Source organism: Bradyrhizobium sp. JR4.1, from assembly GCF_040548605.1.
Lineage (GTDB): Bacteria > Pseudomonadota > Alphaproteobacteria > Rhizobiales > Xanthobacteraceae > Bradyrhizobium > Bradyrhizobium canariense.
This window is the reverse complement of record NZ_JBEPRY010000031.1, coordinates 1-57,671: the sequence shown is the minus strand read 5'-3', so window position 1 is coordinate 57,671 and position 57,671 is coordinate 1. Positions and strand designations below refer to the sequence as shown.

Here is a 57,671-nt window from a genome sequence, read left to right as displayed (position 1 = left end):
GCACCGCGATGATGAAAACGTCGGCCGGCTGCGGCGTTTTGGACGTGGTGAGCGTGCCACTCGACACGACCTTCGAGACGAGACCGTCCAGATCGGGCTCGGCGATATGAATTTTGCCAGACGCAACGGTGTCGACGATGCGCTCATTGGTATCGATGCCAACCACCTGCAGACCTCGACTCGCGATGAGCGCTGCGGTCGGCAGGCCGATATAGCCAAGTCCCAGGACATTGATTTTTTGGAATTCATGCATCGAGAAGGACCTTCACGATCCGCTCGCTCGCGTGCCCGTCACCAAACGGATTGTGCGAACGCGACATGGCAGCATAGGTCTCGTCATCGTCGAGCAGGCGAAATGTCTCCGCAACGATCCGCTCGTAGTTCGTACCGACCAGGCGTGCCGTTCCCGCTTCCACCCCCTCAGGACGCTCGGTTGTCTCGCGCATCACCAGGACCGGCTTTCCAAAAGTCGGTGCCTCCTCCTGTACGCCGCCTGAGTCTGTCAGGACCAGATAAGATAGCGAGAGCAAGCTTACGAAATCAGTGTATTCCTGAGGAGAAGTAAGTACGACCCGCGGGTGGTCCGAAAACCGAGACGCAAACAGGTCACGGACATTCGGATTCGGATGCACGGGGAGCACGACGGCAACGTCCTCCCTGCGCAGGATAGTCTCCAACGCGTTAGCGATGTTGAGGACGCCTCCGCCGAAATTTTCCCTGCGATGGCAGGTCACCAGGATGATGCGCCGATTGCCGTGACGCTTCTTGATGCCATCCCAGCGGCACGACAGTCCCGGATCGGAGTCGACCATGGCTTTCGCGAGGATGAGAGCATCTACCACCGTGTTTCCGGTAACGTGAATGCGGTTATCCGCGACGTTTTCAGAACGCAACGCGCATGCTGCGCGCTCTGTTGGAGCAAAATGTTGATCGGCGATCGAGCCGACGATCTTGCGGTTCACCTCCTCCGGCCACGGAGCGAAGATATCACCGCTGCGCAGTCCGGCCTCGATGTGGGAGAGCGGTATGCGGTGATAATAGGATGCCAGTGCGCCCGTCATTGCCGTCGCCGTGTCGCCTTGGACAATGACCCTGGTGGGCTTCAACTTTTCCAGGAGTTCACCAATTTGTCCGAGCAGCCGCGCGGTCAGATGATCCAGCGTCTGATTGGTCGTCATGACGTTTAGATCAAAATCCGGGACCACTTTTGCCAGCTTGAGGACCTGATCAAGCAGTTGCCGGTGCTGTGCGGTCGCACAGATCGTCACGGAAATGTCCTTGCTCCTCTCGGCCTTGAGCAGATTGATGACTGGAAAAAGCTTGATTGCTTCCGGCCGGGTTCCCAGAAGGATGAAAAAATGCTTGCGCACGCCTTACCCTCCGATCCGGCTGGGACCCGGCGGAACGACGCCGGGCGCACCAAGCCGGTACCGAAGGGCCTGCTTGATGAGGGCCTGCGCCAAGACGCCCGCAAACAGCGTGTTCGTCGTGGCGTATCGCCACCACATCCGTCCAGGCTCCTGATAGATGCGGTACAGCCATTCGAGCCCGAGCCGCTGCATCTGTACCGGCGCGCGCCGAACAATGCCTGCTAGAACATCGAGCGCGCCACCCACGCCCATAATGAAGGGTACGCCGAGATCATCGCGATGGGCGGCGAGAAAGCGCTCTTTCCGGGGTGTCGGCATGCCGATGAAAAGACAATCAGCCGCGCTGGATTGGATGTCCCGGACGACGTCATTCTCTTGCTCGGGTTTGAAGTAGCCGTCGTGCCAGCCCGCAAAGGCAAGTGAAGGATACCTCCCGCGCGCCACTTGCACAGCTTGTTGTAGTACGACGGGAGTGGCTCCCAGGAAATAAGGCTTGAAGCCCTCGTGCGCACATACCGCGAGCAACTCGGCAAGGAGATCCACGCCCGCGACCCGCGACGTCGCCGGAAGCCCGAGCGCTCGGGCGCCCCAGAGAATTCCCATGCCGTCGATGCCAACGACATCGCTGTTGGCGACATCGGCCGCAAGCACGGGATCGGATCGCATATTGACGAATTTGGCGACGTTCAGCGCCACATGTTGCAACCGCTGACGGCTGCGCATGGCCCCGCGCGCCAATTCGACGGTTTCAGCCATTGTCAGGAAGTCGACGGGGCATCCCAGAAATGATGCGCGCATTGGAACCTACTCCCAGAAAATCAGCCATTTAAGTTTGCATTTAAGATTATTATAGAGATAATACGCAGCGGATATTTAATTGCAAGGTTTAAATGACTGAACTTGGCCACACGCTGCGGAGAATGAAAGCTGCCGGGCAGATGAGGCAGGCGGCGGACGGAACAGAAATTAAATAGGGAATTAACAGATGATTTCGGTCATTATTCCCCCACCTCAACCAGCCTGATGCGCTGAAAGCATGTTTGCGTAGCCTTGACGCACAGACCCTGAGTCGGCATTCGTTCGAGGTCATCGTGGTAGACAACGGCTCGGCAACGCCCCCGATGGAAGTCGTTGCTGGACATCCAGGTGTACGGCTGCAGCACGAATCGCATCCAGGTCCTGGCCCCGCGCGAAACACGGGCGCCGCCAGCGCGAAAGGCGATATTCTCGCCTTTATGGATGCCGACTGCCGGGCTCATCCGGACTGGCTAGCCGCAATCCAGAGGTCGTTCCAGCAGGTGAAGCCGACGACAATCCTTGGCGGAGAGGTTCGGATCCAGCCGGTTGTCGAAGGACGTTGCACCGCGATCGAAGCCTACGAAAGTGTTTTTGGCTTCCGTAATCGCTTGTACGTCACCAAGCACGGCTACTCCGTCACGGCTAATCTCGCGGTCCGCCGCACTGATTTTGCGGCCATCGGCCCGTTTCCAGGCATCGAGTTCGCGGAAGATATGCAATGGGGACAAATGGCAATCAGGGCCGGCCGCGAATTCCGCTACGTTCCTGAGATGGTCGTGTTTCACCCTGCCCGCCGCTCTCTTCGAGAGCTCTATGCAAAGTGGGACCGGCAAATCGCGCACTACCGCAACTTGGCGCAAGACGCGCGGGGCTGGCAGCTGCGCTGGCTCGCGCTCTCCTTGCTAATTCTCGCATCGCCAGCAGTTGGCGCGATTACCGTTCTGACCACCACCCGTCGCCTGCATGGCATAAGCGCTCGTCTCAAAGCGATCGTCGTTCTTTGCGCAGTTCGAGCCCATCGGACAGCCAAGATGCTGGCGCTGCTCCGCGGAGACGGCGCCGTCATCTGGAATCGCTAGCTCATCGTGCTGTCAGCCCGGTGCGTTTCGCCGCCGGACAATCGCGCCGACTCTTCGAAAGCGGCATTGTGGCTGAGTTCCCGCAAGCCGCCACGCCGACCGAATGACCACAGGATCCAACCGAGTTCGTAGCTGCGGCACTCAAGTCGAACACCCACGTCAGCGCTATCGATCAGCGTCCCCCCCCCGTGATCGAGCCAGACGTTCTTGACAGCGCGCAACACCCGCGGCGCCTTAGTCTTCAATTCATGCTTGCGAACCTGCGAGCGGATGGTCAGGCCCAGTTCGGGCATGAGCATGGTCCGGCCCAGCTGGTTGTGACCAAGTATCCAGTTGAAGCCCTTGATCAGGGCCTCCTGCGCTCCTCGCCGCCCAAAGCGCTCGGCCCATTCCAGCAGCGCCGGGGCCATTCCATACTGATGGACTGAATAGACTTCGTAGAAATCAAGGATGCGGCCGGTTAGCGCGTCGAAAAACCAGGGCCATTCGCCTTGTGGCCCTTGAAGCGCTATCAGATCGCGTACACACGTATCGGCCATGACAAGTGCGGACGCATCGCCAAAGAATTCGCCATACTGGTAGCAGGCGATGGAGAGATAGGTCTGGGTCGCAAATGACGCGAAACGGCGTCGAAAACCACACGGCGCATCGAAGAACAGTCCTGACTCGCTATGGAAACGCTCCTTCAGGAAGCGAAAGAGCGGGGCGGCGAAGCACGTCCACTCCCTGTTACCTGCCCTTGCCTGAGCGACGACTCCCGTCAGCAGCATGCCCAGATCCTGCGCCCGAAACGTACTCCACCGTGACTCATCCGACAGAGTCCGCTTCAGCTCGCGCGTCACCTGCTCCGGAATCGGAAGGTCGAGCTCGGCGGCGGCCCACAAGGCCATGCCAAAGGCATATTTGCGCACTGGAAGTGCGGTGAGCTGCATGACATTTCGATGGAATATCTCTGGGATATCGATACCGATCGGACGTTCCACGACCCGCGACATCCCAAGCAGGACATTGAGGGTATAAAACACGTCACTATGCGGTATCGACTCGTTTGGGGAAGCACGTCCGTCGAGGTGATAAATGTGCGACCAACGGCGCTCCCCGGGCAACCAGCAGCGTTCTAGGCCCTTGAGCGCATAGTTTATCAGCGGTGAGTTGAGGGACGGCCTGTTCGCCGCGGCCGGCACTGCCAGCTTCACACCAAAATTGGGACCGATCATCATCGCACTACACCATAGTCAATCAGGTCAGTATTCCCGGATGCTTTCATCCAATCCGCGAAGCAAGGGATAGAGGAAATAGGAAATCACCGTCCGCTTTCCGAGCTTTATTTCGGCGGTGAGCGCCATACCTGGCATGAACTGAACGCGTTCCGGCGGCAGCCGAAGATGCATGTCGCGCAAATCGATCAGTACGCGATAAAAGGGAGCTGACGGGCGGCGCGCACCTTCGGCCTTCGCGTCTGGCGAGAATGAGTCCTGGCTGATGACCCCAATCTCACCAGTTGCCGTGCCGTACTTCTGGAACGGAAATGCTTCAAACTTGATTCGTACGGCCTGCCCGACCGTCAGCTGTCCGATATCCCTGCCTTCGACGTTGACCTCCGCCCGGAGCGTCTCGTCGCGAGGGACCAATACAAAAAATGTCTCGGCCTCGCGAATTACCGAACCCACCGTCCGATTGGCAATTTCAAGTACCACCGCATCAGCCGGTGCGTGCAGCACGATCAATTGCCGGCGAAGCTCCGTCTTCTTGAGCTCCTCCGCGGCGCCGTTACGCTTGGGCAACGTCTCCACGAGCTCCTGATAGGCAGTACGGCGAAACTCTGCAGCGAAGACCTTTTGGTCTGCACGGGCCTTGTCCAAACGATGCATGTTGTCGACAATGGCGCCACGAACACGCGCCAGATTGCTTTCAACCTCCAGCCGCGCGTCCCGGGACAGCAGGAAGTTCAGCCTTGAACCGACCTCCTTCGCCATCAACACATTTCGCATGGCCTCAATGGACTGCATGGTCTCCAGCCGCTGGGTCAGAACGAATTCCTCATCCTGGGCCGTCTTCAGATTGGCCTGAGCGGACGCAATCTGCGCGTCGTAGTTCTGGATCTGAAGATCGTAAGCCGTCCTTCTCTGGAGAAATACCTTTCGTTGCAGCGCCTGATCGGCATTCGCGGACTCCTCGAGGACGTACTCAACGCCGTCCAATTCCGCCCGGACCCGGTCGATGGAGGCGTCGAAACCCGCCAGGCGGCTGCGCAGTTGATCAAGGTCGGCCTGAGAAAATGTGGGATCGAGGATCGCAAGGACATCGCCGCGATTAACCGGATCGCCGGCCTTAACGCGAATGTCCCGAATGACCGATGTTTCCAGCGGCTGGACGACCAGGTTGGGACGTGTGGTGATCAGTTTGCCCTGTGCCGTCACAATCATGTCGACACGCGACACGCACGCGAACGCGATCGCGGTCGCGATCAAGGCGACGACACAATAGAGCGTGATCCGTCCTCCGCGCGGTGGCGTTCCCTGCTCGATCTCGGCGGCGTCGGACTGAAATTCCGCAACTACGCGAGACGCCGTCGACGCGGGCCTCGACAGCCCTCGCCGCTTCCGCGAAACGGTCGAAGGCCCCGATCTGCCGGAGCTCCCCTCCGCCCTGCTTTTCTCGGCACCGGTCATGCGACCTGCCTCGTCTGCTGATTCCAGAGATGCCTGTAGATGGTACACTTCGACAGCAGCCCGTCGTGACGATCCACATCGACGATTCGTCCACGGTCGATGACCAGAATCTGGCTCGCATCCGACAGCATCGAAAGCCGATGCGATACAATGATGACGGTCCGTCCTTCGGCGATACGCCGCAGATTGCGCCGGATGATCGCTTCGCTCTCGGAGTCCAGCGCGCTGGTCGCTTCATCGAGGATCAGAATGCGCGGGTTGACGATCAATGCGCGGGCGATCGCAAGCCGCTGCTTTTGCCCGCCCGACAGGTTCGATGCCTGCTCCTCGAGCATGGTATCGAATCCCCTCGGCAGCCGCTCTATGAACTCGTCGGCGCCGGCGAGCTGGGCCGCCCTGACAACTTCGTCGAACGTCGCGTCACGCTTCACGCAAGCGATGTTTTCGCGCACGGTGCCCCGGAACAGGAAATTGTCCTGGAGCACGACCCCGAGATTCTGCCGCAGGTGGGTAAGATCAATCTCGCGCGAATCATGGCCGTCGATCCGTAGTAATCCCTGCTGCACCGGATACATTCCCGCGATCAGTCGCGTCAGCGTCGTCTTGCCTGAGCCGCTCCGACCGACAATCCCAAAGACCGAACCGGGAGCGATTGTAAACGAGACGTCGTCCAGCGCCGGCGCTCCCTCGCCATAGCGGAAGGTCACGTTTTCAAACTCGATCTGGCCGACCAAATCGGGACGCAGCCCGTCGCGATGACCGTCCCGTTCCGGCTGCTTATTCATGACCTCGCCCAGCATCTTAACCGCCAGCGCGACCTCCTGATACTCGTGAACCATGGTCACCATCTGAACCAGCGGCCCCGAGACGCGTCCCGCCAGCATGTTGAAGGCGACCAGTGCGCCGATCGTCATCTCGCCACCGAAGACGTCCAGCGCGCCCAGGGCCACGATACCGAGCGTCATCATCTTCTCGAGAAAACCGGTCAGTGCCTGGGCGCCCGCCGAGATCTTTTCAACCCCGAAACGCATCGATACCGATTGCGCGCAGCGATCGTCCCATGCCCTGTTCTGGTTGGGCTCCATGGCCAAAGACTTCACCGTGCGCATTCCGTGCACCGTCTCGACCAGAAGAGCCTGGCGGCCGGCTTCGGCTTGGTAGAGCTGGTAGAGCCGTCGTCGGAACGGTCCCATCAAAATCACAATCACGCTGCCGCTGATGGCGGTAAAGGCCAGGACGACGCATGTCAGCTTAACGCTGTAGAGCGCGAGGACAGGCAGGAAGACGAACAGCGAAAGCGCGTCCAAGGCGGTCAGGAACAGCCGACCGGTCAGAAACTCGCGAATCCGCCCGGCCTGCTGCATGTGCTTCACCAGCACACCGGCCGAGATATGCTCGAAAAAGGTTACGGGAAGCCCTAAAAGATGCCGGAACGTTTTGGTCGCAACCCGGATGTCGATCTTGTTCGTGGCATAAAGCAGCAGGTAACGACGCAAGAAGCTGAATATGGCATCGAATGAGAGCGCGATAATCGCGCCAGCCGAGAGTACGTAGAGCGTCGTGAGACTCTCGTGCACAAGAACCTTGTCGATCACGAGTTGAAAGAAGATTGGAAGCGCGAGGCCGAGCGCATACAGGAAGACGGCGGCGATCGCGACGTCAGAGAACAAGCGCCATTCCCGGAGCATTTCGGGTACGAACCAGCGCAGTCCAAAGGCCCTCTGGCCCTGTGTTGAACGACTCTCGCGCTTGAACAGGACAACCTTTCCGAGCCAGCGGGCACAAAACCGTTCAGCATCGACAAGCAGCGGCTCGTCCCTCCGCTCAGCCAAGGGATCAAAGATGGTTACGGCATCGCGCTCCGGCTCGGCGCCGACCACAAGCACCCAGTTCTGGTTCGAGAGCTGAACAAGAGCCGGATAGGCTTCGCCGAGCCGACATAGCGCCTTCCAATCGAGCTGCGTCGCCCGGGCTCGAAGGCCGGCCTCATGCGCCATGCGTAACAAGAGATCGGTCGAGATACCGGCATCGTCGACGGCATAGGCATGACGCAAACGGTCCGACGGCAGATCGATACCGTGATGGGCCGCGACCCTTGAAAGGCATTCGAGCGCGGTCCGAGTAGCCCAACGCGACTCGTCCTCAGACAGTGGCGGTGCCGGTTCACACCTCGCGATTTCAACGGAAGTTGGTTGAGACATTTGGAGATCTGGAGCTGTCCGAAGCCGATGACGAAGATTCAAGTGGTGCGGTTGCCTGTGGCGGTGTAGTCGGCGGCCTTGGCCGATTGCGCTGGACGACGCCGGCGTCCACCAGACCCTGAAGTGCGTTTTGCATCACCTCGACAGAGTTCGCGAAGGATTCCGCCGAAAAGATTAATCTCTGGCGAAACACCTTCTTTGGCGCATTGTTGGCGTCACGTTCCGTGGGCGAGAGACTGACCAAGTCCACCCGCACGATCGCCCCGCCAATTGTGACCTCGTCAATCCCGTCGGTATAGAGCTCCGCATACATTCCGATTCTCCCTATGCTGCGAGCTGCGGCCTGAAGAGGACGTCAACCGCGTAGCTGGTCGCGTTGAAGGTGTTGGTCGGGAAGAGGCTTCCGGATCCGTACGCATAGACGCCGTTCCCCCCGCTGGACGCGGATGACGGGGCGGTTAAGGGTCCGTTGGTTACCGAACTGGCAAACAGGTTTGGATCGTCCGAGTAGTTGCCGGCAGTGTGGTAGGAGGCGATATAGGTCGTTCCCGCCGTGATAGTGACGGGCGTCGCGAAGTTGACCTGCTGCCAGCCGCTCGCCGTCTCGTTGGAAAAGGTCGCGGTGGCTAACAAGCTGCCTGTGCTGCTCCAGAGATCGGCGACGTGCGTCCCCGTGTTGGATAGTCCCTTGTAGAAGCGTAGACCGACGATGTCGCCCGAGGTGGACGCCTGAAACTTCATGCCCAGTTCGACAGAATTTGGATCATTCACTGTAACCACGCTTGGCGTTGGATTCGCGCTGAACAGACTCACAGTGCTCGCGGACGGCGCATGGACGGTGACATCCGCCCTCGCGCTTGCCGTGCCGCCCCGGCCATCCGCGATGACGTAGTTGAACGAAGCCGGTCCGGTGTATCCGTTGACTGGCGTGAACGTCACCGTGTTGTTTTGAGAACTGAAACCGACTGTACCGTTGACGGCCCCACTGACACCCGTGATCGTTAGAGCATCCCCATTCGGATCGGTATCGTTTGCTAGAAGCGTCGAACCGGAGATACTGAGAGGTACGTTTTCGGTCGCATTGAAACCACTGTCGTTATTGGCGATCGGGGGCTGGTTCGTGCCGCCGGTGGAATTGTTGAACACGACGTCGACCCAGTAATTGGTGGCACTGAATGTGCTAGTCGGAAACAGATTTCCTGTTCCATAGCTGTAGACACCATTGTTGCTTGCGGCAGCCGTGAGCGGGCCGTTCGCGTGGGCAGTGGCGAAGTAGTTAGGCGTATCGGCATAATGGCCGTTGCTGTGGAAGCTCGCGACATAGGTGGTGCCGGCCGCGATCGATACTGGGCTGCTGAACGTCACGGTTTGCCAACCGCTGCTGGTCTCGTTGGAGAAGGTTGCGGTCGCCAGGAGCGTGCCTGTGCTACTCCACAGCGAGCCGGCGTGAGTACCGGTGTCATTCGCACTCTTGTAGTACTTGATTGCGGAGATGGTTCCGGCCGCCGAGGACGTAAACCGTACGCCAAGATTGACTTGCGATGTGTCGGACGTTGATAGCACTGATGGCGTGTCGGAACTCGAGAACAAGCTGACCGTCGAGGGCGCGGTGCTCACCGCAACATTGAACGTTTCGCTGGCGGCGAGACTGCCGAGATCGGTTGCGGTTGCCTTTACGCTGACCGTGCCGACATCGCCAGACGCCGGTGTACCGCTGAAGGTCCGGGTGGTGGCGTTGAAACTCAGCCAGCCAGGCAGTGGCGAGCCATCGGCGGCGGTTGCCGTGTAGGCGAGCGAATCGCCGGAATCAACGTCAGTGAAGGTGCCGGCGGGCAGCGTCAGCGAGAAGGCCGAACCAACCGTTGCCGTCTGGTTGCCGGTCTGGGCCGCCAGCACCGGCGCGTCGTTGGCGCCGTGAACGGTGATCGTGAGTGTCGTGGACGAGGTCGCGCCGGCGGCGTCGCGCATCGTGTAATTGAAGGCATCAGTCAGCGTGTTGGTCGCAAGCCGCAGGGCCTGCACGGCGGAATCGGTTTCGTTGACGGTATAAGTGAAGGCTCCCGTGGCATTGAGCACGAGGCTGCCATGCGCTCCATTCAGAGCTGAGCCCAACGTGCCGAAGGTCGAGCCGAAGCTGACCGCAGTCACCGTCTTGGTGTCACCGGAATCTGGGTCAGTGTCATTGGTCAGTACGTTTCCCGTAGCGGGCGAGCCGCCGGTGCCGTTGGCGAGGCCGCCTTTCTCCGTCGCGTCGCCAGTATCGGCGACCGCTGTCGGCGGCGCGTTCGGCGTCGTCGTCACGGCTATATTGAACGTCTCGCTGGCGGCGAGGCTGCCGAGATCGGTTGCGGTTGCCTTGACGCTGAGCGTGCCGACATCGCCAGACGCCGGCGTGCCGCTGAAGGTCCGGTTCGTTGCGTTGAAACTCAGCCAGCCAGGCAGTGGCGAGCCGTCGGCGGCGGTCGCCGTGTAGGCGAGCGAATCGCTGGAATCGACGTCAGTGAAGGTGCCAGCAGGCAGCGTCAGCGAGAAGGCCGAACCAACTGTTGCCGTCTGGTTGCCGGTCTGGACCGCCAGCACCGGCGCGTCATTGGCGCCGTGAACGGTGATCGTGAGGGTCGTGGACGAGGTCGCGCCGGCGGCGTCGCGCATCGTGTAATTGAAGGCATCAGTCAGCGTGTTGGTCGCAAGCCGCAAGGCCTGTACAGCCGGATCTGTTTCAGTGACCGTGTAAGTGAAGGCGCCTGAGGCGTTGAGCAGAAGGCTGCCGTGCGCGCCGGATAGCGTTGAACCAACGGTCCCCGACGTCGAACCGAAGCTGACTGCGGTGACGGTCTTGGTATCGCCGGCATCGGGATCGGTGTCATTGGTCAGCACGTTGCCAGTGGCAGGCGCCCCCCCTGTGCTGTTGCCGGCGCCGCCCTTCTCGGTGGCATTGGCCGCGTCAGCGACAGCTGTCGGCGGCGTGTTGTTGCTATTGCTGGCAACAAACACCACGTCGGCCCAGTAGTTTGAGGAAGCGAATGAGCTGGCCGGAAAGATCCCTGCGGTGCTGGTGCCACCATAGGAATAGACTCCGTTGCCGCCGGAAGAGGTGGACGAAGGTGCTGTCAACGTACCGCTCGGGAAAGCGTTGGCGAAGAAATTGTTCGTGGCGACGTAAGCACCATTGGTGTGATACGAGGCGATATAGGTGGTATTGGCGCTGATCGTGACGGGCGTGGCCAGACTGACTGTCTGCCAGCCGCTTGCCGTGGTATTGGTGAACGTCGCACTGGCGAGCTTGGTACCGGTCGAGGTCCAGAGGTCGAGGACGTCGGAGCCGGTGTCGCCCGGACTGCGATAGAATTTCAGAGCGGTGATTTGACCCGCCGCAGAGGAGGTAAACTTCACACCCACCTCAAGCGCCTTGCCATCATTCAAATTGGTTTGGGCGGGTACGTTGGAGGTAGTGAAGAAGCTTCCGCCGCCACTCCCGCCTCCTGTAACGTTGATGCTGACTGTGGTGGGGCTCGTCTGCAGATTGGCGCTATCATCGGTCGCGCGCGCCTCGATGAGATGCGTACCGGTGCCTGAAGCGGTCCATGTGTAGCTCCAGCTCGTCGTTCCGCTCGCAGGGTGCCACGTCGTGCCGCCATCGGTTGAGACTTCGATGCCCGCGACGCGTCCACCAGCGTCCGAAGCGGTGCCAGTAATTGTGACAGTCTGGGCCAGGCTGACGTTTGTCCCAGCAGTAGGCGAGGTGATGGCGGAGGTTGGCGCGGTGTGGTCGGCGGAGGCCTGGGCGAGCACCAGGCTCGCCTGCAGCGTCTGCGGCGTTACGCCCATGTCGGCGAACAGGTTGACCATTGATTGCTGCACGGCGGTGCTGACTGGTGCAGTGATGCCATGGAATGGAACATACTGGTTGTCTAATCCCCACGACCACATGACAGTGCCGGCGCCGAAAACCAAGGCGCCACTGGTCGGATCACGGTAGAGGGTGAGGCTGTGCGTCGCCGTCCCGGGACCGGTTGTCAACCCGTTGTCCAGCAGCAGCGTGTTGACATTCATCGTCGTCGAGGACATGTCGATCAACCCGCCCGGCCGGAAGCCGTTATCGAGGTCGCTGTCCCATTCGTAGCCAAGCAGGTTGGTCAGCGTTCCTCCGTTACCGCTGGCAATGCTGGTATTTCTCCAGAAGCGCAGCTGCGACATGCTGGCGGGAATGGTGATATTGCTGAGCGTACCACTGTCGTCGACCGTGAAGATCGAGCCGGATAGCGAATTCTCCGGAGTTCCGGGTCCGTAAACGGGATCGCGAAACAGACCAGCTCCACCGTTCGCGGTGCCATTCGGATCAAGTTGGGTGCCGCTCCAGATGTCCTTGTATTCGATGATGTTCCGGTTAGCCGTATGGCTGGCGTCGAAACTCGGTGCAAGCTCGGTATCCCAATAGATTTGATTGCCACTCAGGAAAGCGAGATTGACACCCGCATCGGCCGCCGCCTTGACGTTGGCGACTTGCGATTGTGACCAGTATTCATCGTGGCCAACATCGATGTAGGCCTTCGTGTTCAGCAGCAGTCCAGCATTGGTCGAAGCGTCGATACCGGAGATGTAGTTGAGATTGTACCCGTTCTGCTCCAACCAATAGATCGCTGCGTATTCCTCGCCAAATAGGAAGTCCGTGGGCTGAGCCTCGTTGGAATTGACGTTCATGGCGATCGGACGGTTGTAGCTCACTTCATAGGCGCGATCGCTGGTCGTACCGCTAGGGCCCTGATACAGGTTGTATCCGCCCCAGGGGTTATACGCCTCCCAAGTCGTATCGCTGGTCTGGAACAGAATGTCCGAAGTCGTGCTGTCGTTCCGAACGATGAACGGAATCATGTTCTGGAAGTTCCCGGTATCTGACGTCAGCTTCGCGAAGTAGACGCCCGACACGGCTGTGCTCGGGATCGTCCATGAATCTGTCACGGACCAGTTGCCGGCATCTACAGTATTGGTCGCAGAATTGAAGATCGGGTTTGGCTGATTGTCCGTTCCTGTGTGATGCATACTGCTGATCAGTCGCGCGCCGTTGCCACCATAGTAGCCAAGCCGGTAGATATCGAGCGTGTAGCCCGTCACCGACGAGACGGTGTCAATCTTGAACGACACTGTCTGTCCAGCATTGGTGCTGATCTGGGTCGCGAAGCCTTCAATCTGCGAGTCGCCCGCGTTCGCGATCGAGCCGTGGATCGCCCATGTGCTCTTCGGCGTACCCGGCAGTTGATTCTCAGTGACAATTTTGTTGCCCGCGTCGCTGAAGGTCGCTGTCCCCGTTTGGGCGCCGGAGGTCGCGGTGAGTTGCAATGTAGCTCCGGTCGCTCGACCATCAGCGGGCACCTGCCATTGCGCGACGACTGTCCCATTGGCCAGCCCATCCATGTCGCCGATGCCGCCGTCTTTGATCGTGAAGGGCATATAGACATCGGCAATGCCGTTAGCGCCGGGCGCGCTCAATAGGTCGGCAATATTGAAGGTGACTGACGCCCCCGACCCGATGCCGGCTGCGCTAAACGTTGCCGTACCGCCTGGCGCGTAGTCCGCGCTATCCGTCGTTAGGGACAGCGAACCTGTCGACAGGGAATTGACGGCAGATCCGCCATGTACGCCGAACGGTAGTGCAGCCTCGAGGAACGAGACCTGCCTATTTAACCCCGTCGACGTGGACAACAGATCCACCAATGTCGAGTCAGAGCCCGGCCAGCCTGCCATTCCCGCAGCCGCATTGGGCAGGTGCTCTGACCCGATGACTGGCTCCGCGTGCAGCGGGGTCCAAGGCCCCTCTAACGCGGGTCGACCGTAGCCGCCGCTCGAATTGATCCAATGAGTGGTACCGGCGCTCGATATCGATGATGCCTGCGCCAGCTCACGGTCAGGCAGCATGGGTGAGAACGCCGGCCCCCCTGCGTTGGGGCGAGCCAACAGGCTTGCTGAACTCGAGAGCAGAGCGGCCAACCTCGACTGGAATGGCGGGATACCACGGCCCAGCGTCCTGCCGAAGCCGCCACGCGACAGCAATGCAGTTGCCTGAGCGGCGTCAATACCCGCAATCGCCCTGGACGGGAGATTCGGCCCGCCGGCCGGCTGGTCCGCATTCGGCGAGATCCCAAACTGATTCAATACTGGCGGTGCCCAGGCGCCGGCCGTTGGCCACAACCATGCGCCTCGCGCGATGACATCTGACCAGCCGGAATCGGCTTCTTCCGGCAAGAGGGGCTCGGTTCCTCGATCAAGGGCGCTCGCCTTTTGGTTCAGCATGGCCAGCCTCGAAATCAGCATAACAGAATGCGATTCTATTAATAATTAAATAAACCGCAATTTCAATCCATTTGTTTCAACATTTAATTTAACGGCGAAACTAAAAGACTTCCTTGAGATACCTGCCATACCCGCTCTTCTGCAGCGACTCGGCCAGCGCGAGAAGTTGATCACGATTGATGAAGCCGAGTCTGAAGGCGACCTCCTCAAGACAGGCGATCTTCATTCCCTGCCGCTTTTCCAGGGTCTGCACGAACGTCCCGGCATCGATGAGAGATTCGACCGTGCCCGTATCCAGCCAGGCAAACCCCCGCCCCATGCGTTCGACATGGAGCGTGCCGGCCGAAAGGTAGCGCATCTGAAGGTCGGTGATCTCAAGCTCGCCGCGCGGCGACGGTTCAACGCGACGGGCGTAGCGGACAACGCGATTGTCGAAAAAATACAGTCCCGTAATTGCCCAGTTCGACGCTGGCTTGCTCGGCTTCTCCTCGATCCGTATCGGACGATCCGCCTCGTCAAACGCGACGACGCCATATCGTTCCGGATCGCGCACATGATACGCGAAGACCGTGGCGCCTTCCTCACGTCCTGCCGCCCTGGCAAGCAGTTCGCTCAGGCCATCGCCGAAGAAGATATTGTCTCCAAGCACCATCGCCACACGATCGCTGTCGATGAAATCGGCACCAACAATGAAGGCGTCCGCGAGACCGGCGGGGCGGGTCTGTTCCGCGTAGCTGAGCCGAATGCCCCACTGGCTCCCATCCCCCAGCAACCGCTCGAACTGACACCGGTCTGACGGCGTGGTAATAATCAGAATTTCGCGGATCCCTGCCAACATCAGCGTGGACAAGGGATAATAGATCATCGGCTTGTCATAAATCGGGAGCAACTGCTTGCTGACCACGCGCGTGATCGGATAGAGGCGCGTTCCGCTGCCGCCAGCCAGCACGATTCCCTTCAGCATCGGCTTCTCCTTCTCCGACCAGCTGGTCAAGACAGGCTTCAAGTGAATGGCGCCAGGACGCCAGTCGAATTCCGAACACGCGTTCGGCTTTGGATGAATCCAGGCGCGAGTTTCGAGGTCGACGCGCAGCGGTCGGAAACTCTTCAGTCGTGATCGCCTCGAGCGGCGGAATCCGCGCTCCACGACGGGAAAGCTCATCGAAGATTGCCTGCGCAAAGTCGTGCCAGCTCGTTTCGCCTTGACCGGCGAGATGAAAGATGCCGGCCGCGGCCCTTCGATCGACCGTTACTGACCGTTCTGCGATCTGAAGGACAGCCTCCGCGAGGTCGTATGCGTAGGTCGGATTTCCGTGTTGGTCCCGGACAACCCTTACGATGGGCTGCGTTTCGCATAACCGCAACATCGTTCGAACGAAGTTGCTGCCATAGGGACTGTAAAGCCACGAGCATCTGATCACGGTCGCGAGCGGATGCGCGGCCAATACAGCAGCTTCGCCGGCAAGCTTCGACGCGCCGTAAACATTTAACGGCGCGGGAATGTCGCTTTCGTCGTACGCATCCGGTTTTGCGCCGTCGAACACATAGTCGGTCGAGAGATGGATGAACGGAATATTCATCTGCCAAGCGACATTTGCCAGCGTTGCCGCACCATCGCGGTTGATGCTGAACACTTTCGCCGCTTCAGATTCGGCCCGATCGACCGCCGTATATGCGGCCGTATTGATGATTGCAGACGGCGCGATCGACGCGATGAGCTTGTCGATCCCTTCGCGGTTCTCCAGATCGAGTTCTCGGTGCCCGAGAGCCACCGCAGGCAGACCGCGCATTGCAGCGAGATCACGAAGACACTTTGCCATCTGACCGTTCCGCCCGGCAATGAGGATGGGTCGATCTGTCATCTTCACCTCAATGTTGAGCAGCGAGCAAACCCAGACGCGAGCCGTCATAGACACCGCAGCGAGCACGCTGCCACCATGCACGATTGTTGAGATACCATCCGACGGTTTCGGCCAAGCCCTGTTCGAACGTTCTCGTCGGTTCCCAGCCAAGTTCGCGATGCGCCTTCGACGCGTCGATTGCATAGCGCGCATCATGTCCCGGACGATCCGGCACGAACGTAATGAGAGATCGCCTCGCTCCCGCGCCCGGGGATAACCGATCCACCATGTCACAGATCCGGGTGACCACCTCCAGGTTGGATCGCTGGCCATCTCCGCCGAAATTGTACTTCTCGCCCGGTCTTCCTTCGTACAGAAGTCTTATCAAGCCAGCGGCGTGATCATCGACATGAAGCCAGTCGCGAATATTTCTGCCGTCGCCGTAGACCGGTAGCGGCTTCCGGTCGAGCGCATTGAGGATCGTCAGCGGGATGAGCTTTTCCGGGAACTGGTACGGCCCGTAATTGTTCGAACAATTCGATACGATGACCGGCAGACCGTAGGTTCGAAACCACGCGAGTGCGAGGTGGTCGGAGGCCGCCTTGCTCGCCGAATACGGCGAACTCGGCCTGTAGGGCGTGTCCTCGCGAAACAAGTCTTCCGGCCCCAATGACCCGTAGACTTCGTCTGTCGATACGTGGATGAAGCGGAACTGCTTCCGCCGCGGAAGCGGCAGACGTTCGTAGTAGGTCCTGGCCGCCTCCAACAGCGTGTAGGTACCAACTATATTGGTGCTGACGAAGGCCTCGGGTCCGGTGATCGAACGGTCGACGTGGCTTTCGGCGGCCAGGTGTATCATCGCATCCGGCTCGTAGTCGGCGAACGCGAGATCCATAGCCTCTCGATCGCAGATGTCGGACTGCAGGAATGCATAAGACCCCAGCCCCTCGATGCTCGCCAGCGAGGTCAAGTCGGCTGCGTATGTCAACTTGTCGATGTTGACCACCGCGGCACTGGTCTGCAGCACCAAACCGCGACACACAGCAGAACCGATAAAGCCCGCTCCGCCGGTCACCAGGATACGCATTCCACTCATCTCCACTATTCGAAAACGCAAGCAAGCTGGTTGAGAGCAGGAAGGGTCTGGTCCTTTGGCGATATCTGAGCCTCTGACGGTGTGACGGGCCACTTGATCGCTAATGCGGGATCAGCCCAATAGACGCCGCCGTCATGGCTCGGGGCGTAGACTTGGTCGACCTTGTACAAGACGACGGTCTTGGGCTGCAGGGTGCAGAACCCATGCGCGAATCCCTTCGGAATGAACAGCTGCTCGCTGCTTTCGCTATCCAACTGGATGGCGATGTGCCTGCCGAAGCTGGGCGATAACCGCCGGAGATCAACGGCAATATCGAGAATGGCCCCGTTCAACACCCGTATGAGCTTGGCCTGGGCGTAAGGCGGCCGCTGGAAATGCAAGCCGCGCACCGTGCCGATCCGATCTGAGCTAGATTGATTATCCTGAACGAAGTCATGGAGGATTCCCTTTTCAGCAAAAGCCGATCGCTGAAAGGTCTCACAGAAGTAGCCGCGGGCATCGCAAAACCGATCTGTTCGAATTACTTTGACATCGGGGATCGCCAAGGATCGCAGTTCCAGCATTGGGCACCTCCTGCCGGCCCGCAATTTCCCCATCGGGGTTAGTTGCGACGGACCATAAATATCCGACGGAATTTAATTATCCGCCCGCCGACCCGTCTCGAAACGCTCGCATTATTCTCGATGCAAATACTGGCCAGACCGTAACTGCTAGAATATCCTCTATTTTCCTAACGCCGGTCCGAAAATGGCAGATCCGCCGTCATCTTCAATTTCACCTGCATTAATATATGATTTATTTAATTTGGCAAGCAGATCTTTATATGCATATAATCCCCCACCGCCTGCGCGCCCCTTGGTCTGCGGGCGAGCGGCTCCAACGTGACCCACCGTCGGACAGGTACGTGATGCTCCAGAACAGTCTTCGACACACGGATAGCGTACGGCTGCCTGTGACCGGGCTGGCCCAACCCGTTCAAACGGACAGCGGAGGAATCAGCGACGTCATCAATTTCGTCATCGGGCTTCTACGACGCCAATATCTCATGATCCTTGTCACTGCCGGGCTCGTAACTGCAGCCAGCCTGCTCTATCTCCGGTTGGCGTCTCCAACCTATACGGCGCAGGTTCAGATCCTGTTGGCTACTCCAAAGCCCCAATTTGTCCAGCAGCAATCGCTCCTCACCGAGCCGGCCTTCGATCTCAGTCAAATCGAAACCCAGCTTCAACTCCTGAGATCAAAGGCCACTGCGGTTGCTGTCATCGACCAGTTAAATCTGGCGGACGATCCGGACTTCAATGGGTCAGGGGTGTCTCTACAGTCGCTCTGGCAGCGAATTCGGTCATGGGCCTCGACTGGATCAAAGAAAGATGCGCCATCCGATACACATGGCGAACCATTAGACACTATCGTAGACGCATTTCTCAATCGGCTTTCGGCAGGGCGTGTCGGGTACAGCAACGTCATCGAGATCAGCTTTAAGTCGAGCACCGCACCCCGGGCCGCGGAGATCGTCAACGCCGTAGCCAACACCTATGTTGCGGACCAGCTCAATGGGAAATTCGATGCCAATCGCAGGGCAACAAGCTGGCTGCAGGAGAGGCTGCGTGATCTCGGCGACCAAGCCCTCGCTGCACAACGTGCCGTCGACGTCTACAAGGCCCAGAACAATATCGTTTCTTTGGACGGAAAGCCCATCGACGAACAGCAGATCACAGAAATCAACAATCGATTGGCTGTCGCGCGCGCCCAGACCTCTGAGGCCACGGCCAGGTTGGCTCGCTATGAAGCTCTCCTTGCCTCCGATCCGACAAAGCCGTCCTCGATGAACAATCTGGATGCTATCGGAGCCGATTCGACAAACAGTCAGATCATCAACGGGCTGCGTCAGCAGTATCTAGAGCTCATGAGACGTGAGGCCGAGTTGACGGCCAGGGTTGGTCGCGACCACTTGGCAGTCGTCAATATCCGGAACCGCGTGCGGGAATTTCGCGTCTCCATTTTCGACGAAGTCAAAAGACTTGCCGAAGTCAGCCGAAGCGAATTCGAATTCGCCAAACAGCGGCAGCAAGAAATCGAAAAGCAACTGTCCAAGGCCGTTTCGCAGTCCCGTTCAGTCAATTCAGCCGAGCTGACCATCAGGGAGTTGGAAAGCCGGGCAAAGGGCTTGCGTAGCTTATACGAGACCTTCCTGCAGCGTTACATGGGCTCCGCGCAGCAGGAGACATTTCCCGTCTCGGAAACGCGGGTACTTTTCCCCGCATCGCCGCCGCCGAGCAAGAGCAAGCCAAAGACAACGTTGGTGCTGGCGCTCGGCATTCTCGGCGGTCTCGCGCTGGGCATCGGCTTGGCGCTCCTCAGAGACCTGATGGACCGCGTCTTTCGTACCTCTTCACAAGTGGAAACTGTGCTGGAATTGCCTTGCTTATCCTTGGTCCCCTTGTTGCCGGCCCGCAAATCCGCGAAGCTACCAGTTCGCTCCCAGCCAACCGATGATGACGTTCAACAACGGATAGTTCCGTCTCCAACGGCAATTCATCGGACCGTGGTCGGAATGCCGCTATCTCGATATACCGAGGCCATTCGTTCCATCAAGCTAGCCATCGACCACAATCCGACCAAAATCTCCTCTCAAGTCATCGGCATTACCTCGGCCCTGCCGAATGAGGGGAAGACTACGATTGCAGCCTCTCTCGCGCAATTGATCGGGCACACCGGCAAGAAAGCTATCATCGTCGATTGCGACCTCAGGAATCCCTCACTTTCTGCTATCTTTGCGCCCAAGGCTGTCAACGGAATCATCGAAGTTGCAAACGGCAGCCGCTCCCTCGAGGAGACTATTTGGCGGGATCCTACGACCAATCTTGCATTTCTACCCGCCGTGCGGCGGGGATCTCTGCTTCACACCAGCGAGATTCTGTGCGCCGACGCAATAAGCAAGCTGTTCGACCGCCTGCGAGCTGACTATGACTACGTCATCGTCGACCTTCCTCCCCTGACCCCGTTAGTTGATGTCCGAGTCACTTCATCTCTAATAGACGGCTATATTCTAATCGTTGAGTGGGGCCGCACCAAAATAGATGTCGTGCAGCACGCACTGCACACGGCACCCAACATTCATGAATCGCTGATTGGGGCAGTTCTCAGCAAGACGGATACCAAGGCAATGGCTCGATATGACGGCCATCGGAGCTATTACTATCATGACAGCCACTATATCCGTTATGGCCTTTCCGGCTCTTGAGGCTGTCTCGTACCGGCCTGCACGTTCTCTCCGGCCACCGGAGTGGCCGCACCACACCATGGTGTTTACATGATTATCCGGCTTGCCCTGTTAGCCGAGTTTGTGGCGATCACCGCGGCGCTCGCAATGCCGGAAAGCCTGCAAAGCTTGGGATTGGCATCATTCATACTAGCAACAGCCGCGCTGGTTGTAGCGATCTTTCCATCGCCCGCCTCCCTCGGGCTCACCAAGCTGCTCCGGCCTAGTCCCGTAGTTGTGCTCGCGGCTCCGGCCCTCTGGATGGCGTTACAGGTGGTGCCGATGCCTATGGACACGCTCGGCAATCCTATCTGGGCAACCGCTTCGGCGGCCTTAAGCGAGCCCCTCGCCGAAATAATCACAGTCGATATGGGGGCGACTATGCTCTCGCTCGCGCAGTATTGCGCTGTGCTCGCCGCGGCCCTCGTCACTGCGGTCATCACGCTTGACCGATATCGCGCAGCGCACGTCCTGCATATTCTACTGTCGATAGCCACGATTGCCACGGCCATGTGGTTCGGCAAGGAAACTGCCGGTGTCGCCGGGCCCGATGGCTCAACCATCGCAGTGCTCGGCGTCTTGCTCTCCTGTGCGACGGCAATACGCGCGGCCGATCAAATAGCGCGGCACAGTCGGCCCGGAACAGTTGCGCCAGTTCCGCTCCTTGCTCTGTCCGCCGCGACCATCGCAATGATTGTCTGCTTGGCCGCGCTGCTCATTTGGACCAACTCCACCGCCGTCGTCGCCGCCCTCCTCGGATCAGCAATCTTGCTCTCGGTGTTCGTTATTCGCAGGTGGTTCTTTGGCTTGTGGGGTACCGCTGGCGTTTTCGCAACCGCCGCAATATTCTTTATTGCCAGCGTAACGATTATTCCGTTTAGGACGAACACCGATGTGACGATCGCCTTATCAACGAGCAGTCAGATCGCGACAGAACGGATGCTACAGGACGTCAGGCCGGCGGGATCCGGTGCCGGCGCTTCGACGGTCCTTTTGCCCCTTTATCGGGACATTGGAATCGGCGCCCCGCGAGAAAGGCCAACGGCTGCCGCCGCAATGGTAATAGACATGGGCTGGGCGTTCCTTTGCGGCTTTGTAGTTCTAGCGATGCTCGGCGCTTGTATTCTGATCAGGCGTTCTCTGTCACGAGCTTACGACTACGTGTACCCTGCCTTGGGCGCCGGTGCTTCGATTGCACTGATGATACTGACCTTTGCCGACCATGGAATTCTGGGTTTGGGCGCATCGCTTTTGGTCGCTGCGCTTTTTGGGCTGGCGTTCGGTCAAAGCGTCTCCGGTGCGGGCCGTGAGGCCATATCCTTGGAATCGAAAGAGGCTTCGGACTGGATGGCCGGTCCAGCTCCGGCGTCTCGTCCAAGGGTCGCGCCAGCGTTTGTCACCCTATGGCCGCGCGCTGCTCTGGCGGTGCTTGGAATAGCGCTGATCATACAGACGATATGGATGGTCCTCCCTGGGTGGTATCTCGGAGGTCAGTCTTCTTTGTCGGCAGCTGTTTCGGCCGCAGCAGCATGGCCAAACGGGATCTCGAAACCAGTTTCGGCTGCGGCAGCGCATGAAGACCTTTGGATCCGAGGGGAATCACGATCCCGTGGAGATCCGGCTCTCGCCGCGGACGAGCAAAAAACGGAACTTCCGGCAGCGTCGAATGCGTTTGCCCGCGCGCTGCGCTCGTCGCCGCTCCGCGGCGACATTTGGCTCATGCTCGCGGCGGCGCCGAAACAGAATTCGATCCAGACGGCCGCCATGCTCAAGATGTCGTACTATACTGCGCTGAACGATCTGGATCTGCTTCCATTAAGGCTATCCGTCGCGCTCGCCACAGATGCTGTGGTACGCGAGCTTGAATTTCGGGACTTGATCAAGCGGGACGTCAGCCTCGTCCTTACGCGTCGACCTGCTATCAGACCAGCGCTTGGGGCCGCGTACCGGTCAGCCTCGGCCGAGGGGAAGATTTATCTCGAGAACCTAATTTCGGAGCTCGATCCGACCCACCTCGACAACATGCGCGCGCGGAATTCCCGACAGGGATCTCGATAGATCTTCTGAGCAGCGCCAATATTTTAATGGCTTAAACGGGCTTTTTCTCTTGATAAATTAGATTAATTAATAATATATTAAATATTAACTAGCGGGTGTCCCGGCAATGAATTTCGTGAACCGACATTTCCCCGATCGGGAGGTTACGGATCGTGTCAGTCCCCGGCCGATAGTATCCGGCCAGCACAAATGGCCTCTCCGCTACGACTCGATCGAATACGTGGCGCTCTGTGCGGATATTGCGACCATTCTTTTTGCGAGCGTCGTTTCGATGTGGCTGAGCCAAGCTCAGAGTGGATGGGCTGCAGGCGACTTAAGCAACGCACTTGGCCTGGCGCTAGTCAGCGCAACATGTCTCGTTTGCCTCTTGAAGACGCACGGCCTTTATCGGCCAGCCGAGCTCCTCGTCCTGCGAAGTCAGATGCGCGCCGTCTGGATTGCATGGGCGTCATTGTTGTTCTTGATATGGGCCGGGTACGGTTTTGCGATTGGTTCGGGCTCTTCTCACCAAGCGGGCACACTTTTCGCTGTCCTGGGCCTGGGCTTGCTTATGGCCGAGCGGTGGGGAGTGAGAGCGCTTCTCGGGAAGGGCCTGAGCGGCAGAAAATTCGCCAGCACAAACATTGTTCTGGTCAGCGACCAGCCGCCATCGAAAAACGCCGGACTGCCTGAAACGCTGGCGATGCATGGTTATTGTGTCCGAGGCCGGTTCAGCTTGCCCCCAATCGCCTTCGGTCCTGCCTGTCGAAGGCGGCTCACGGCTCGCGTGATTGACTACATTCGCAGCTCCGAGCTCGACCAGGTGGTTGTGGAAGCGAACCCGGAACGATGGCCCGAACTCCGGGCCTTCGTTGCCGATTTGCGGGTCTTGCCGCTACCGGTTGTGTTCGTGCCGGTCGGTACGACATCCGAATTGCTTCGACACCCCACGCGAAGCCTTGGAAGTGCGGTTTGTGTTGAACTCCAGCGTGGGCCGCTTACGCAGCTGGACTGTGCGACCAAACGAATCATTGATCTTTTCGGCGCCGCGCTCGCCTTGACGATACTTGCCCCGCTGCTTGTGCTGGCCGCACTTGCAATCAAGCTGGACTCGCCCGGCCCCATATTCTTTCGACAACAACGCTGTGGCTTTAACGGCCGGATCTTCCTGATCCGCAAATTCCGGACGATGCATGTGCTCGAGGACGGGCCGGCGATCCTTCAGGCCCATCGCCTCGACCGACGGGTGACGCGCGTCGGCAAATGGCTGCGACGGACAAGCTTCGATGAACTGCCACAGCTGTTAAATGTTCTCGACGGCAGCATGTCGCTGGTCGGTCCGCGTCCTCATGCCTTGGCTCATGACGGAGAATTTGACAAGCTCGTGCGGAACTACGCCCTACGCCGCAGGGTCAGGCCAGGACTGACCGGATGGGCCCAAGTCCATGGCTGCCGCGGTCCAACCCCCACAGCCATCACGGTCGAAACACGCGTACAATACGATCTCTGGTACATCGACAACTGGAGCCTTCGGCTTGATCTCGTAATCTTGCTGCGAACTCCCCTCGAAGTGCTGCGGGGACGCAACGCCTATTAGGCCCACAGGATCACGGGCACTGCGGCAGCCATTTAACCCAACCACCCCGTCGAACAGTGCAGATCAGGTTACGCGCGCTGACGAAGCTTCGGACTTCCATCCCCTATGCGAAAGTCCTCAATCCTCCGGCCAGACTTCACGGCAGCAACCAACCACCGCGGCCGCTTGCCACGCCCCGACCAGGTCTCTGAGGTCTGGGGGTTCCGGTATTTCGGCAGCACCCGCGGATATTTGCGTCTCGCTTTGGCGGTTGGAGACACGCCCGACGGGCTTGAGTCCGCCAAAACAGCCATCCCGCCCCCGAGAACCGCCAGGCGCTTCTCCAGTTCGTGCTTTTCTGCCTTAATCCGGTCCGATAAGATCCCGCTAATTTCCTCATGAAGCGACCAGAGATCGTCAAGGGACATTGATTCTAACTCGAGTTTCTTAGCTGGCATGCTCGCACCCTGTAGTTGCGCCAAACTTAATATGCCCCGGATCGACATTAATCAAGATGGTGAACTCGATTTACCCAAGAAAATACATGGAACCGAACTGAAATCCGCATTCCAGATAACTGCGTCGCAACAATCAATCAAGCCGAAACAATGGGCTATCCGCATAATCTAATTGCGGAGCGGGTAAATTTTACACGTCCAGCGGGCGGCCGTGGGACCATTCACGCGAACCGATGTGACCGGATCACATCGAGCGCCGGCACCAGTCATCTGCACCACAATATTCTCGATGAATATGGTTGGCGCGTAGGCTGCCCCTCGTTTTGGGCAATTTCGTTATTGCACGCCTTCGGATATGCGCAAGCGGGCGCCAACCAACTCAATGTCCGTCAGCCCAAACCGCCCGTGCTCGATTTGAGCTCCAGGTCCCGAACGTCCGAGGGTAGAGCCGGGGGAAGCCGCTCCGACTGTGCTGCCAAGAGGAACTCGATCGAGATCTTCCCGTTTCTTGCTCTGCAGCAAGTCATTGATCTGCCTATCCCCATTAATAAAATAATCCTCGCAATAATTAATTAAATAATATATTGTTTATTCATTGTCGCGTCGATTTGAAACACTGACTTTGGTCCATCGTTGATTCGGGTGCTGGGGCAATAATTGCTCGAAAGCTGAGGACGACAGATGGATCAGGAGTCAGTCGAACGGTGACGAGAATGCTATGCGTCGGCAAGATCTCGAAGCCATGGACTTTGAGGAACTTTGGCTCCTTCACGAAGAGCTAACAAAGATACTTGCCGAAAAGATCACAGTCGAGAAGCGAGAGCTCGAAAAGCGTCTTGCGCAACTCAACCAGCCGGATCAATTCGGTGAAGCTGAACGCCGGGCCGCCAACGCCGGAACGAGCGAGCCGCCGCGCCGCAAATACCCGAAAGTCGTGCCAAAATACTTCAATCCACTCCGCCCGACGGAGACTTGGTCGGGGCGTGGTAAACAGCCTCGCTGGCTAGTTGCCGCGCTCCAATCGGGGCACACGCTCGAAGAGTTCAGGATTCGCGAGAACGACGAGTCGTCGGATCGGAATGCCGGTGGACAAGGGCATTAACTCCGCGCAATTGCAGACATGCGTTTGCTAAAACTGTTTGGCCTTGAAGGCGTGCGAGCGTTGCTGGCTTACACCTTTCCGACACGAACGGCGGTGGCGGCCCTCAACAGGAACTGTAAGGTGTCCGTTCTTGGCACGGACCACAATCCAGGCCGGCGCATGCCGGTTTGCGTGCAACCAGATGTCGCCTCCCTCCGGTAATTTCTGAGGTCCAGCACCGTCATTGCGAGGAATGGCACACGTGTGGCCGGAAAGCGCGCTTGCATCAATTGTCGCATGAACTGCAGACGGGGAATGAGTCGGGAGCGCATTGAGCGCGGGATCTCGACCCCAAGCAGCGCAGCGAGAGCGAGCAGCTGGGTTTCGACCGCGTTTTTCATCAGTTCGCCCGAGACATGAGAGGCAAGTTCTTGCCAGTCCAGCCCTTCGGAATCATTCAAGTCGCGCAACTCAACCAGATGCCGCAGATCGAGTTCGCCAAGCCAGTAGCCGTAGTCTTGAAACTGATCATGGATGATCAACATCAGCGCTCGATAAGTTGGCGTGGGGACGTACGCGCTGGCCCGCCCAAGCAGCGCGGGGACGCAGTAGTTCAGAGCACATCCGGGGCCAGCATAGAGGTACGCGGGGCCGAGAGCGCTCCGCTGTAGATCGATCGTTCCGGCGTCCCGCGATCGATTCAGCTCCATGTACCATCTTCGGCTTCCGGCAGGAGTTTGGTGATGAATTTCATAGCCAATTGCGCTCAGAGCGGCGACCGCCCTTTCAGCTTCGTCCGGCATGACCATGATGTCCAGATCGCACATCAGCCGAACTCCTCGCCGCTCGACAGGTGCTGTGGCCAGCGTTGCCGCACCCTTGAGCAACACCGGCGTAACCCCCTGGCCGTTCATCGCAATGACAGCCTCTTCCAATTGACCGGCCAACCGGTCGTTGCGCAGCACGTTTCGGCGATGGATCTGGCGGATATAGGTGCACACGTCCTCCGGCAACACCGATGCAAATTGATCGACGAAGTCAATGAGCGCAGGCGTCGTCAACGTCTGGTTTGCGAGCCCGATGACGGAGGTCCACTCCACTTCGGCGGGCGGCAAGCCTCGCAAGCAGTTGCAAAGGCTTGTCAGTGCCGCACTATGCCTTGTCATTGCACAACTCCATCAGCAGCTCCCGAGCCTGGGCCGATTCCGAATAGGTAAGTTGGAACGATCGCGCGCCCGCAACAATCCGCTTCAAAGCGAAAAAGCCGGACTGCGACAGCTTCCCGTCTGCGGCAAAAGCGCCCTCAATGAGCCGCTTGATCGAATCAAGCTGATCCAGGGGGGTCAGCTCGACGGGGCCGCTTGCAACCCGGTTCAGAAAGATGATCCACTTGGCAGAGAGGCTCCCATTGTGCGCATCCGGAATCGGCAAATACCGCACTTCGGCGCCATCGGACCGGCGGTGCGTCACGTCGTTCCAATCGCCATACAGTCGGGATAGCAACCGCCACGATCCCTGCTTGAGGGTGAGGGCAAATGGGATGCCGCAGATCGTTCCGTCAGCCCCAATCAGCGCAACGTCATCGCCGGCATACTGAAATCCAGCGTCTACCAGTTCTAGTGCAAGAGTCGACTTGCCGGCTCCCGGTTGGCCGCACAGCAGTAAGCCCATGCCGCACTTTGCAAGAGAAGCGGCGTGGAGCGCGAAAGCCCACTGATTGCTTCGGATAACTCGCTCGGTGATGTGAGCTTTGATTGTAGGGGCCAGAGCTGCGGCTTCACATCTATGGATGCTCCCGTCATTCCCGCGGAAGAATACTCGATCGCCGAGCATCATTGTCTCGATCGCAATATCCTCCTCCTCGCCGCTGTCGTCCGTAACACAAAATAGCGAAATCAACTGTTGCGAGAGCTCCCGATTTGCAGCCCGGACGCTGATCCTGCGCTGACCAAGAACCGTTGAGAAGGCACAATCGGCCGACATTCGCCAGTCGAGATCGAGCACCCCTCGATCGATCCAGACGTTCATCGCCTGCCACGTGAACTCGCGCGCTGCGCGCTCGCCAATGCCTAGCTGCCCGAGCTCCTGATGGACGTCTTCCAAAGAAGCGCCTTCTGCCAACTTGCACCAAATGAATGCCCCTAGCTGGTCCAACTCATAGAGCTTCTGCCTTGTCTCGCTGAAAAGCACTGATCGACCGTCCACCAGCGCGAAGACTGCACCCGCGGCGGGTCTCAACACCATCTCTGCCGATGTTTTTTCCAGCATGGCTATTCCCGATAGCAACGATATCTGTCTCGCCGCCGTGTCGACGCGGTGGCGACAACATCCTGCAATGTACTGTCCGCGGCGCGTTCCAACGAGCTGCAGTTGCCGAGGAAATTCGGCTTGATTGCCGTGCTGCAGCGGTGCAAATCCACGTTCAGTGCGGATGCACATCGCCTGACTGAGATTCGTTTCGAATGACCATACGGCCCCGGGTCACCCCGCCAGCTGACCACCCTCGTTCACCCCAGATGGAGAAATATTCAACACTTGTCCTCCGAGAAAGGTCGCCGGCGCGGTCAACCGGTGAGAGTCCAGCAGATAGCGGTAAACTTCGCGAGCAGCACTCCGCTCTCGTAGAACGCGCTCCCTCTCGCTGATGCTCGCTAGTTTCTCGCGCATTTGAGCCAACTGCTTCGCAGCCGAGGTGGAGTTGCGCTTCTTCTGGACTGATTCCCGCATCGTCTCCTCCGACCAAAAAAATTGACGAAAACAGCTTACGTCATTGACAACAATTAACAACGAGATTTATATGATCTCAATATAATCAATATTTATTTCATGTTTGAACCGGATGCAACCATTCAAATACCAAGAAGCGGGCCTGCGTCGAAATAACAGCCGACCGAGAACACCGTCGCAGAAATCGCCGCGATGATCTTGGCCTCCTGCCTGCAGGACAGCAAAAAATAAAACTTGACGAGAGTCGCAAACCAGACCGACAGCGCAAGGCTTAATTTGCAGGATTAAATTCTAACGAAGAATATTTTGCTGACGAGAGTGGAGTGAAACCGGTGATCGAATTAGCCAATTTGCCCATCACGGGCGACATGATCGTCTTCGTCGCGAGCGGCATAGCACGCGCAAAACTCCCACCCGCTCAGATTGGCCCATTTTCAGCGGCGCCCCATGCGCTGTCGAGAGACGAATAATCAACGCCCGCGCTGCCGAGCCAAAGAGTGGCGGCGTCCAAGGAATCGCTCAAGCAGCGATCCGGCCGGTTGGAAAAACGTCGTCACGAGCAACCCGCCCTGCTCGAACAAGCACTCCCAGTGTGCGATGCCCCCCAAGTAACCCACACTGAGATGACGACGCACTCCAGCCGGCCGGTTCTCTTTCATTCCACAACGAATAATAATTTCCTAGGGAGGCTCGCATGGGAATGATCATGGTCAAATGTCCGCAAACCGGTCGCGCGATTCCTACTGGTATTAGGTCGGACCGTGAGGCTTTCCTGCGGAGCGTTGTGTTTTATGGCAATACTCGTTGCCCGGTCTGTCGCGCCAATCACAACTGGTTCGCTCGCGAGGCCTGGGTCGATGAGCCGGTCGTGCGGCCCAGGGAGATATTCGAGGAAGCGCCGCTGTGCTGATGCGTAGCGGGCTTCGGTACAGACGCGGAGCCGAACTGACTAGCATTACACGAATTTGGGCCGACCGCCTCATTTGACGCCGCGTGTGCGGAGTTGACCTGTTGCGGCATGGCTGCCGCACCGGCTGGGAACTAGTCTTGGTACGGACTGGATGCGCTCAATGATGGCGCAGCGTTCATCCAGATTCCTGTCTTGGCGGCTATTTCTGCGAGGGCTTACTGGAGGGATGCGAAATATTTTGGCCTATCGTCGTAAAGCGAACTGACGCCCTCATGAACCGTAAGTTAAGCGTCACACCGGCAGGTCGGCGCAAACTAACGCTTCCGATCGCTGATCCTGCAAGGGCCTGTTTGGGGGTATTGTAGTGAGTAGTGGGGTTTGCAGCCGCTTGGCTGCTCTGCGTCAAACGGCGATGGAGCTCGTCAGCCTGCTTGCCCAATTGCACAGGCTACGAGAGCAAGTGCGAAGGGCGGAAGGGCGAAGCCTCGGAGAAAGAGCGAGATTAGGGCCGGCGTCACGGATGCGTAGGCCCCGGTTTGGGATGAGTTGCCGCACGCGGATTCAATGATGGCGAGCGGCGCGCGTGTCAGCGAACTCGAAGACGATCGTTTCACGGATCGACCTTGAAGCCTCCGATAACCCTTTGGCACAACTCCAAGCCGCCCGGTCGCTCCCCAATGAGGCGTGCGCGCAGCGGAGTTTCAAAGCAGGCCGATGCGAGTGAAGGCTCTGTGCCAGGAAAAGTGCTGCACTTGGATCCGGCGTCCCCTTCCGGCTCTGACCGAGATCATCCCCGAGCGGCATGCTGCAGATCATGTCCCGCACCTGAGTTGGTTTAAGCCTGACTTTTTATCTGTTTTTAGTTTTGTGAAGCAGCGCTTCATCTGAAAGACAATTTGAAAGCAAAGCGAAAGTCGTTCGCGTCAAATCGTTTCGGTAGTCGCGCCATGGAAGGCAAATTTAGTTATCCGGTATAATCATAATTAATATGACGCAAAACAGAAAATAAGGTGAGGGAAAACTAATGGGAGGAGTGGATGGAGACCGTACGCCGCTTGCGCGCGATGGCGTCGCTGTGCCGACAGACTTCTGCGCATCATCCTGATCGAAGCTGGAAGCTTCTCGCCGAAGCTGAGTTCTGGGAGCACTTGGCTAATGACATGCTTCGCGAGCATTTCGAACAATGCACGGCTGGCTCCTCGCTCCGACCGATCGGACATGATCCGAATGCCGCGGAATCGAGCGCTCGCATAACCGCGTGAATGCTCTCGCCTAGCCCAAATCCCGCTCGGCCGTGTGCCGGGCGTCAGTCCTCTTCAAGGCGCCCTCATGGAGAACCAAGCCCTGCTGGCGCCTTCGTCTGGCGGCGCGCAGACCTGAGCAGGGACGCCAAAGCGCGCTCGGCTGCCCGGCTCGGTCAGCTCAGACTACCGAGTTCTGTTTTCTGGGTCGGAAATGCGCTTGTGCGAAACTGTCGTTCGCCGTTGGACTTGCACTTTGGCGTCCAGCACTTTTTCCCCAGCTCGTGCGGCGCGCGGCCGGCTCACCTGGTCCGAAAGGCTGGAGCCCCTACCAACTATTCCAGCGATATTTCCGTCGACCTTCGCTGCCGGTATTTTTCGGTTAGGTGACGGTCCAACGATCATCTGCTCCTCGTTGCTCGTGCCGGTGCCAATAGCTCCGATCGGCAGACCATTTTGAGCGTGGCCAGCGCCGGCATTTCTTTTGGCCTGCGCCGCCGCCCGCGACTTCGACGTGGCGGGTTGAACGTCCGGACTGTTGGTTTGGGTGGTGCGGTTCAGGTTTGCACCGGTACCAACGTCTTGTGTCCCCATTCCTGGAGGTGCCGATGGACCAGGGCTGGCGCTGCTCGCATTTGTACCCATGCCGGACGGAGCTGACCCGCCAGTGTGAGCGCTGCCCGTGCCCGTCCCAGTGCCGGCCCCTGCGGAGCCCGCCACTGCGCCGCCTCCTTGGGCCAGGGACAGCACAGATACGCTCGTGATAATCGCAACGATGAGCGAAGGGATTCGGTGGAGCATTGGACCATCTCCTTCTCAAGGGAAAGCGACGAGCCGCATCGCTCGAACCTTGATTAACGATAAACCATTGAATAAAATATAATATGGGTTTATTTTTGCCTATGCATAAACCAAATTAACAGATTGACGCATTAATGTCGCGGATGTGGGGACAAGCGCCGATGCAGGCAGGGCCGGGCCTTGGATCGCCCGTTCGCCGCTCAGACGTGTGGATTGCCTCGGATTGCGCTCGTAGTTCTGCGCGCACCTGCGCAACAAGGTCGGCGTGGATTGCACCGACTGTCCTGACGGTAATATCGGTATTGACGATACCCGTTCTCGCGCAGCAGCCAAATCGGTCGGCGATCGACGCCCCTGTCATTGCGACGCACTTGCGCGGCGCGACCGGCTCGGGAGGGTGGCGCGCGGCGCGGCCGAAACAATCTGCCGACACGACACTCCTGAAGCTCGCACAAGCCACAATCAGCAATACCGAGCGATCACGGCAAGCACTCGCCGCAGAACAGGAGAGGATACAGGCCCTTGCTGCTGACCTCCGAACATGCCGACGGGAGCAGGATACCGTGCTGGGGCTGTTGCAGCATGCACGCGAGCAATGGACCAGCATTGCGGAGGCCTCCGAGAATGAAACCGATAAGCTGCAGAAATCGCTTCGGGAGGAGCGCTTGCACACGGAGCGTCTGGAACGGGAACTTACCAAGGCGCGCAACGATCTCGAAGTGCAGGCACGGCTAAGCCGCGAAATCGGCGCCGAGGCTCGCGAACCCGAACACCCGGCACAGAGTGATCCGAGCGAGCGGCAACAAGCTGTCGAGCGGGAGAAAGATCGGGCAAACCGTTTGGAGCAGACGCTGACAGCCGCTCATCACGACCTGGAGACCCAGTCGGCAGAGATAACCAGACAAGCCGCAGAGATCAGTGCAAAAGAGGCAGCGGAGGCCCAGGTACAGGCAAGCCTCCGACAGGAGCACGATCGTACCAAACAGCTGGAGGAGACGCTCGCGACGACGCGAATCGAGCTCGACAACCGATCCCAGCAGATCGCGAAGGTAATCGAAGAGACGGCGCAGGCCAACCGAACGGCAGAGAATACCTCGGCCAAACTGAAGCTCTCATTGAGGGAAGAGCACGAAAGAGCAGATGCGCTGGCGCAAGATCTCTCGCAGGTGCGCTCCAAGCTGTTCGCGTACGAAGCGCAAGCCGCAGCAAACGACGATCGAGCCGAACAGTTGAAAAAACAGCTCGGGCGAGAATGCCACCAATCCAGCCCAGATGAGCAAGAACTTGCCGCAGCGCGCCCGAAAGTCGGACCGTGGCTACCCGCGGGGGTGTCGGGAGAAGGGGGAGCCGGCAATTCGCCAACGAGGGAACTGCTCCGAACACTGCTGCCGGCATCGCCGCAGCGGCCGCCCGAGCAATCTCCGCGAGAGCTCGTGGTCATAGCAGCTGAGCCGAAGACGCCATCTGCGGTTCTAGGGAACGAACACGCAGCCGAGCTCGTGCGATTGATCGCTCGCGCAACCGGATTGCTTCGACAAGGCGACATTGGCGCGGCACGAGTTGTCCTGGAGCGTGCTGCTGAATTAGGGAGCGCACCGGCAAGTTTCGCGCTCGCCGAAACGTATGATCCGAGCCTGCTTGCCAAATGGGGCGCGAGCGGAACGCGCGGCGACACGTCCAAGGCGCGAGAGCTTTACGCCAGAGCAGCAGCCGGAGGGGTCAAGGAGGCAAGGGAGCGGTTCGACGCACTTGGTCATTAGCAGCGTCGGTGCAGACGGATGGTCGTGCGCTGTATCGACTTGTCAGATCGAACTTGAAGTGAAGAGCGCAGCGGACAAAACCGAATAGACGTTCCTAGGAGAGCCGGATCGATGAAGCAGCTGGTTGGGATACGCTCTTGGTTTCTACTCGTCGTGATAGCCGCTCCGCTTCTGATCATGGGCTGTTGCCCAGCAATGGCCCAGCAGACTCAGCGGGCGCGTGCGGATCATGCAAGGGCGGAAATTGCGGCCATGAACGATTGGACTGTTGGAATTGCCGGAGGTCTGCTGGAAGGAGCTCCCATTCGGCTTGCCGCGGAAATGGCGCGAGTGGCCGATGATGGAACGGACCTCCACGTGCTGCCCATCGTGACCCGTGGCGCAACCGAAAACGTCAATTCGCTGCTTTATTTGCGGGGCATTGATGCAGCAATCATCAATTCCGACGCACTTGACGAGTACAAGAGCCAAGTGCCGGACATCCAGCGACGGATCACCTATGTGCTCAACCTGTTTCCATCTGAACTGCACATATTCGTCAGGCCTGAAATTCAGGGCTTGAGTGATCTGGTCGGAAAGAAGGTCAATTTCAACACCCAAGGTACCGCCGCAGCTTATTCGGGCCCGCTGATTTTCAGCCGGCTTGGGATCGAGGTCGATAAGGCATTCATCCCCCATCAGGTTGCGATGGAACAACTGCGCAGGGGTGAACTGGCCGCCGTCGTTTTCATAACATCGAAGCCGGTGGACGCATTCATACGTGGTCGTTGGGAGGCCGGCTTCAAGTTCCTGCCGGTCCCCTACGAGAGCAAGTTCGAAGATTATTATCTGCCATCTTGGCTGGAATCAGCTGATTACCCGAACTTGATCAGGCAGGGGGAACGCGTGGCAACTATTGCCGTTCCAACCGTGCTGGTCGCTTTCAATTGGCCGATCAAATCCAATCGCTTTCATCGTGTGGCGCGCTTTGTCGACCGCCTGTTCTCGCGGATCAACAAGCTGCAGGAGCCCGGTTTCGATCCGAAATGGAAGTCGATCAACTTGGCGGCGACGGTCCCTGGCCTGACGCGCTTTCCCGCGGCGCAGGCCTGGCTCGATCGTCTGCCGCGTTCGAGCCAGGCGGCACAATGACGTTCACCCTGATCGCTCTCGTCGTGACGCTCGCGATCGCAAATGACCTCGCTCGGGCCCGAGGCGCCGAAGACCCTATGGCGCCGGTTCGCGTCTCTGATCGGCCCGCAAATGGAGCCGGGGCGTGGATCGTCAGCGAGACCACCTCGCCGGTTGATTATTCATCGATCATCAAGGCTACACTACCATCTCAAGGGGGCAGTTCCGACGCAGCAATGAGCCTGTCGATACGGTGTCGCGGCGGCCTGACCGAAGTGTTGCTTGATGGAGCCGGCCTATCGGGCCGCCGCGAGGATTACACCGTCTCCCTGCGCATCAATGATGATCCACCTTTTCAGGTCTCGACAATCACGGCGGCGCGCGGTGTCGCACTTGAAAGCGATGTCGTTCGCCTGTTGCAATCGATCCCCGGCCACAGCGAACTTTCTGTGCATGTGTCACGCCGGACGGGGGCCGGCGCCGGTGCAGTGTTCGCTCTCGATGGTATCGAGAGCGTGCGTGCAAAATTGGCGACAACATGCAAATGGCCACGCGCGATCGCGAAGCCCAACAATTGATCATGAACCTCAGCTTGCTTGGAGAAACAACATAATGCCCAAATTTCCGAAGATTATCACAGCGATGATCGCGACAATCATCTCGCTCCTGGTCGGGCTGTCTGGTTCCGCGGCACAGGAGACTCGCCTGCTCCCGGCACAGCCTAGTTTGCCTGCAGCCTCAACACATGGCGTGGCAAGAACGCACGCGAATTCATCGGCGCGGGCCGCGACGCCAAAACAATTTGAGCTGGCGCGCATCGTGCCATCGTCTGCTGCCAAGAAAGAGCACCGCTTAATCCTTCAGGTCAACACAAGCGACTCCGCGTCAATGAATCTCGCATTGAACAATGCACTCAACGTCGCGCAATACTACAAGGAGGTTGGTGAAGGGGTGAAAGTTGAGGTGATTACCTTCGGCCCCGGCCTCCATATGCTCCGCGATGACACGTCGCCGGTGAAAGCACGAATCGAGGAAATGGCTCTGAGCACGCCGGAAGTATCATTCAAAGCCTGTGGAAACACGCAAGAGAAAATGCAAAAGGCCGAAAATAAAGACATTCCCATCGTTGCCAAAGCCCAAGTGGTGAGGTCGGGCGTCGTTAGGGTGATGCAGTTGCAGGAGCAGGGATGGACCTACGTCAAGCCATGAAATGGCGACCAGACAATGCCTATCGAGCGGCTAGGTGCCGGCCTGCGGTCGCGACACCCCGATCGAGTGGGTCGCCGCAGCCGATGCAAATTGAACTGGCCTCGATCTGGGACAGATCTATCGCGCGCTACGGGCAGCGCCAGACCGACTGTCTGATTACGAGAGCGACTTCGGGAGAGGGTTGAGCGAACATCGGTCGTCTCAGTCACTTGCGAGGTCTGGTAGCAATTTTGCGGGGCAGCCCCTGGCCCGCCCATCCTACTCGGCCGCCTGCTAAGGTCGATTGTCCCGTAGCAGCATAGGGTATCGGAGACGCAGGACGGCGCGAACTGTGATGTATGGCGCTTCGATTTACGTCAGTTCTGATGACCTCTTTTTCGAAGACAAGCGATTAAATTCCACTGGATTTTATTTTGTTAACGCGTCAGATTTCTAGACTTAAAGCGAGTCGATTTTACGTTGGGGAATGTTAAATGGCAAAACCTGCCGTTTCCCGTAATACCTTTCGAGGGTTATTCGCTTTTTATGCGAAAGCTGATCACAAGCACGATGCCGATTATTGTGTGCTGAAGCTGTTTGGATCCGCTCAAAACATTCCTGATCGGCTGCTACAGCAGTGGTCGCACCAGGCTGATCTACCCGGCGCGGAAGCCATCGCCAGCACACTGGAGCCGCGCACCCGCGAGATCGTGAATGGTCGTAAATGCTATGACCACGCCAGCGACTTTCTCCACGTGCTGCTGAGAGACCTAGAGCTAAGGGAACACTAAAGAGGCGTCGCTGCGTCAGGCTCCGCGAGGTCTTGCAGACCTGAATGATAATGCCTTTTGCCTCCGCGCTCTATATGCACCAGACTGCTATTCCAATGCCGGGCGGCCGGCCCATTTTGTCGATATAGTGCTCGCATGCCGAGGTCGATTTACCAGCCATTGCATGAAAGGCTGCGAACGGAGAACGGTCAAAGTCTCCGCCTGTCCTTTTCAGAAATTGAAGCGATCTTGGGGAAGCCTCTGCCGAGATCGGCCTACACCTTCACTGCGTGGTGGAGCACACTGAAGAGAGCAGGTCCTCAAGCGAGAGCGTGGATATCCGCTGGTTATCGTGTCCGGGTCTCAATGAAGCACCGCATCGTCGAATTCTATCGTTCTGATGTGAACACCAATGATCGTCATGGAACGCCCTGGCTGCATTGAAGCTTCCCATGATGGCGGACCTATCAACTTCGGTGTTCGGGACCAACTGCGAGAACAAGCTGGCGCAGAATCAAGTTGCAACTTCAGGGCCGCAGCGAAAACTGCTGCGGCCCTGTTTTTGAGCGGAAGCCGCGAGCCGGATGCTCCGGAACGTGGCGAGAAAAATCTAATGGGAACGCTGCGCGATGGCCCTAGGCCGCATGAGGGTTGACGATGGTGTACCCTCGCAGGGACCGCGGGTGAATTCGCGTTGCGTGCCCACCTGAGTTGGCATCGTACGCCTTCCAGATGTCACCGGCGATGTGCTGTTCAAGGACGAAGACGTGTCCACGTCGCGCGGCAACCATTCCCGGTGCTGGCGAGGTGCGGGGAAAGCGCAGCCAATTGGCTGCGAGGTTCAGTTCCGGTACTACCCGACCAAACACTCGGATCGCCGCACCACATCCGCAGAACGATCGAGGGCAACCGGCCGGACGACCGCTGACGATCTCACTACTTAAGGCCCCTGAGCTGGCCACAGACATCCGTAGGCTAGCAACGGCACCTCGCTGCAGGCGCGGTGCCGGTCTCGTGTATCTCTGCGCCTGCACCAGCGAAGATGAAAAGTCGCATGGCATAATCACGTTGCATTCAGGTGGCGAAGCGGCGCGCAAGGGGCGTGCTTCAGAAGAAATGGATGTCGCAAAAGCGAGCAATAAAGCTACGACTACTCGATTGAACATGCAGGACTCCGGGTTAATAGCCCTGCCCCGACGCGCAGAAAGCGCGTTGTAATTTGGCGAAATTAAGCCATTGAAACAGAATTAAATGAAATTTTGAGACCAAATTAAATCGAGACGGGAACGTTTCGATTTGCCTCGAGTCGTGCTTGCGCGACCGATCCCTTATTGTTCGTGGATCGACAGATGGAAAAGGCAGTCGCCTACGCAATCTCAGCGGCCCTCGTAGGTATCGGTGTTTTGATACTGGTCGTCGGCCTGTCCTCCAGCTCGCCCGCTCTGTGGGTGGTGGTCGCACTCGTGCCGATCACGATCGGGATCGTGAGCGCTTTTGGCCCCGTGTAAGGATGGGGAAAACGGCCGATGGGTCAGATCGTCTGCATTTTCCGAATCGGGCCTCTGTGCACGCTCTCAACTGGTTTCAGATTTACGGATACACGCGCGTGAGCCATTTCGTCTCTATGCTTCTGCTTGCCCTCGCCCTGACGCTGACCTTGTGCTTCGGGGTGGCAGCCTGGCGCGTTTCGGCCGGCAATGACGTCGAGATCACCGCAACGATTCCGCATGAGGAATACGGATGGAGAGCGGGGTCGAAGAAGTGAATGCCTTGGGCTCGCCTTCGGTTACATCCTGGCGAGGATGAACATTGATCTTGACGAATCGCGAATGAGTGAAGGCTGCCCGGCGGCTCCGACTGTTACTGCCTCGAGCTCACCAGCAAGCATTTAGGACCGCGGGTCGTCCGTTCGCAACATAGCGATCAGGTTCGCGATCATTGCCTCCAGGTGCGGCAGGCATCGCAGGGCTCAGCGGCGTCGAGGTCGGTCACGTGCCAATATTGGACCCGGTCCGCGACGGCCAGAAAGCTGCGTTCGACCATCGATCGATGCTCCGCCTCTTTCAATCGTATGACAATATCTGCTTGCCGGCAGTCAGCTGAGGCGCACGGCTGCGGAAGTTCATCGACATGGCAGCTCCCAACACAACCAGACATAACAACGGGATGGCCTAATACCGCACCAAGCTGTCGCCTCACGCCTCGCCGCGGTAGCTTGTTCGTTCGTGCTGTCGCATCATCCTCATCTCTGATAAGCTGGTGAGACTGGCGCAAACTAGGGTACGGTGGGCACCACAATCAACTCCTTCCAACTCTCTCGATGAATTCCAACGCGGCTGGGGCAATGTCATCGAACTCGACAAAGCAGCGGCGCAGTTCATCTGCAATCTCTACAGTTACATCACGGGACCAGCCCTCTACCGTGTTGAAGACTACGATCCGAGCAGGATGCTTGTATTGGCCTTCCATTATTTGGCGCATCAGCGTCGCTCGACTAGCGTCCTCTTCGGAGGTTTCGCTCCAGGCACGTCCGAGCCCACCTCCGAAATCCTCAAGCACAATATAGACGTCACGTGGATATGGATGGGGCACGATGGACGGAGACTGAGGCATGATTCCGAAATCCCGAAAATTCCAGCCCGATTTAATTTTCGATATTAAACTAGATTAAAGATATAATTTCAACCTCATTTATAGTCGTCCGGCTGCGCTTTCGATCGGTCGACACTGCTTATCGATCGACCACTCCCCGGCGCACGTGCTCATGGAGGCGACGAAGAAGCGAGCCGTGAGGTAACGGCGACGGCGATGGCAGCCCCAACGGCAAGGACGACAAACATTTTCGGGGGCACGGCAGTCGGAACGGCTCGCCGGTTACCAAATTTTCCCAACGCCCATCCCCAAGTGGGTAATGCAGTCGGCCCCAGCTTTCCCCGTTGCCCCGCGGGCCTGGAGCTCATTTTTGTTCGGCTTGGAACGACTTGCCGATTGCCAAGTTTTCCCGGGCCCTCCCCAAGGGGCGACTGCCTTCGCCAAGGCAGCTCAACAGCCCCAGCTTCACCCGCCCCGAGGCTGGGTCCTTTTGCTGTCTGGATAGCTGCAGACTCAGGAGGGCGTTGATGCAGGGTTATCGCTCGGTCCTTCTTGTCCAACGGTTGAACGACCTCGTTTGTCAACTGTCAGAGCTGGAAGATCTCCGGCTTAAAGTCAAAGAGGCGGAGCGAAGCGCCTCGGCTGTACCTGCATTGCGGTCGCCTCCGAGCACTCGATCGCAGCGACGGCGAGCCGCGGGGGAGCAGACCCCCGAGGACTGACTGGAACCCGATCTAACCTGCGTTAGTGAACGAGGTAGAGACTGTGCAGCTCGACTGCCCTGAAGGGAGTGAACTTCACTGTCCTCCCGCGGTGAGGCTTGAGCAAGGTGCTGCACATTTCGCATTTAAGTGTCTACCGCCCGGGCCGTTGCTATCTTCGGCTTTCTCGCGCGCGACAACGCGCTCGAGCGGTCGATGGGCGCAAGCGTGCATTAACGGACTAGCTGGGTGCGCAGGCCGCACGCGACAGCAATAGCGATGAGGCAGCGTGGCGTCTGAAGCCTTGCCGCACGCTGATGTTCGTCACGGAGCCGGCGAACTCGACCAAAAGCAGGACCAGGACTTACGTGATAACTGCGTCATGCTGCTCGATCGGGCAGGCTGAGACTTGCTGACGATCTGCGACATCACTGGGCATTCAAACCGAAGTGCGCAGACCATCGTGAAGCACTACCGCGCCCGCAATGCGGCTCGCGCCGATTCCGGCATCGACAGGCTTGAATTGCAGGTGCGGAGGGAAGGCATGAAGAGCTGAATGCAGACCGGTAGGGCTCGTGTTACAGTAGTGGATGGGCTTCGGTCCTAATTATCCGCCTCGTCGCACGGCGTGCGACGTACGACCATTAAGAGCGTCGTACGAGACCCGGTTTGGTCTGCCGAGGAGTTTAAAAGAGCTCTTGCGGGCCAATTTCTTAAGGATGGTGGGCGCACCAAGGGATCGAACCTCGGACCCGCTGATTAAGAGTCAGCTGCTCTGAGAAACTTCGCTGGTGGATTCACCCACTGTGAAAATCGGAAGCGCCAGGCGCGCTAGCTTCTGCAGACGTCAAATTGCCTCAAGGCGTGATCGCCCACGCTTGCCGTCAATGTATTCTTCTTGATCTCCCGGTGCACACGTCGTGCACACGCCGCCTTCTAACCAACTGAAAATACTGAACTCTCGGTCCAATCCATCATGGGGGCCACGGAAAAGCGATCGTCGTAATATTTTAAACGCCTAACTCACATTCGATAAGGTGAAACATGAGCGTGTGCCCTCATGTCTTGAAGCGGCTCGCACGCATCCTTCGCCTGAACGGGTGGCCAGTTCAACCGGAATAAAAATCACGGCGGGCAAGAGAGAGCATTGCTATCCGCCTAACGAAAAGGGTTCTCGAACGCCGCGGATGCCTGGAATGCTTCGAATAAAAAGGTCCGAAGTCTGAGCTCGCTTCGCACTTGGTCGAGCACCTCTCGCCAATCTCGGGATGACGTCTGTCGAAACAGGCGCATGGTCGGATACCAAGGGCTATCGTCGCGGTCGAGCAACCAGCGATAATCCGGAGTGTAAGGTAACAGAACCCATGTCGGCCGTCCTAGCGAGGCGGCGAGATGTGCAACACTGGTGTCTACCGCGACAACGAGATCAAGACACTTGATTAAGGCCGCAGTCTCTACGAAATCGGTTAGGTCGTCACTGAAGTCGAGAAGCCCCGGGCGCTCTTGCATAGCCTTTCTGTCGTCCGATCCCGGATCCTTCTGGAGGCTGACGAAGGTGGCGCTGACATCCAGGACACTTGAGAGGGTTCGCAATGGTATCGACCGATTGTAATCGTCAAGATGCTCCGGGTTTCCTGACCATACTAGCCCCACGCGAAACTTGTGATGAGGGCCGAGTCGTTCTTTCCAAGCGCGCACGCGAGCTCTTGGCGGATTGGGAACCTGCCTCGAAGTCTCCCATTAACAAATGAAGATGCGCAATTCCCAAATCTGCCATGACGTCGTTTGGATATCAGAAGCTTTTAGGCGATCATAAATCGCGAAAGCCTCCTCGAATTTATGCATCTTGGTCAGCGCGACGGCCTTATTGTGAAGCGCATCTCCGAAGTTTGATTGAAGCTCCAAGGCCCGGTCGAACCATTGCAACGATTCCTCATCTTCCTTCAAAAATCTTAGTGCAATACCGAGATTATTGCAGATGTTGGCGTTGTCGGGGTCGAGTTCATACGCATCGCGGCAGATCGCTAGTGCGTCCTCGAACCGCTTCAAGCCGTGCAGCAATGCGGCTCTCTGTTGCAGGGTTGGAAGGTGATTTGGCCGCAACTGGTTGCATATGTTGATATATGAAAGCGACTCCTCGGTTCGCCCCAGTTGATGGAGAAGGATCCCACACTGGTTCGCAGCCTCCCAATATTGTGGACTGAGCTTGAGCGCGTGCTGAAAGCTGATCAGAGCGTCGCCAGGTCGTTCCAGTTTCACCAGGGTCTGGCCGTGAGACAGCCACAGACTGGGATCGTCTAATCCCAGCTCGAGCGCCTTATCGAAGGCCTTCAGCGCCTCGTTGTGATCTCCTTGCGACAGAAAGGCGATTCCAAGGCTGAGGAAGTATACTGGCTTGGGATCCTGTCGTATTGCGCGAGAAATCCACTGGTGTGCGTGGTCATAGCGCTTGACCTGTTGGGATAGTAAACCCATCAAGTGGAGCGAGTCTGCGTGGTTGGCGTCCAGTGCAATAGCCTGGCGGCAACAGACCTCCGCGTCGCGAAATTGTCCGGCTCGCATGTGGACGAACCCAGACTCAAAAAGCGCAGCGACCGGTGTGGTAGAATCTGCGCGGCCTTTGGATTTGCGAGATTCTCGAGCAGCAGCCCGGCGTTCCTGACGATTCATGGCGCGTTCAGAGCGAGATTCCCAAAAGCAACCTTTAGGTGATTCGATGCAATCTGTGCACCGTCTTGGATGGTCTTCAGTGCAGGACATCCAGGGGCACTTTCCCGATCTCCTCACCCTCCTCGTTCGTGACCAGGATGGAAAAATGACGATTCCTGAGTTCGGGACGCTCCGCAAGAAGTCTCCTCGCGATCTCCTCGGCAACATCCAGCGCCATGATGTCGTCGGGTAATTCAGCACCTCCCTCGTCTGCAACGGCCTTGGAGTCGACCAGATCGAAATGATAGCGCGGCACGTGAACCCTCAAATTCGTCGCAGGAGCGCGCGGTCTCGAGTCTTCGTTCCGGCGCTCGCATGTCAACCCCCGGCAGACCTGCAGGAACCCTCAGGCGCATCGCGGCATTGCTGCGTTTTGGAGCCAACAAATGCTTGGACAGCTGCGCGTGCTTGCCCAGCCGGGCGCGGTCATCGCCGGTCTCGCCGTCCTGCTGCTGATGGCCGCTGGCGACGCGGCGATCGTGATCGCCGTGAAGGGCTGGCCATTCTAGCCCGATGATCGATGTCGGACATGTCCTTCTTCGGCCAACTGTTCCGGTTAGCGCATAGGAACCTTTGTAGGCCTGCCCGGTTCCGCCTGTGAAGCGGAGTGCGACAAAGCGTCAATGCAGGTCTGGGTGCGAAGGGTTCTGGTGTTGTGCATGACCTGGCCGCTTGCTGCGTGCGCGGGCCAGCAGTCGGCGCTTGACCCTCAAGGGCTGCAGTCTGAGCAGATTCGGCATACGCTATTCATCTTCCTCATTGTCGCGGCGATCGTCTGGACCGCCGTCGTCATCGTTCTGGGCCTGGGGCTATTACGCCGGAAGCGCACAGCCGATCAGCCGCTGGACCTCCACCAGCCCTTCGAACAACGCTCCGGGCGCGTCGTCCTGGCGCTTGGGATTGCGACCACCGTCGTCGTGCTCGGTCTCTCCTTCGTCAGCTATGCCGGACAACGCACCGTCTTCGCCAAGGACGAGAATGCCCTCACGTTGAAGATCATCGGCCATCAATGGTGGTGGGAGGTTCGCTATGAAGCCGACAGTCCGCACCAGAGTTTCGTGACCGCCAACGAGATCCGGATCCCGACCGGCCAGCCGGTGAAAGTCGAGCTGGAATCCGCCGACGTGATCCACAGCTTCTGGGTGCCCAGCCTGACCGGCAAGATGGACTTGATCCCCGGGCAGAAGAACGAGCTGCAATTCACGGCGAAGAACGCGGGCATCTATCGCGGGCAATGCGCCGAGTTTTGCGGGATCCAGCACGCCCATATGGCGTTCGCCATGATCGCGATGTCGCCCGACGAGTTCGGGCGCTGGCGCGATCATGAAAACCAGAGCGCGAACAGCCCTACCGATCAACTCGGCAAGCAGGGTGAAGCTCTGTTCCGGGCGCGCGGCTGCGCACTGTGTCACAACATCAGCGGTACGATGGCCGGCGGGCAGCTGGGTCCGGACCTCACGCATATCGGCAGCCGCACGACGATCGCGGCGGGAACGTTGCCGAATACGTCGGCCACGCTCGGCGCCTGGATCGCCGATCCCCAGCACATCAAACCCGGCAATCTGATGCCGAAGATGCCGCTGCAATCGGACGAAATGATCGCGATCATTCATTATCTGGAGCAGCTCAAGTGAGCATGGCCGCTGAACCAAATGAGTTGCGGGACGACGTCCTGAACGGCCTGCAGCTTTCGATGCAGCTCGAGCGGGTGTGGCGCACGCCGTCTGGACTTGTCGGTGCGCTCATGTCGGTCGACCACAAGGTCGTTGGACGCCGCTACATCCTGACCGCATTCGCCTTCCTGCTTCTCGGCGGCATTCTCGCGATCCTGATGCGTGTTCAGCTTGCCGGGCCGGAGAAGACGTTTCTCTCCGCCGACAAGTACAATCAGGTCTTCACGATGCACGGCTCGACGATGATGTTCCTGTTCGCCGTCCCGGTCATGGAGGCGTTCGCCGTCTATCTGGTGCCGTTGATGGTCGGCACGCGTAACATCGCGTTTCCGCGCCTGAATGCCTTCAGCTATTGGATGTTTCTGTTCGGCGGTTGCTTTCTGTGGATCTCGTTCCTGTTCAACGTCGGTCCCGATGTCGGTTGGTTTTCGTACGTTCCCCTCTCGAGCCTGCAGTTCACACCGACGAAGCGGGCCGATGTCTGGGCGCAGATGATCACCTTTACCGAGGTCGCGGCGCTCGCAGTCGCCGTGGAGATCGTCGTCACCGTGTTCAAGCTCCGCGCGCCCGGCATGACGCTCGACCGCATTCCCCTGTTCGTCTGGGCCATGCTGGTGACGGCCTTCCTTGTGATGTTCGCGATGCCGTCGATCATGGTCGCATCGACGTCACTGATCCTTGATCGGCTCGTCAATACGCGCTTCTACGACTCCTCATCGGGTGGGCATCCCCTGCTCTGGCAGCATCTGTTCTGGTTCTTCGGCCATCCCGAGGTCTACATCATCTTCATCCCGGGTACGGGAATGGTCTCGGCGATCCTCGCGACATTCGCGCGTCGGCCGGTGATCGGCTATCCCGTCGTGATCCTCTCCTTGATCGCGACCGGCTTCCTGTCGTTCGGCCTCTGGGTCCACCACATGTTCGTCACGGGCCTGCCCCAACTCGGCGCGGCCCTCTTCACGGCCTCCAGCATGCTGATCGCGGTGCCGAGCGGGCTGCAGATTTTCTGCTGGCTGGCAACGCTCTGGGATGGACGTCCGGTGTACCGGACGCCGCTGCTGTTCGTGATCGGCTTCATCGTCATCTTCGTGCTCGGCGGGTTGTCCGGCGTGATGGTCGCCTCGGTGCCGATCGACACCCAGGTGCACGACACCTATTTCGTCGTGGCCCACTTCCATTATGTCCTGATCGGCGGCGCAGTCTTCCCGCTGGTCGGCGCGGTCTACTATTGGTTTCCCAAGATCGCAGGCCGCATGCTGAGCGAAAGACTCGGACGCTGGAATTTCTGGCTGGCCTTCATCGGCTTCAACGTCGCCTTCTTCCCGATGCACATCCTTGGGCTGATCGGAATGCCGCGCCGGGTCTACACCTATACCGCCGACATGGACTGGGCGCACCTGAACCTCGTGTCCAGCGGCGGTGCTCTCGTTTTCGCGTTTAGCTTCGCGATTCTTCTGGCCAATGTGATCTACAGCCTTCGCAAAGGCGCGCTTGCAGGCGACAATCCCTGGAATGCCTCGACGCTGGAATGGGCGACCTCGTCGCCGCCTCCGCCGCAGAACTTCGACCGCATTCCGGTTGTCAAGCACCGCGATCCGCTGTGGGCCGATAGCGAGAGCCTGTCTGTGGTCGCGGGTCTGAGTGCCCAGCGGCGCGAGGTCCTGCTGACCTCGCTTGCGGAAGCCGAGCCCCAGATCCGCGAGGCTTCGCCCGAGCCGAGCATCTGGCCCCTGCTCACAGCCATCGCAACGACGATCTTCTTCATCGGATCGATCTTCACGCCTTGGGCGGTGCTCTGGGGCACGCCACCGATGGCCGTGACTTTGATCGGCTGGTTCTGGCCGAGCGGCAGCAAGGAGGACGAGGAGTGAGGCAGACCATCGTCCGCGACGTCTCGGACCTGCCGACTTACGGCTACGGCCCGCGCAGTGGCCCGTGGTGGGGCGCCATGGGTTTCATGGCCCTCGAAGGCATGGGCTTTGCCGTTGCAATCGGCGCGTACCTTTATCTCTACGCAGTTAACCCGAGCTGGCCGATCGGAGCCTCCCCGCCGGATCTCTGGCCGGGGACGGTCGAGACCGTGATTTATGTGTTGAGCATCATTCCCAACGAGTTCACCAACCGCGCCGCGCACCGCCAGGATCTCGCGAAGGTGCGGATCGGTCTCATCGTGATGGCCCTGATCGGCATCGCGCTCCTAGTGCTGCGCGGCTTCGAGTTCGCACATCTCAACACCCGCTGGGACAATTCAGCCTACGGCTCGATCGTATGGCTCATTCTGGGGCTGCACACGACCCACCTTGCCACCGATGTCGGCGACACGGTCGTGCTGGCAGTGTTGATGTTCACGCGTCATGCGAAACCGCGCCGGTTCAGCGACGTGACCGACAACGTGTTTTATTGGAACTTCGTCGTGCTCGCCTGGCTGCCGCTCTATGTCTTGCTGGATTGGGTGCCACGCCTATGACCGCAACCGATCAACAATCCAGACTGCTCTACTGGGCCGGCGTTGCGCTTGGGCCCATCGCGTGGGGTATCAATTTGCAGGGCGCCTACGTGCTCGCGCACTTCTCCTGCGAACAGACCAGGATCAGCGGCACGATCATGAGTGCGGTTCTGGCTATCGTCGCCCTCGCAGGCACTGTCATATCGGCCCGCGCGGTTCGGCGCGGCGCGGGGGCTGAATGGGCCGATGCGCGGGGTGGCGGGCCACGAACGTTCATGGCCTGGCTTGGCGTCGGCTCCGGCGTGCTGTTTGCGTTGGTGATTGCGAACCAGTTCGCCGCCTCGCTCATGATCAGCCCATGCCTGCGCTGAGCCTTGCAGCACTGCTGCTTGCGCTGCTCGCGGGACCGGCCGCCGCGCACGGACTATCGGAGGTCGATCCCGGCTCGCTGTGGAGCTACGATCCCTGGCTCATGGCCCCGCTCTATGCCGTCGGTATCGCCTTCTATGTCGGAACGCAGCGGCTCTGGCATCATGCGGGCGGCGGCCACGGCGTCAGCTTCCGCCAGGTGGCCGCATTCTGGACCGGATGGCTGGTGGCCGCGCTCGCCGTGACCTCGCCGCTGCACTGGCTCGGCGAGCGTCTGTTCACCGCGCACATGGTCGAGCACGAACTCCTGATGGTGGTCGCGGCACCGCTGATGGCGTTCGCCCGGATCAATGGTCCGCTGCTGTGGAGCCTGCCGGCCCGGCTCCGCCCTGCGGCGGGTCGCGTGCTCAATCTGCCGATACTGGCGTGGCCGTGGCGGCTTGTGAGCCATCCGATGAGCGCGACCATCCTCCACGGCGCAGCACTCTGGGCCTGGCACGCACCGCCCTTGTATGCGTGGGCGCTCGAGAATACGGCGATCCATCGTCTCCAGCACATCAGCTTCTTTGCAACCGCGCTGTTGTTCTGGTGGGTGCTGCTGCATGGCCGCGGTCAGGGCCGTAGCACACGAATTCGCGATGGCATCGCTGTCGCTTGCCTGTTCATCACCATTCTGCATTCCGGCGTGCTCGGGGCCCTGCTGACCGTGTCGCCGCGGCTTTGGATCCCAGGCCAGGGCGCCCTCGCTGGCGAGTTCGGCCTTTCGACACTCGAGGATCAGCAACTCGCCGGCATCCTGATGTGGGTGCCCATGGGCATCCTCTATACCGGCGCGGCGTTGTTCTTCGCTCATCGGTGGTTGACCGCGAACGGCGGGAGGACGCGCCTGCTCCTTCAGCATCCGGGCTGAGCGACGCTGCATAGGAACCGCAACTTCTCTTCGAACGTTCGCCTGCCGACTGCGACACTCCACGGAGGCCACATGGAAAAACGATCGCTTATAGCGGCAACGGCTATCCTCACTGCGACATTCGTGATGCCTGCAGTCTTGAACGCGCAGGATCAACCCCGGCCGGGGGTGTCGTGCCCGGTCGACCATGACAAGCTCGCGGATATCCTCAAGAAGAGTGTCAAGCCGGGCGGCGGCCCGAGCAACGGAGGTCTCGACAACAACGAATGGGCTGCCGTCGTCAATCGGCAGGGCGTCGTCTGCGCAATTGCCTACAGCGGCGGCAAGGTCGACGACCAGTGGCTGGGCAGCCGGGCCATCGCGGCCGAGAAGGCCAACACGGCGAATGCATTCAGCCTGAAGGACAAGGCGATGGCGACGGCCAATCTCTATGCCGGTGCGCAGCCCGGCGGGTTCCTGTTCGGCGCGGCACTCGGCAACCCGCCGTCTCCGGAAGCCTTGTACACCGGATCTCCGGACAACTTCGGCACGGCCCAGGATCCGATGGTGGGCAAGCCGGTCGGCGGCACCATCGTGTTAGGAGGCGGGCTGGCGCTCTATGACGGCAACGGCGTGGCCGGGGCGCTGGGTGTGAGCGGTGACAGTTCCTGCGCGGATCACAATGTGGCCTGGCGCGTGCGTCACCAGCTCGGGCTCGACCGCGTGCCGGCCGGCGTCAGCCCCAACATGAAGGACGCGATCATCTTTGACATCGGACCTGACGGCAAAAGTCCGTCTGGATTTGGTCACCCGAAGTGTAACGGCAAGGAAGATCAGATCGCAGTCGACCTCGGCGCCGGCGTATCCGGCAACGTCGTGAGATAGCTCGTCGATCTCACCATTTTGGAACCAAGCGAAGGCGGAACGTTTGTAGGTTCGTAAACCGGCCTGCAACGCAGCACGGTCTCGTCACTGCCGTGGAGATCTTTACATATGTTAGTGCGTGGTCTCACGCGTTTGCTGGGCCTGTTTCCGGGCATCCTTTGTGCTCTTTGCGCCAGTTGCGCGGTGCTGTCGTCCGCGTCAGCACAGAGCGATCTCGCCAACCGCATGAAAGACCCGGCCCAGTGGCCGATGGCGGCGCGCGACTACGCCAACACGCGCTACAGCGAACTCGACCAGATCAACGCCTCCAATGCATCGCGGCTGCAGCTCGCATGGACGTTCTCGGTCGGCGCCGATCGCGGCCAGGAGGCGGCGCCGCTCGTGATCGACGGCACCATGTATGTGGTCGGCCCCTATGCGGGCCCCTACCCCAACCGTGTGTTCGCACTCGATGCCACGACCGGTGAATTGAAATGGTCCTATGCGCCGAAGCCGGAGCCCGCTGCCGCGGGCGTTGCCTGCTGCGACGTCGTCAATCGCGGACTCGCCTTCGACAATGGCAAGATTATCCTCAACACGCTCGATAACCATACCGTCGCCATCGATGCCAAGACCGGCAAAGAGCTCTGGCACACGAAGCTCGGCGAGATCAACAAGGGCGAGACCATCACGATGGCTCCCGTGGTGGTGAAGGGCAAGATCCTTGTCGGCAACAGCGGCGGCGAGATGGGCGTGCGCGGCTGGGTCACCGCACTCGACGAGACCACCGGCGCGATCACGTGGCGCGCCTATTCGACAGGTCCCGACAAGGACGTGCTGATCGGAGACGATTTCAAGCCGTACTACGACAGCCTGAAAGGCAAGGATCTCGGCGTGAAGACCTGGCCCGCCGACCGCTGGCAGATTGGTGGCGGCACAGTCTGGGGCTGGATCTCCTACGATCCCGAGCTGAACCTGATCTACTACGGCACGGCCAACCCTAGCCCCTGGAATGCGAACCAGCGCAGCGGCGACAATCTCTGGAGCACGACAATCTTTGCCCGCGATCCCGATACCGGTCGCGCTAAATGGGCCTACCAGATCAACCCGCACGATCTGTTCGACCACGACGAGATCAACGAGAACGTGCTCGTCGAGCTCGAACTGAACGGAAAGCCGCGCAAGGTTCTCATCCACCCCGGCCGCAACGGCTATATGTACGTCATGGACCGCGCCACCGGCGAGGTGATCTCGGCGGACGCGTATGACTTCGTCAACAGCTACAAGGGCGTCGATCTGAAGACCGGCAAGATTATCCCGAACGAGGAGAAGACGCCGCTTGTCGGCAAGACGGTCGAGAACATCTGCCCGAGCGCGCCGGGCGCCAAGGATTGGCAACCGACGGCGTGGTCGCCGCGCACAAAACTCCTCTATGTGCCCCATCAGCATCTCTGCATGAACTTCAAGGCTTCTCAAGTCGGCTACATCGCCGGGACGCCCTACGTCGGTGCAGACGTAGACATGTATGCCGGCCCCGGCGGCTATCGCGGCGAGTTCATGGCCTGGGACCCGATCGCGCGCAAGAAAGTCTGGGAGATTCACGAGAAGCTGCCGGTCTGGAGCGGCGCGCTGGTCACAGCAGGCGATGTCGCCTTCTACGGCACCATGGATCGCCTATTCAAGGCAGTGGATGCCAAGGACGGGCACGTGCTCTGGCAATTCCGTGCCGGCTCCGGCTTCATCGGCCAACCGATCTCCTATCGCGGCTCCGACGGACAGCAATACGTCGCGATCCTGTCGGGCGTCGGCGGCTGGCCGGGCGTCGTCGCCAATGCGGAGGTCGATCAGCGCGTGCGCAACGCCGCACTGGGCTTCACCGGCGCCACGCAGGATCTGCCCTTCTATACCGCGGGCGGGAGTGAGCTGCTGGTATTCAAGCTCGGCGGCGCGAATGGTGAGGACACCAGCCATGCGCCTTCGAAATAATCTGCCGGGCATCGCCCTGGGATTTCTCTTTGCGCTCGCGACCACAGCGGCGGCAGCGTCGGAGGGCGGGCTTCGCGTCTGTGCCGATCCCAACAATCTGCCGTTCTCCAACAGCGCCGAGGCCGGATTCGAGAACAAGCTTGCCGCCATGGTGGCCGCGCATTTCGGCGAGCAGGTCTATTACACCTGGTGGCCCCAGCGCCGCGGCTTCATCCGCAGCACGCTGAAGGCAGGCACATGCGACGTGGTGATGGGCGTGCCCGCCGGCTACGATCTCGTGGAGACGACGAAGCCATATTATCGTTCGACCTATGTCTTCGTCACGCGCCAGGACCGGCAGCTCGATCTCTCCTCTCTGGTCGACCCGCGCCTGCACGATCTGGCGATCGGGGTGCACCTGATCGGCGATGACGGCAACAATCCGCCGCCCGCGCAGGCGCTCGGTGACCAGGGCATCGTCGACAATGTCCGCGGCTATTCCATCTACGGCGACTATCGGGAAGCCAATCCGCCGGCGCGCCTGATCGAGGCGGTCGAGAGCGGCGCGATCGATGTCGCCGCCGCATGGGGGCCGCTGGGCGGTTATTTCGCGCAGCGCTCTCCGGTGCCGCTGACGGTTACGCCGATCAGGGATTACGAGCGCTTTGCGCCCCAGCAATTCCAGTTCGCCATCGCGATGGGCGTGCGCAAAGGCGACCACGCCCTGCGCGACCGACTCAATGCCTTCATCGACGAGCACCGATCCGAGATCAACGCCTTGCTGCGAAGCTACGGCGTACCTCTGGTCGAGCTGCCGGTCACTGCATCGGGAGGACATGAGTGATGTCTGGTCCAGTACTGCGCGCGAGCGCCCTATCGTTGCTGCTGGCGGTCGTGCCGAATGGCGCGGGGCTGGCCCAGCAGACTTTGCCGCAGTCGCAGGAGGCGCAGATGCCGACGCTGTCTCCCCGCCCGAATTTCGGTGGCAGCGTCGGCAATGGTAGGCCCGGCGTCTTCATGCAGGTCCCGGTCAGTCACCTCCATCCCGGCGCGCAGCCGGACCCGCCGCAAATCAAGAATCCTGTGCAGGGCGATCCCAATGCGGAGCAGCGCGGGATGACCTACTATGTCAACTTCAACTGCATCGGCTGCCACGCACCCAATGGCGGCGGCGGCATGGGTCCGGCACTGAGCAACAACAACTTTACTTACGGCTCGCAGCCCGAGAACATCTTTCTCTCGATTTACCAGGGGCGGCCGAACGGAATGCCAGCCTGGGGCGGCGTATTGCCCGACAGCGTGATCTGGGATCTCGTCACTTATATCGGTAAGATCAGCAACGAGCCGAGCCACCAATGGGGCCGCACCTTTTCTGCGAATCTGCCATCGCCCGAGGTCGAGCAAGTCCCGAGCGAGCAGGTCTCCACGACCGATCCCTGGTCTGCCACCAAGTCTTTCAATTTCGGCCAGAAGCCCTGACCGGCCGAGCGGAGCAGCAATGGCAAATCCGATCGCGAAATTGCTGGTCACTGCACTGCTGGCCACGACAGGCGCCGCCTGCAACGCTGCGGGCCCGGACAATTTCATGGGCGACGCGCGCCGTGGCGCCGACCTCGTCAAGCAGTACCACTGCGGCGGCTGTCACGATATTCCTGGTATCGCCGGCGCCGAAGGCAATGTCGGCCCACCCTTGCATCGGATCGGCACGCGAAGCTACATCGCCGGCTACATCCAGAACTCGCCAGACAACATGGCCGACTGGATCGAGGATCCACAGCGGGCGTTGCCGGGCAATGCCATGCCGCGAATGGGCATCCCGCAGAAGGACGCGCGGGACATCGCGGCGTTTCTCTATACGCTGAAGTGACCATCATGACATCGACGCATCGTTCAACGAACTGGTTCCGTGAGGCGCCATTGCTGGCCATCACCATTGTGGTCGTCGCCATCACGGGATTGGGCCTCCTGGCTGGCGGTGCCTGGCTCGCGGCCCTGGGTGGCTCGGTCTATTATCTGATCGCGGGCATCATGCTTCTGCTCACGAGTTGGCTGCTCGCGCGCCGTCGCGCCGAGGCGCTCTGGACCTATGCCGCGCTGCTGGCGGGAACGATGGCCTGGGCGATCTGGGAAGTGGGTTTCGATTTCTGGTCGCTGGCGCCGCGCGGCGATGTGCTCGTGCCGCTTGGCCTGTGGCTGATGCTGCCCTTCATTGCCTCCCGCCTGGCGCCTCGCTTGCGCGTAGCGCGATGGGCGCTTGGCCTTGTGTTGATAGCCGCAGCCATCGTCGTCGGCATTTCCTTGACGAGTGATCGCCGCGATCTTGCCGGCACGATACCTGAGGGCGAAACAACCGGGGCCATCGCGGCTCCCGAACCGGACCAGCCCGCTGCCGCCGGGCAGAACTGGACGGCCTACGGCGGCAGCGCCTTCGGTACGCGCTTCTCGTCGCTGAGCCAGATCACCAAGGACAACGTCGAGAAGCTCAAGCTCGCTTGGGAATTCCGCACCGGTGACCACAAGGGCCCTGATGACCCTGACGAGATCACCAACCAGGCAACGCCGCTCAAGGTCGGGGATCTCCTCTACACCTGCTCACCGCACCAGATCGTGTTTGCGCTCGAAGCCGCGACCGGAAGATTGCGCTGGAAGTTTGACCCGCAGGTCCAGCACAACAAGGCGTTCCAGCACATGACCTGCCGCGGCGTATCCTATCACGCGACCATGCCCGGCGCGGTAACTGCCGACGGCACGCCGGCGCCGAGCGATTGTGCGGCGCGCATTTTCGTCCCGACCAACGACGGACGGATGTTCGCGCTCGATGCGCAGAGCGGCTCGCCTTGCCAGAGTTTTGGCAACCAGGGACAGATCGATCTCAAGCAAGGCAGCGAGATCCAGACGCTCGGCTTTTACGAGGGCACCTCGCCGCCCGTCGTCACGGACAAGGTGCTGATCGTCGGCGGCGCGGTGATCGACAACTATTCCGATCGCGTGCCGTCGGGCGTGATACGCGGCTTCGACATCTATTCCGGACGGTTGATCTGGGCGTTCGATGCCGGCAACTCCGATCCGAACGAAATGCCTTCGGCCTCGCATCATTTTACAGCCGGTTCACCCAATTCGTGGAGCATTTCGGCGGTCGACGAGAAGCTCGGGCTCGTCTATGTCCCGCTCGGCTCGAGCTCTCCGGATATCTGGGGCGGCGGCCGTTCGCCTGAAAACGAGCGCTACGATTCGGCATTGATTGCGCTCGATGTCTCGACCGGAAAACTGCGTTGGTCGTTCCAGAATGTGCACCACGATCTCTGGGACATGGATATGCCGTCACAGCCCAGTCTGGTCGATTTGCACTCTAACGGCGGCGTGACGCCTGCGATCTACATCCCGGCCAAGACCGGCGACATCTTCGTGCTCGACCGCCGCGACGGGCGTCAGTTGGTGCCCGCACCGGAGAAGCCGGTGCCGCAGGGCGCCGCGAATGGAGATCGGCTATCGCCGACCCAGCCTTTTTCGGAATTGAGCTTCCGCCCCTCCGGCAAACTCACGGACGCGCAGATGTGGGGCAGCACGATGTTCGACCAGCTCGCCTGCCGGATCAAGTTCAAGCGCCTGCGCTATGAGGGGCCGTTCACGCCGCCGTCTGAACAAGGCACGCTGGTGTTTCCCGGAGACTTCGGCATGTTCGAATGGGGCGGCATCGCCGTCGATCCACAACGCCAGATCGCGATCGCGAACCCTCAATCGATTCCCTTCGTCTCGCGGCTCGTGGCGCGCGGGAAGGACAATCCGGCCGCGCCGAATGCGGCGCATCCACCAGGAACCGAGCTGGGTGTGCAGCCGATGTACGGCGCCCCCTACGGCGTTGATCTCGGCATTTTCCTCTCACCGCTCGGCATCCCCTGCCTTGCTCCGCCATGGGGCAACATCGCAGCGATCGATCTGAGGTCGCACAAAGTGGCCTGGCAACATCGCATCGGCACGATCCGCGATCAGGCCCCGCTGCCGCTGCCATTCAAGCTCGGCGTTCCCATGCTGGGCGGTCCGATCGTCACCGCGGGCGGCGTCATCTTCATCACGGGAACGATGGATGACTATATCCGCGCGTTCGACGTTCGCGATGGCAGACAGCTTTGGCAGGACCGCCTTCCTGCCGGCGGCCAGTCGACGCCGATGACCTATGAGGCCGGCGCCAAGCAATACGTCGTCACGGTCGACGGCGGCCACGGCTCGTTCGGAACTAAACTCGGCGATTACGTGCGGGCCTACGCGCTGCCCTGATCTGCCTCGGCAGGACTTGTTTGTGCTTGGCGACGCCTTGTCCGGATCTGCCGGCGCGACGCGCAACTGCTGAAGCCAGGAGAGCCACGCCCGCAGCTAGTCCCAGTACCGCGAGCCCCTGACTGATGACATCGGCAGGTGGAAGCTGCTTGCGTGACAGCCAACCGCCATCGACCGCCGTGCCCTGCGGACCAGCTTCGATCATGGTGCCCTCACTGCTCTTTGCGGGGCGCGCGCGCGACAGCAGGTAGCGGAAGGCGGCCCCCACCATGTTCTCGGTAATCTGCGGAGCCATCGCGTAGGCAATTTGGCCGGCACGAGCCGGCCAGCCCACGGCGACTTCGTCACGGGGTGCGCGAACGAGGCTCACGAACGTCTCGGCAACGTCCTCCGCCTGATACAGCAGCGGACCGGGATCGAGCGTTCGGCCGGACATGTTGGCGCCGTGGACGAAGCCCGGCGTGTCGACCATGGCCGGGAAGACACCGCAGACATGGATGTTGCGGTGAGCCCTGAGCTCCTGACGCAGGCTCGCGGTGAAGCCCCGCAGGCCGAACTTGCTCGCGGTATAGGCCGCAGCAAAGGGCGTCGGCGCCCAGCCGCCGAGCGAGACGTTGTTGATCAGGATGCCGCGGTTCTGGCGGAGAAAGATTGGAAGCACCGCGAAAGCGCCATGCATGGTGCCGAGGAGATTGACCTCGATCGTTCGGCGATGAAGCGCGATATCCGCGTCCTGATAGGCCCCGAAAACGCCGGTGCCGGCGTTGTTGATCCAGACGTCGATGCCGCCGAACGCGTCTTCGGCCTCTCGGGCCAGTCGCTGCACCGCCTCTGCATCGGTGACATCGGTCGGGATCGCCAATGCGCGGCCTCCGAGCGCCTCGCATTCGGCGGCGAGGCTCGTCAGGACTTCAGCACGGCGTGCCGCCAGGACCACGCTTGCGCCCTTGCCGGCGAAGGCCAGCGCCGTAGCACGCCCGATTCCGCTCGAGGCACCGGTTATGACGACGCGCGTGCCAGTCATTTGCCGCGGCTCAGATCCGGAGCCGCCCGCCGGAAGCAGCCAGTGCAGGGATCGCCGAAGGCGCTCGGTTCCGTTCGCTTCGAACCACTCGCCGTGCGCGAAAATCACCCTCTCCGGCGACAGCCGTACAAGCCGCTCGGCTGCGGACCGCACGGAGCGGCCGCCGAGGCGCAGCAGCAGCCGCAAATAGACCGGCGCCGTACCGTTCGGCTTGGAGATGCCGAGGAGGTTTGCCGCGGCCTCGTTTGGCGCGCTGAGATCATTGGGATCGAGATTTTGCACGAGATCCGTCAGGATCAGTGTCCGGCTGCGCTTGTCGAACAGCTCGATCTCGGAGAACATCGGAGCGTTCACCGAGACGGCTTCGAGGTCGGCCCTCCATTCCTCAGGCATCGCGTCTCCAAGCTCGCGGTCGATGCGGATGCGTGCCGCTCGGACTTGCCTGCGCGCCGAAAGGCCGCGCGCCGCGAAAATCGTCACCTGCGGCAGCTCCCTCTGCCACTCGGACAGGAACATCCAGTGCGCGATATTCGGCGCGAGCAAATACTTTATCGCGCCTAGCCGCTCCAACTCACCGCGGAGGGCCGGCGAATATCTCACCGGCGAATGCAGCACGAGATCGCCGTTCGACAGCCGAATGACGGTCATGCGCACCGGGAGTTTCAGACCGGCGGCGCTGATCGGCGCGTCGTCCACGACCCAGATATCGTCCGTCGCTCGCGACAGACGGGCCGTCGACAACGTGGAGTCGGAACTTTGCATGAGCGTCTTCCATCACAAGGCGTTTGCTCAAGCTTCGGGAGCGACGCTCGTTCCTCGCTAGGAGGCCCGAGCCTGCTTGCGGGCGTTGCGTCGGCGACGGCGCGCCGCGAGCCGTCCTCGCCCTCTCTCCGCCGGAATGTGTCGCGAGATCGCCGGTGCGAGCTCCGGCTCTGAGGGAGGTTGTTGGGCGGCAATCGGGGCTTGGTCCGGACGAGCTTCCATCAGATCAAGTACCGCGCGGCCCTTGTCCGTGATCCGCCACCCGCCATTTGTCCGATCGATCAGCCCTTGCGAAAAGATGTCCAGCCCCGGCACCCGCCCGGCAAGCCGCCGGGTGCGCTCGGTCCAGTCGCGACCGCTGGTCGCTAGAATGGCCATATCCCGCTTGAGATCCTCCATGACGGCGAACCCATCCGGGTAGCTCACCAGGATCTTGAGGACCGTCACTTGGAAATTCACCCCCGCCCCCACATGACCGTCGTCACATCGTCGGGACTTCTGAGAGAGCATTGCGGGCCGCTTGTTTGAGGCAATCCGCAGAGATGTCACCCCTGCTTGCAGTCTCCAGAAGCTTCGAGGCTACGCGGGTCCTGGCGCCGATCTCACAGCGTGGAACACCTTCACACACCTCATCGAGAACGGTGCGCAACAACGCCTTGGTCGCGGTATCGATCATGGAAAGCCCCAGCGGAAAGGTTCAGGGTAGAGCAACGGCTCCGGCCTGTGATTCAACATTGTTAATGATTTGAGAAATTCACGGGTCTGGCCACCCACCACCCTGGCGGTCTCGGGGTTGCCGAGTGCGCGACCTTCCTGCCTGGCATTGTGCGCGAGGTCGTGGAACCTCCCTCGCCAGCGGGCGGGCCGGATATTCCGACGGCGCAAGACCTGTCTCCGTCGATCGCGAGAATCGGATCATCCAGATCGCCCCCCGTGAAAACCATCACGCGCCTGCGGCGGATCACTCCGGGCCTGGTCTTTCAGCGGATCGCTAGGCGTGCCAGTCAGCATGGGTGATAGCAAACCGCGCAGTTTCGCGTCCTCGCGACGCGTTTCGCCCGAGCTTTGCTTGGTCATTCCACCCTCTTGTCCAAGAGGGCGCAGGGAAGGCCGGGTGCCGGCTGGCACCCGCGGTC

Annotated in this window: 48 protein-coding genes and 2 pseudogenes (1 of these 50 running past the window's edge); 28 read left to right on the top strand and 22 right to left on the bottom strand. The window is 59.7% G+C overall.

Features of this window, described 5'->3' with window-relative positions; translation table 11 throughout:
- The 3 genes in view from wecC to ABIB90_RS36570 are tightly spaced (at most 3 nt apart) and all read right to left on the bottom strand, a layout consistent with a single transcriptional unit that may run on beyond the window.
- Positions 1-253: the start of a UDP-N-acetyl-D-mannosamine dehydrogenase gene (gene wecC, locus ABIB90_RS36580; protein WP_354170975.1), read on the bottom strand. 1,010 nt of this gene lie to the left of the window's left edge; 253 of the gene's 1,263 nt are visible here — the first part of the coding sequence; it begins with the start codon at positions 251-253; its stop codon lies beyond the left edge, outside the window.
- On the bottom strand, positions 246-1,370 hold the full coding sequence (wecB, locus tag ABIB90_RS36575; protein WP_204510855.1) for a non-hydrolyzing UDP-N-acetylglucosamine 2-epimerase: 1,125 nt from the start codon (positions 1,368-1,370) through the stop codon (positions 246-248). The genes wecC and wecB overlap by 8 nt, the downstream gene beginning before the upstream one ends.
- A 3-nt stretch (positions 1,371-1,373) precedes the next feature.
- Entirely contained in the window at positions 1,374-2,168 is a 795-nt protein-coding gene (locus ABIB90_RS36570; protein ID WP_354170978.1) for a WecB/TagA/CpsF family glycosyltransferase, read from the bottom strand.
- Between the two features lie 218 nt (positions 2,169-2,386).
- Here ABIB90_RS36570 and ABIB90_RS36565 point away from each other — a divergent pair.
- Positions 2,387-3,247, top strand: a pseudogene (locus ABIB90_RS36565) (glycosyltransferase family 2 protein); the annotation flags it as partial.
- Here ABIB90_RS36565 and ABIB90_RS36560 read toward each other — a convergent pair.
- The 9 genes from ABIB90_RS36560 to rfbC form a co-directional block, all read right to left on the bottom strand.
- The gene (locus tag ABIB90_RS36560; protein WP_354170980.1) at positions 3,244-4,467 is read right to left on the bottom strand and encodes a hypothetical protein; all 1,224 of its coding nucleotides are present in this window, start codon (positions 4,465-4,467) and stop codon (positions 3,244-3,246) included. The pseudogene ABIB90_RS36565 and the gene ABIB90_RS36560 sit on opposite strands and share 4 nt — an antisense overlap.
- Positions 4,468-4,491: 24 nt before the next feature.
- Positions 4,492-5,919, bottom strand: coding sequence for an HlyD family type I secretion periplasmic adaptor subunit (locus ABIB90_RS36555; protein WP_354170982.1), 1,428 nt, complete (start codon positions 5,917-5,919; stop codon positions 4,492-4,494).
- On the bottom strand, positions 5,916-8,120 hold the full coding sequence (locus ABIB90_RS36550; RefSeq protein ID WP_502917051.1) for a peptidase domain-containing ABC transporter: 2,205 nt from the start codon (positions 8,118-8,120) through the stop codon (positions 5,916-5,918). The genes ABIB90_RS36555 and ABIB90_RS36550 overlap by 4 nt, the downstream gene beginning before the upstream one ends.
- Positions 8,098-8,433: a hypothetical protein gene (locus tag ABIB90_RS36545; RefSeq protein ID WP_354170984.1), complete on the bottom strand. Its 336-nt coding sequence runs from the start codon at positions 8,431-8,433 to the stop codon at positions 8,098-8,100. The genes ABIB90_RS36550 and ABIB90_RS36545 overlap by 23 nt, the downstream gene beginning before the upstream one ends.
- 11 nt (positions 8,434-8,444) lie before the next feature.
- Complete coding sequence (locus ABIB90_RS36540; protein ID WP_354170986.1) at positions 8,445-14,408, bottom strand: DUF4082 domain-containing protein; 5,964 nt, start codon at positions 14,406-14,408, stop codon at positions 8,445-8,447.
- Between the two features lie 100 nt (positions 14,409-14,508).
- A complete protein-coding gene (gene rfbA, locus ABIB90_RS36535) occupies positions 14,509-15,372 on the bottom strand; it encodes a glucose-1-phosphate thymidylyltransferase RfbA (RefSeq protein ID WP_354170988.1) in 864 nt (287 codons plus the stop codon).
- Complete coding sequence (rfbD, locus tag ABIB90_RS36530; protein ID WP_354170990.1) at positions 15,281-16,270, bottom strand: dTDP-4-dehydrorhamnose reductase; 990 nt, start codon at positions 16,268-16,270, stop codon at positions 15,281-15,283. The genes rfbA and rfbD overlap by 92 nt, the downstream gene beginning before the upstream one ends.
- Before the next feature lie 7 nt (positions 16,271-16,277).
- Complete coding sequence (rfbB, locus tag ABIB90_RS36525; protein ID WP_354170992.1) at positions 16,278-17,336, bottom strand: dTDP-glucose 4,6-dehydratase; 1,059 nt, start codon at positions 17,334-17,336, stop codon at positions 16,278-16,280.
- A 14-nt stretch (positions 17,337-17,350) separates the two neighbouring features.
- The gene (gene rfbC / locus ABIB90_RS36520; protein WP_354170994.1) at positions 17,351-17,908 is read right to left on the bottom strand and encodes a dTDP-4-dehydrorhamnose 3,5-epimerase; all 558 of its coding nucleotides are present in this window, start codon (positions 17,906-17,908) and stop codon (positions 17,351-17,353) included.
- Between the two features lie 344 nt (positions 17,909-18,252).
- On the opposite strand from rfbC, the gene ABIB90_RS36515 reads away from it, so the two are divergent.
- The 3 genes from ABIB90_RS36515 (at position 18,253) to ABIB90_RS36505 (ending at position 24,241) form a co-directional block, all read left to right on the top strand.
- Positions 18,253-20,589, top strand: coding sequence for an AAA family ATPase (locus ABIB90_RS36515; protein WP_354171053.1), 2,337 nt, complete (start codon positions 18,253-18,255; stop codon positions 20,587-20,589).
- A 69-nt stretch (positions 20,590-20,658) separates the two neighbouring features.
- Positions 20,659-22,665 carry a hypothetical protein gene (locus tag ABIB90_RS36510; RefSeq protein WP_354170996.1) on the top strand — a complete coding sequence of 669 codons (2,007 nt, stop codon included), beginning with the start codon at positions 20,659-20,661 and terminating at the stop codon, positions 22,663-22,665.
- Between the two features lie 106 nt (positions 22,666-22,771).
- The gene (locus ABIB90_RS36505) at positions 22,772-24,241 is read left to right on the top strand and encodes an exopolysaccharide biosynthesis polyprenyl glycosylphosphotransferase (protein WP_354170998.1); all 1,470 of its coding nucleotides are present in this window, start codon (positions 22,772-22,774) and stop codon (positions 24,239-24,241) included.
- 68 nt (positions 24,242-24,309) lie between these two features.
- Here the strand turns inward: ABIB90_RS36505 and ABIB90_RS36500 are convergent, their stop codons facing one another.
- Complete coding sequence (locus ABIB90_RS36500) at positions 24,310-24,678, bottom strand: H-NS histone family protein (RefSeq protein WP_354171000.1); 369 nt, start codon at positions 24,676-24,678, stop codon at positions 24,310-24,312.
- A gap of 718 nt (positions 24,679-25,396) precedes the next feature.
- On the opposite strand from ABIB90_RS36500, the gene ABIB90_RS36495 reads away from it, so the two are divergent.
- A complete protein-coding gene (locus ABIB90_RS36495) occupies positions 25,397-25,780 on the top strand; it encodes an H-NS histone family protein (protein ID WP_085395796.1) in 384 nt (127 codons plus the stop codon).
- A gap of 68 nt (positions 25,781-25,848) precedes the next feature.
- Here the strand turns inward: ABIB90_RS36495 and ABIB90_RS36490 are convergent, their stop codons facing one another.
- Together ABIB90_RS36490 and ABIB90_RS36485 are read right to left on the bottom strand one after the other, a co-directional pair.
- Positions 25,849-26,925, bottom strand: a complete 1,077-nt coding sequence (locus ABIB90_RS36490) for a nucleotidyltransferase family protein (RefSeq protein WP_354171003.1) — start codon at positions 26,923-26,925, stop codon at positions 25,849-25,851.
- On the bottom strand, positions 26,912-28,027 hold the full coding sequence (locus tag ABIB90_RS36485; RefSeq protein ID WP_354171005.1) for a serine/threonine protein kinase: 1,116 nt from the start codon (positions 28,025-28,027) through the stop codon (positions 26,912-26,914). The genes ABIB90_RS36490 and ABIB90_RS36485 overlap by 14 nt, the downstream gene beginning before the upstream one ends.
- A 782-nt stretch (positions 28,028-28,809) precedes the next feature.
- Between ABIB90_RS36485 and ABIB90_RS36480 the strand changes: the two genes are divergently transcribed.
- The 8 genes from ABIB90_RS36480 (at position 28,810) to ABIB90_RS41725 (ending at position 36,710) form a co-directional block, all read left to right on the top strand.
- The gene (locus ABIB90_RS36480; protein ID WP_354171007.1) at positions 28,810-28,956 is read left to right on the top strand and encodes a hypothetical protein; all 147 of its coding nucleotides are present in this window, start codon (positions 28,810-28,812) and stop codon (positions 28,954-28,956) included.
- A gap of 224 nt (positions 28,957-29,180) precedes the next feature.
- Positions 29,181-29,396, top strand: a complete 216-nt coding sequence (locus ABIB90_RS36475; RefSeq protein ID WP_246649160.1) for a hypothetical protein — start codon at positions 29,181-29,183, stop codon at positions 29,394-29,396.
- A gap of 2,344 nt (positions 29,397-31,740) precedes the next feature.
- On the top strand, positions 31,741-33,198 hold the full coding sequence (locus tag ABIB90_RS36470) for a coiled-coil domain-containing protein (RefSeq protein ID WP_354171010.1): 1,458 nt from the start codon (positions 31,741-31,743) through the stop codon (positions 33,196-33,198).
- Between the two features lie 111 nt (positions 33,199-33,309).
- Positions 33,310-34,329, top strand: coding sequence for a TAXI family TRAP transporter solute-binding subunit (locus ABIB90_RS36465; RefSeq protein ID WP_354171012.1), 1,020 nt, complete (start codon positions 33,310-33,312; stop codon positions 34,327-34,329).
- The gene (locus ABIB90_RS36460) at positions 34,326-34,886 is read left to right on the top strand and encodes a hypothetical protein (protein WP_354171014.1); all 561 of its coding nucleotides are present in this window, start codon (positions 34,326-34,328) and stop codon (positions 34,884-34,886) included. Before ABIB90_RS36465 ends, ABIB90_RS36460 begins: the two co-directional genes overlap by 4 nt.
- Positions 34,887-34,920: 34 nt before the next feature.
- Entirely contained in the window at positions 34,921-35,517 is a 597-nt protein-coding gene (locus tag ABIB90_RS36455) for a DsrE family protein (protein WP_354171016.1), read from the top strand.
- A gap of 473 nt (positions 35,518-35,990) precedes the next feature.
- Complete coding sequence (locus ABIB90_RS36450; RefSeq protein WP_354202490.1) at positions 35,991-36,287, top strand: hypothetical protein; 297 nt, start codon at positions 35,991-35,993, stop codon at positions 36,285-36,287.
- A 135-nt stretch (positions 36,288-36,422) separates the two neighbouring features.
- Complete coding sequence (locus tag ABIB90_RS41725) at positions 36,423-36,710, top strand: DUF7662 domain-containing protein (protein WP_502917052.1); 288 nt, start codon at positions 36,423-36,425, stop codon at positions 36,708-36,710.
- 191 nt (positions 36,711-36,901) lie between these two features.
- On the opposite strand, the pseudogene ABIB90_RS41720 reads toward ABIB90_RS41725, so the two are convergent.
- A pseudogene (locus tag ABIB90_RS41720) lies at positions 36,902-37,195 on the bottom strand (hypothetical protein); the annotation flags it as partial.
- 420 nt (positions 37,196-37,615) lie between these two features.
- Here ABIB90_RS41720 and ABIB90_RS36445 point away from each other — a divergent pair.
- The 3 genes from ABIB90_RS36445 (at position 37,616) to ABIB90_RS36435 (ending at position 40,115) form a co-directional block, all read left to right on the top strand.
- Complete coding sequence (locus ABIB90_RS36445) at positions 37,616-37,774, top strand: hypothetical protein (protein WP_007592914.1); 159 nt, start codon at positions 37,616-37,618, stop codon at positions 37,772-37,774.
- Between the two features lie 98 nt (positions 37,775-37,872).
- Positions 37,873-38,031: a hypothetical protein gene (locus ABIB90_RS36440; protein WP_354171021.1), complete on the top strand. Its 159-nt coding sequence runs from the start codon at positions 37,873-37,875 to the stop codon at positions 38,029-38,031.
- A 1,937-nt stretch (positions 38,032-39,968) separates the two neighbouring features.
- Complete coding sequence (locus tag ABIB90_RS36435) at positions 39,969-40,115, top strand: hypothetical protein (protein ID WP_354171024.1); 147 nt, start codon at positions 39,969-39,971, stop codon at positions 40,113-40,115.
- 602 nt (positions 40,116-40,717) lie between these two features.
- Here the strand turns inward: ABIB90_RS36435 and ABIB90_RS36430 are convergent.
- The 3 genes from ABIB90_RS36430 to ABIB90_RS36420 all read right to left on the bottom strand — a co-directional run bounded on the left by ABIB90_RS36430 (position 40,718) and on the right by ABIB90_RS36420 (position 42,524).
- The gene (locus ABIB90_RS36430; RefSeq protein ID WP_354202492.1) at positions 40,718-41,068 is read right to left on the bottom strand and encodes a glycosyltransferase family 9 protein; all 351 of its coding nucleotides are present in this window, start codon (positions 41,066-41,068) and stop codon (positions 40,718-40,720) included.
- Positions 41,069-41,299: 231 nt separating this feature from the next.
- On the bottom strand, positions 41,300-42,229 hold the full coding sequence (locus tag ABIB90_RS36425) for a tetratricopeptide repeat protein (protein WP_354171026.1): 930 nt from the start codon (positions 42,227-42,229) through the stop codon (positions 41,300-41,302).
- A gap of 76 nt (positions 42,230-42,305) precedes the next feature.
- On the bottom strand, positions 42,306-42,524 hold the full coding sequence (locus tag ABIB90_RS36420; protein WP_354171028.1) for a DUF6894 family protein: 219 nt from the start codon (positions 42,522-42,524) through the stop codon (positions 42,306-42,308).
- 130 nt (positions 42,525-42,654) lie between these two features.
- Here ABIB90_RS36420 and ABIB90_RS36415 point away from each other — a divergent pair, with 130 nt between their 5' ends.
- The 12 genes from ABIB90_RS36415 (at position 42,655) to ABIB90_RS36360 (ending at position 54,749) form a co-directional block, all read left to right on the top strand.
- Positions 42,655-42,777, top strand: a complete 123-nt coding sequence (locus tag ABIB90_RS36415; RefSeq protein WP_007592920.1) for a hypothetical protein — start codon at positions 42,655-42,657, stop codon at positions 42,775-42,777.
- A 150-nt stretch (positions 42,778-42,927) separates the two neighbouring features.
- Positions 42,928-43,902 carry a cytochrome c oxidase subunit II gene (coxB, locus tag ABIB90_RS36410; RefSeq protein ID WP_354171031.1) on the top strand — a complete coding sequence of 325 codons (975 nt, stop codon included), beginning with the start codon at positions 42,928-42,930 and terminating at the stop codon, positions 43,900-43,902.
- Positions 43,903-43,904: 2 nt separating this feature from the next.
- Positions 43,905-45,812 carry a cytochrome c oxidase subunit I gene (gene ctaD / locus ABIB90_RS36405; RefSeq protein WP_354171057.1) on the top strand — a complete coding sequence of 636 codons (1,908 nt, stop codon included), beginning with the start codon at positions 43,905-43,907 and terminating at the stop codon, positions 45,810-45,812.
- Complete coding sequence (locus ABIB90_RS36400) at positions 45,809-46,408, top strand: cytochrome c oxidase subunit 3 (protein ID WP_354171033.1); 600 nt, start codon at positions 45,809-45,811, stop codon at positions 46,406-46,408. Before ctaD ends, ABIB90_RS36400 begins: the two co-directional genes overlap by 4 nt.
- A complete protein-coding gene (locus ABIB90_RS36395; RefSeq protein ID WP_007592927.1) occupies positions 46,405-46,758 on the top strand; it encodes a hypothetical protein in 354 nt (117 codons plus the stop codon). The genes ABIB90_RS36400 and ABIB90_RS36395 overlap by 4 nt, the downstream gene beginning before the upstream one ends.
- Complete coding sequence (locus ABIB90_RS36390; RefSeq protein ID WP_354171035.1) at positions 46,746-47,666, top strand: cytochrome c oxidase assembly protein; 921 nt, start codon at positions 46,746-46,748, stop codon at positions 47,664-47,666. Before ABIB90_RS36395 ends, ABIB90_RS36390 begins: the two co-directional genes overlap by 13 nt.
- A gap of 126 nt (positions 47,667-47,792) precedes the next feature.
- Positions 47,793-48,530: a GlcG/HbpS family heme-binding protein gene (locus tag ABIB90_RS36385; RefSeq protein WP_354171037.1), complete on the top strand. Its 738-nt coding sequence runs from the start codon at positions 47,793-47,795 to the stop codon at positions 48,528-48,530.
- A gap of 108 nt (positions 48,531-48,638) precedes the next feature.
- The gene (locus ABIB90_RS36380; protein WP_354171039.1) at positions 48,639-50,495 is read left to right on the top strand and encodes a methanol/ethanol family PQQ-dependent dehydrogenase; all 1,857 of its coding nucleotides are present in this window, start codon (positions 48,639-48,641) and stop codon (positions 50,493-50,495) included.
- The gene (locus tag ABIB90_RS36375) at positions 50,479-51,318 is read left to right on the top strand and encodes a substrate-binding domain-containing protein (RefSeq protein WP_354171041.1); all 840 of its coding nucleotides are present in this window, start codon (positions 50,479-50,481) and stop codon (positions 51,316-51,318) included. Before ABIB90_RS36380 ends, ABIB90_RS36375 begins: the two co-directional genes overlap by 17 nt.
- A complete protein-coding gene (locus tag ABIB90_RS36370; RefSeq protein WP_354202489.1) occupies positions 51,318-51,953 on the top strand; it encodes a c-type cytochrome in 636 nt (211 codons plus the stop codon). The genes ABIB90_RS36375 and ABIB90_RS36370 overlap by 1 nt, the downstream gene beginning before the upstream one ends.
- Before the next feature lie 19 nt (positions 51,954-51,972).
- Positions 51,973-52,341, top strand: coding sequence for a c-type cytochrome (locus tag ABIB90_RS36365; protein WP_007592935.1), 369 nt, complete (start codon positions 51,973-51,975; stop codon positions 52,339-52,341).
- A gap of 5 nt (positions 52,342-52,346) precedes the next feature.
- The gene (locus tag ABIB90_RS36360) at positions 52,347-54,749 is read left to right on the top strand and encodes a glucose/quinate/shikimate family membrane-bound PQQ-dependent dehydrogenase (protein WP_354171045.1); all 2,403 of its coding nucleotides are present in this window, start codon (positions 52,347-52,349) and stop codon (positions 54,747-54,749) included.
- Here the strand turns inward: ABIB90_RS36360 and ABIB90_RS36355 are convergent.
- Genes ABIB90_RS36355 through ABIB90_RS36345 form a run of 3 tightly spaced genes read right to left on the bottom strand, consistent with a single transcriptional unit; the run spans position 54,709 to position 57,211 of the window.
- Positions 54,709-56,535 (bottom strand): SDR family oxidoreductase, encoded by a 1,827-nt coding sequence (locus ABIB90_RS36355; RefSeq protein WP_354171047.1) that lies wholly within the window; start codon positions 56,533-56,535, stop codon positions 54,709-54,711. The genes ABIB90_RS36360 and ABIB90_RS36355 overlap by 41 nt on opposite strands.
- A gap of 57 nt (positions 56,536-56,592) precedes the next feature.
- Positions 56,593-57,045: a hypothetical protein gene (locus tag ABIB90_RS36350; RefSeq protein ID WP_354171049.1), complete on the bottom strand. Its 453-nt coding sequence runs from the start codon at positions 57,043-57,045 to the stop codon at positions 56,593-56,595.
- Positions 57,017-57,211 (bottom strand): hypothetical protein, encoded by a 195-nt coding sequence (locus tag ABIB90_RS36345; RefSeq protein ID WP_083869813.1) that lies wholly within the window; start codon positions 57,209-57,211, stop codon positions 57,017-57,019. The genes ABIB90_RS36350 and ABIB90_RS36345 overlap by 29 nt, the downstream gene beginning before the upstream one ends.
- Positions 57,212-57,671 lie beyond the last annotated feature (460 nt).

Bases quoted from the DNA above. Each gene is read 5' to 3' on its own strand.
- ABIB90_RS36370 (WP_354202489.1), top strand. From the start codon at position 51,318: ATGTCTGGTCCAGTACTGCGCGCGAGCGCCCTATCGTTGCTGCTGGCG.
- ABIB90_RS36465 (WP_354171012.1), top strand. From the start codon at position 33,310: ATGAAGCAGCTGGTTGGGATACGCTCTTGGTTTCTACTCGTCGTGATA.
- ABIB90_RS36445 (WP_007592914.1), top strand. From the start codon at position 37,616: ATGGAAAAGGCAGTCGCCTACGCAATCTCAGCGGCCCTCGTAGGTATC.
- ABIB90_RS36380 (WP_354171039.1), top strand. From the start codon at position 48,639: ATGTTAGTGCGTGGTCTCACGCGTTTGCTGGGCCTGTTTCCGGGCATC.
- ABIB90_RS36515 (WP_354171053.1), top strand. From the start codon at position 18,253: ATGCTCCAGAACAGTCTTCGACACACGGATAGCGTACGGCTGCCTGTG.
- ABIB90_RS36570 (WP_354170978.1), bottom strand. From the start codon at position 2,168: ATGCGCGCATCATTTCTGGGATGCCCCGTCGACTTCCTGACAATGGCT.
- rfbB (WP_354170992.1), bottom strand. From the start codon at position 17,336: ATGCGTATCCTGGTGACCGGCGGAGCGGGCTTTATCGGTTCTGCTGTG.
- ABIB90_RS36495 (WP_085395796.1), top strand. From the start codon at position 25,397: ATGCGTCGGCAAGATCTCGAAGCCATGGACTTTGAGGAACTTTGGCTC.
- ABIB90_RS36455 (WP_354171016.1), top strand. From the start codon at position 34,921: ATGCCCAAATTTCCGAAGATTATCACAGCGATGATCGCGACAATCATC.
- ABIB90_RS36485 (WP_354171005.1), bottom strand. From the start codon at position 28,027: ATGCTGGAAAAAACATCGGCAGAGATGGTGTTGAGACCCGCCGCGGGT.
- ABIB90_RS36415 (WP_007592920.1), top strand. From the start codon at position 42,655: ATGCTTGGACAGCTGCGCGTGCTTGCCCAGCCGGGCGCGGTCATCGCC.
- ABIB90_RS36350 (WP_354171049.1), bottom strand. From the start codon at position 57,045: ATGCTCTCTCAGAAGTCCCGACGATGTGACGACGGTCATGTGGGGGCG.
- ABIB90_RS36545 (WP_354170984.1), bottom strand. From the start codon at position 8,433: ATGTATGCGGAGCTCTATACCGACGGGATTGACGAGGTCACAATTGGC.
- ABIB90_RS36460 (WP_354171014.1), top strand. From the start codon at position 34,326: ATGACGTTCACCCTGATCGCTCTCGTCGTGACGCTCGCGATCGCAAAT.
- rfbA (WP_354170988.1), bottom strand. From the start codon at position 15,372: ATGCTGAAGGGAATCGTGCTGGCTGGCGGCAGCGGAACGCGCCTCTAT.
- ABIB90_RS36510 (WP_354170996.1), top strand. From the start codon at position 20,659: ATGATTATCCGGCTTGCCCTGTTAGCCGAGTTTGTGGCGATCACCGCG.
- coxB (WP_354171031.1), top strand. From the start codon at position 42,928: ATGACCTGGCCGCTTGCTGCGTGCGCGGGCCAGCAGTCGGCGCTTGAC.
- ABIB90_RS36425 (WP_354171026.1), bottom strand. From the start codon at position 42,229: ATGAATCGTCAGGAACGCCGGGCTGCTGCTCGAGAATCTCGCAAATCC.
- ABIB90_RS36390 (WP_354171035.1), top strand. From the start codon at position 46,746: ATGCCTGCGCTGAGCCTTGCAGCACTGCTGCTTGCGCTGCTCGCGGGA.
- ABIB90_RS36560 (WP_354170980.1), bottom strand. From the start codon at position 4,467: ATGATGATCGGTCCCAATTTTGGTGTGAAGCTGGCAGTGCCGGCCGCG.
- ABIB90_RS36365 (WP_007592935.1), top strand. From the start codon at position 51,973: ATGGCAAATCCGATCGCGAAATTGCTGGTCACTGCACTGCTGGCCACG.
- ABIB90_RS36540 (WP_354170986.1), bottom strand. From the start codon at position 14,408: ATGCTGAACCAAAAGGCGAGCGCCCTTGATCGAGGAACCGAGCCCCTC.
- ABIB90_RS36355 (WP_354171047.1), bottom strand. From the start codon at position 56,535: ATGCAAAGTTCCGACTCCACGTTGTCGACGGCCCGTCTGTCGCGAGCG.
- ABIB90_RS36490 (WP_354171003.1), bottom strand. From the start codon at position 26,925: ATGACAAGGCATAGTGCGGCACTGACAAGCCTTTGCAACTGCTTGCGA.
- ABIB90_RS36500 (WP_354171000.1), bottom strand. From the start codon at position 24,678: ATGCCAGCTAAGAAACTCGAGTTAGAATCAATGTCCCTTGACGATCTC.
- rfbD (WP_354170990.1), bottom strand. From the start codon at position 16,270: ATGACAGATCGACCCATCCTCATTGCCGGGCGGAACGGTCAGATGGCA.
- ABIB90_RS36385 (WP_354171037.1), top strand. From the start codon at position 47,793: ATGCCTGCAGTCTTGAACGCGCAGGATCAACCCCGGCCGGGGGTGTCG.
- ABIB90_RS36450 (WP_354202490.1), top strand. From the start codon at position 35,991: ATGGCAAAACCTGCCGTTTCCCGTAATACCTTTCGAGGGTTATTCGCT.
- ABIB90_RS36375 (WP_354171041.1), top strand. From the start codon at position 50,479: ATGCGCCTTCGAAATAATCTGCCGGGCATCGCCCTGGGATTTCTCTTT.
- ABIB90_RS36505 (WP_354170998.1), top strand. From the start codon at position 22,772: ATGAATTTCGTGAACCGACATTTCCCCGATCGGGAGGTTACGGATCGT.
- rfbC (WP_354170994.1), bottom strand. From the start codon at position 17,908: ATGCTGGAACTGCGATCCTTGGCGATCCCCGATGTCAAAGTAATTCGA.
- ABIB90_RS36345 (WP_083869813.1), bottom strand. From the start codon at position 57,211: ATGATCGATACCGCGACCAAGGCGTTGTTGCGCACCGTTCTCGATGAG.
- ABIB90_RS36555 (WP_354170982.1), bottom strand. From the start codon at position 5,919: ATGACCGGTGCCGAGAAAAGCAGGGCGGAGGGGAGCTCCGGCAGATCG.
- ABIB90_RS36360 (WP_354171045.1), top strand. From the start codon at position 52,347: ATGACATCGACGCATCGTTCAACGAACTGGTTCCGTGAGGCGCCATTG.
- ctaD (WP_354171057.1), top strand. From the start codon at position 43,905: ATGGCCGCTGAACCAAATGAGTTGCGGGACGACGTCCTGAACGGCCTG.
- ABIB90_RS41725 (WP_502917052.1), top strand. From the start codon at position 36,423: ATGCCGAGGTCGATTTACCAGCCATTGCATGAAAGGCTGCGAACGGAG.
- ABIB90_RS36395 (WP_007592927.1), top strand. From the start codon at position 46,405: ATGACCGCAACCGATCAACAATCCAGACTGCTCTACTGGGCCGGCGTT.
- ABIB90_RS36550 (WP_502917051.1), bottom strand. From the start codon at position 8,120: ATGTCTCAACCAACTTCCGTTGAAATCGCGAGGTGTGAACCGGCACCG.
- ABIB90_RS36430 (WP_354202492.1), bottom strand. From the start codon at position 41,068: ATGCAAGAGCGCCCGGGGCTTCTCGACTTCAGTGACGACCTAACCGAT.
- ABIB90_RS36475 (WP_246649160.1), top strand. From the start codon at position 29,181: ATGGGAATGATCATGGTCAAATGTCCGCAAACCGGTCGCGCGATTCCT.